The following is a 56,072-nucleotide window of genomic DNA, read 5'->3' on the forward strand; positions in this document are numbered from 1 at the left end:
GACCACGGCATTGAAGGCACTGCTCGGCCTGACCTCGGTGGAAGGTGAGCTGAGCGTGCTTGGCCGCGATCCACGCCTGCACCGCGACGAGCTGATGAACGACATCTGCTTCATCGCCGATGTCGCCGTGCTGCCGCGCTGGCTGAAGGTGCGCGAGGCGATCGACTTCGTCGCCGGCGTGCATCCGCGCTTCGACCGCGCCCGCTGCGAACGCTTCCTCGCCAATACCAAGCTGCAGCCGAAGCAGCGCGTGCGCGAACTGTCCAAGGGCATGATCGTGCAGCTGCACCTGGCGCTGGTGATGGCCATCGATGCCCGTGTCCTGGTACTGGACGAGCCCACCCTGGGCCTGGACATCCTGTACCGCAAGGAGTTCTACCAGCGCCTGCTGGAGGACTACTTCGACGAGCAGAAGACCATCATCGTCACCACCCACCAGGTGGAAGAGATCGAGCACATCCTCAGCGACGTCATGTTCATCCGCGACGGCCGCATCGTGCTCGATGCGGAAATGGACGAGGTCGGCCAGCGCTACACCGAACTGCTGGTCAACGCCGACCAGCTGGAAACCGCACGCGCCCTGAAGCCTATCGACGAGCGCAGCCTGGCGTTCGGCAAGACCGTGATGCTGTTCGACGGCGTACCGCGCGCCCAGCTTTCCACCCTTGGCGAGACCCGCAGCCCGGGCCTGGCCGACCTGTTCGTCGCCGTCATGAAGGGGACCTACGCATGAATGCCGTCAACCACCCCGTCAGTCCCCTCGGCACCCTGCGCTGGCTGCTCAAGCGCGAGTACTGGGAAAACCGCGGCGGTTTCCTGTATGCCCCGCTGATCGCCGGCCTGATCTCGCTGGTGATGAGTACCGTCGGCATCGCCTTCGGCCTGTTCGCATTGAACCGCGCGGCGCGCAACGGTGCGCTGCATGTCGATGGCGAAAGCGTGAACGTCAATGGCCTGGACCTGGCCCTGCTCACCCGCAACATCGACAGCAAGGACCTTGCCGACCTCGGCAACGGCCTCGACCTGACCCTGGTGCTCAGTTCGGCCTGGCCGTTCCTGGTGCTGGCCTTCGTGGTGTTCTTCTATTGCCTGGGCGCCCTGTACGACGACCGCCGCGACCGCAGCATCCTGTTCTGGAAGTCGTTGCCGCTGTCGGACACCCAGACCGTGCTGTCCAAGGTGATCAGCGCACTTGTCGTGGCGCCGCTGATCGCGGTGATTGCCGGCATCATCACCATGTTCGGCTTCATGCTGATCATCAGCATCGTCGCGCTGATGCACGGTGGCAGCCCGATGGCCCTGATCTGGGGGCCCGCCAGCCCGTTGACCCTGGCCGCTGGCCACCTGAGCTGGATTCCGGTCTACGCTCTGTGGGCCCTGCCCACTGCAGGCTGGCTGCTGCTGTGCTCTGCCTGGGCCAAGAGCAAGCCGTTCCTGTGGGCGGTGATGCTGCCACTGTTTGCCGGCGTCATCGTCAGCACCACCAAGATCATGCCGCTGTTCGGCCTGACCACCGGCTGGTTCTGGCAGAACATCGTCGGCCGCCTGCTGCTGGGCGGCGTGCCCGGCATGGACCTGCTGTACCGCCTCGGCGCAGGTGAAGGTTCGCGCCGCGACCTGGATTCGGTGGTCAGCCTGATGTCCCCCGCCTCGCAGCTGAAGTCGCTGGCGATGCCGGAACTGTGGATCGGAGCGGCCGTCGGTGCAGTGTTCATCTTCCTCGCCATCCGCCTGCGCAAGCGCGCCGGCGAGATCTGATCCCATCCATCCGGAGGCACCACCCATGCGTTCTTTGCTCGCCTGTTCTGCGTTGTTGCTGTTGCCGTTGTCGGCGCTGGCCGCCGATGCTCCGAACTGCAAGTTCACTGCCGCCCGCGCGTTGAAGCTGGACGTGGCCGGTGCCAAAACGGTGGTGTTCGAAGTCAACCAGCACGACCTGAAGGTGGTCGCCAGCGCCGGCGGCGGCCAGTTGGACGGCCGCGCCTGCGCGTCCAGCCAGGAATGGCTGGACCAGCTGGTACTGGACCAGCGCAAGGTGGGCGACAAGCTGGTCGTCAGCCTGCGCCGCGACGGCCGCCAAAGCGGCATCAGCCTGGGCAACAGCTACGCCTGGCTGGATATCCGCGGCAGCGTGCCGGACAACCTGCCGCTGCAGTTCAAGGTCGGCTCCGGCGATGCCAGCGTAGAGAACGCACAGTCGCTGAGCGTGGACGTCGGCTCCGGTGACGCGGTGGCCCGCGGCACCCGCGGCAGCATCCACGCTGCAGTGGGTTCCGGCGACCTCAACATCGATGGCGGCAGCTCCCTGAATCTGCTGTCGCTGGGTTCGGGCGACGTCAATGCCCGCAACATCGGCGGCGACGCCGTAACCGGCACGGTCGGTTCGGGTGACCTGAAGATCACCGATGTGCGTGGCAACGCGCGTCTGGACACGGTCGGCTCGGGTGATATCGAGTTCAAGCGCGTGCAGGGCAGCGTTGAAGTGGGCGTGGTCGGCTCCGGTGGCGTCGACCTGGCCGATATCGGCGGCAACGTGCATGTGCGCAGCCACGGCTCGGGCGACATCCAGGTGGACGGCGTACGCGGCAGCCTGACCGTCGATCACAGCGGCAGCGGCGATGTCGAACACCGCAACGTCAGCGGCCGGGTCACCCTGCCGCGCGGCAAGTAAACCTCTTCCAGACACGTCCAGGGGAACATCATGAATCTGTTGCGCCTGCTGCCCACCACTCTGCTCTGCCTGCCGCTGATCGCCTGCGGCGGCACGTCCTCCGCCCCCGACAAGACCGTCGGCAAGAGCGTCGCCGAAGCCACCAGCGGCGTCGGCCAGACCGTCAAGGAAGCCATGGACGATGCCCGCAAGGACATCACCCAGGGCAACATCAAGATCTCCGCGGACAAGCAGCCGCGTGCGGAGATCACGCCCGACGGCCGCCTGCTGATCGCTGGCAAGGAGGTCGCGGCCAACGACACCCAGCGCCGCCACCTGCAGGAGTACCGCGGCCACGTGGTCGCCATCGCAATGGACGGCATGGATGTCGGCCTGGCCGGTGCCAAGCTCGGTGCCAATGCGGCCGGCGAAGCGCTGAAGGGGATCTTCAGCGGCGACAGCGAAGGTGTGGAGAAGCGCATCAACGCCGAAGCCGCCAAGATCGAGGTCCAGGCCAAGCGCATCTGTGATCGCCTGCCAGCGATGCTGGCCAGCCAGCAGGCACTGGCGCGCGAGCTGCCGGCGTTCAAGCCCTACGCGACGATGGACCAGAGCGACGTGGACGACTGCGGCAAGAACAACTCGGTCACGTTCTCCAACTGAGACAAATCGACGCACCCGATCGGCAGCGGCCTTCCGTTGCCGGTCCGGCTGCGTCGGCGGGCTTACAATGGGGGCCCCGGATGCCCCCGAACCGAACGCCATGAAGAAGCTGTTCCTGCTGCTGGCCGCCCTGCTCTGCCTGGGCCTGGTCGGCTGCGACAAGGATTACCGCAACCACCGCGCCGAGCGTGGCAAGCCCAAGATTTCCGTCAGCGAAGGCATGGTGACCGTGCGCCGCCCGCCCGCGCCGAACATCATCATCCTCGGCGATGGCACGATGAAGGTGGACGAGATCCAGATTCCGCTGGACGACGGACAGAAGCAGATGCTGCAGACGATGTTCGGCAAGCTGCAGGTGCTGCGCCAGAACACGCTGGTGGCTGCGCCGGCCGACCCGAACATGCAGCCGGTGAAGATCCAGCCACCGGAGGGCATGGAGGTGATCCCGGCCGACCTCATCCAGCGCATCCCCGAGTTCAAGGACTACACCGACACGTTCGGCAACATCGTCGCCGACCGTCGCTGAAGAAAAACGCCGCCCGAGGGCGGCGTTCTTCGTTTCCGTAGAGTCGAGCCGTGCCCGACTCCGGGACAACAATCGAGCGTGGCTCGACTCTACAACCGGCAGATCAACCGCCGGCGCCACCGCCGCCAGCCTGGATGCCACCCGCGGTCAGCGCGGTCGGATCCAGCAGGCGACGCAGCTCGGCCTCGTCAAGCCCGCTGTCTTCCAGCGCCACATCCAGCACCGGGCGCTGTTCCTTGTAGGCACGCTTGGCAATGGCCGCCGCCTTCTCGTAGCCGATGATCGGGTTCAGCGCGGTGACCAGGATCGGGTTGCGCGCCAGCGCTTCGGCCACGCGGTCCTCGCGCACCTTCAGGCCGGCGATGGCGCTGTCGGCCAGCAGGGTGGATACATTGGACAGCAGGCCGATGCCATCGAGCAGGTTCACTGCGATCAGCGGCAGGGTGACGTTGAGCTGGAAGTTGCCGGTCTGCCCGGCCACGGTGATCGCGGTGTGGTGGCCGATCACCTGCGCACAGGCCATCACGGTCGCTTCCGGAATCACCGGATTGACCTTGCCCGGCATGATCGAGCTGCCCGGCTGCAGCGCCGGCAGTTCGATCTCGCCCAGCCCGGCCAGTGGACCGGCATTCATCCAGCGAAGATCATTCGCGATCTTGATCAGCGCCACGGCCAGTGCATTGAGCTGGCCGGACAGTTCCACCGCGTCATCCTGCGCCGCCAGCCCTTCGAACTTGTTCTCGGCGCTGTCGAACTTGATCGAGGTCTGCTGCTTGAGCGCCTTGGCGACCTGCGCGCCGAAACGCGGGTCGGCGTTGATGCCGGTGCCGATGGCGGTGCCACCCAGCGGCAGGCGGCGCACGCGCTTGAGGCTGTCCTCGATGCGTTCCTGCGCCGACGCGAGCTGCGCCGACCACGCGCCGAACTCCTGCTCGAAGGTGAGCGGCATCGCGTCCATCAGGTGGGTGCGGCCGGTCTTGACCACCTTGCGCAGGCTGCGGCCCTTCTTGTCCAGGGTCTTGCGCAGGTGCACCAGCGCCGGCAGCAGCTGTTCATGCGTCGCCAGCACCGCCGACACGCGCAATGCGGTCGGAATCACGTCGTTGGAGCTCTGCCCCTGGTTGACGTGGTCGTTGGGGTGCACCACGGTCTTGCCGGCCTTGCCGGCACGGTTGGCCAGGGTGGCGATGACCTCGTTGGCATTCATGTTCGACGACGTGCCCGAGCCGGTCTGGTAGACGTCGATCGGGAAATGCGCATCCCAGTCACCGGCAGCCACTTCGGCGGCGGCGGTCTGGATGGCCTTGGCCACGGTCTTGGGCAGGTGGCCCAGCTCGGCATTGACGCCGGCAGCGGCGCCCTTGACCAGGCCCAGCGCACGGATGAAACCGCGCGGCATGCGCTGACCCGAGACCGGGAAATTCTGCACGGCACGCTGGGTCTGCGCGCCCCACAGGGCATCGGCAGGCACCTGCAGCTCGCCCATGCTGTCGTGTTCGATCCGGAACCCGGTGGTTCCACCCTTGCTTGCAGCTTTGCTCATTGCATCGACTCCGCACTACTTCAGTTGGGGAAAGGGAAGCGGCGGCTGGCAGGGTGTCGCTTCCCGGGCTGGCGGCTGCGACAACGATACTCCCTTGCCTGCAGGGTGGGATGACGAGGGCGGGCCAGATCGTTCCGCCTGCAGGGCCGTTGTGCGCACACAGGGGTAGTGCCGGCCGCTGGCCGGCAAAGGCGCCACGCCCGCGATTGCAGGGGTTGTCGGCCAGCGGCCGGCACTACCTCACCGGCACGTCGTAGAATATTGGCCCCGCCGCTCGTCCCCGCCCTGCCGACATGTCCGATTCCGCCCTGCTCGCCCTGTCCCCGCTCGATGGCCGCTACGCCGGCAAGGTCGACGCCCTGCGCCCGATCTTCTCCGAATACGGCCTGATCAAGGCCCGCATCGTGGTCGAGGTGGAATGGCTGCTGGCCCTGGCCGCCGAACCGGGCATCGTCGAGCTGGCGCCGTTCTCGGACGCCGCCATCGCCCGCCTGCGCGCCCTGGCCGCCAACTTCAGCCCGGCACAGGCCGCGCGCGTGAAGGAGATCGAGCGCACCACCAACCATGACGTCAAGGCGGTGGAGTACTTCATCAAGGAACAGCTGAAGGACGACGCCGAGCTGGCTCCGGCGCTGGAATTCGTGCATTTCGCCTGCACCAGCGAAGACATCAACAACCTCAGCTACGGCCTGATGCTGGAACAGGCCCGCCGCGAAGTGCTGCTGCCGACCCTGGACGGCATCGCCACCACCCTGCGCACCCTGGCGCACGCCCAGGCCGGCCAGCCGATGCTGTCGCGCACCCACGGCCAGACCGCCTCGCCGACCACCCTGGGCAAGGAACTGGCCAACGTGGTCGCTCGCCTGGAGCGCCAGCGCAAACAGATCGCCGCGGTCGAACTGACCGGCAAGATCAACGGCGCGGTGGGCAACTACAACGCCCACATCGCCAGCTACCCGGACGTGGACTGGCCGGCCTTCGCCGAGCGCTTCGTGACCGGCCTGGGCCTGGTGTTCAACCCGTACACCACGCAGATCGAGCCGCACGACAATGTCGCCGAGATCGGCGATGCCGCGCGCCGCGCCAACATCATCCTGATCGACCTGGCCCGCGACATCTGGGGCTACATCTCGCTGGGATACTTCAAGCAGCGCCTGAAGGAAGGCGAAGTCGGCTCGTCGACGATGCCGCACAAGGTCAATCCGATCGATTTCGAGAATGCGGAAGGCAACTTCGGCATCGCCAACGCGCTGTTCGAGCATTTCAGCGCGAAGCTGCCGATCAGCCGCTGGCAGCGTGACCTGACCGACTCCACCGTGCTGCGTGCGCTGGGCACCGCGTTCGGCCACAGCCAGGTGGCACTGGATTCGCTGGCCAAGGGCCTGGGCAAGCTGGAAGTGAACCCACAGCGCCTGGACGCCGATCTGGACGCGGCCTGGGAAGTGCTGGCCGAGGCCGTACAGACGGTGATGCGCCGCCATGGCCTGCCGAACCCGTACGAGCAGCTGAAGGCGCTGACCCGCGGCCAGGGCATCACCGCTGAGTCGATGCGTGCGTTCGTGCAGGGACTGGAGCTGCCGGCGGATGCGAAGCAGCGTCTGCTGGAGATGACCCCGGGCAGCTACACCGGCCTGGCCGAGTCGCTGGCGAAGAAGATCTGAGGGGTTTCCTTTGCGGCGGCGGCCGCGGGCGCTGCCTGCGGCAGGCAACGGCAGCAGCAACATCAACGTCAAAGGCGGCTCTGGGTTATTGCCTCGCTTGGCGGGGCGGGTTGGGTTCGCGGGGGACACCGTAAACCCGTCCTTGGGGGCTTGTCCGCGGCATCCATGCCGCGGACACCCCCACGAACCCAACCCGCCCCACCTTTGACAGATTCCCGGTGACGGATCGAAGAGCATTGGGTTGTCGGGACGGAATTTGAAAGAGGGACGCGGCTTCGCCGCGTCCCTCTTTTGTTTTGGCATCAGCAAGCGCAGCGCGCGACCCGCTGTTGCCTTTGATCTTCTTCTTCCATTCCGTGGCGGGCCGCGCAGGAACCTGTCAGGGGCCGGGCGGGTGGGCCATGCAGGGGCGTTGGCGCCATGGATGGCGCCATCGAGCTTACAAGGACGTACTTGCAGCGTCCCCTGCATGGCCCACCCGCCCGGCCAAGCCCATGAAGCCGGTCGACTAACAGTCGACCCCACCAAAGCACCGCCACGAGGGGCTGCGCCGTTGGCCGGAACCCCCGCGACAATCCCGCGCACGTGCGCAATGCCCGCGAACGGCGGACAATGGAGATCTCAGGCGGCCCGCCGCGCCGCCCCTCCCGCTTTCCGCTGCAAGGATTCCCCCATGGCCGCCCGCAAGTCCTCCGCTCCGCTCATTGAAGTCACCGCCCGCCCCGGCCAGCCGCTGGGCATGGCGCCGGCCACCTTCCTGCGCGACTTCTGGCAGAAACGCCCGCTGCTGATCCGCAACGCCTTCCCCGATTTCCAGACGCCGGTTCAGCCGGAAGACCTCGCCGGCCTGGCCTGCGAGGAAGGCGTGCTGGCGCGCCTGATCGAGCACGACAAGGCCCAGGACGGCTGGCGCGTGCGTAGCGGCCCGTTCCAGGAAGACATCTTCCCCGCCCTGCCCGACCACGACTGGACCCTGCTGGTGCAGGACGTCGACAAGTGGGACAAGGACGTGCGCGCCCTGATCGAGCATTTCCGCTTCCTGCCGCGCTGGCGCATGGATGACGTGATGATCAGCTTCGCCGCCACCGGTGGCTCGGTTGGCGCCCATGTCGACCAGTACGACGTGTTCCTGCTGCAGGCCCACGGCCATCGCCGCTGGCAGATCGACGCCAGCGAATCGATCAAGGGCAAGCAGCCGCCGCTGGGCTTCCGCCCGGACGTGGAACTGAAGCTGCTGAAAGTGTTCAAGCCCACCCATGACTGGGTGCTGGCGCCGGGCGACATGCTGTACCTGCCGCCGAACGTGCCGCACCACGGGGTGGCCGAAGATCCCTGCCTGACCTTCTCGTTCGGCATGCGTGCGCCGGCCTCGGCCGAGCTGATCAGCGATTACCTGGACACCCTGATCGCCGATGCCGACGAGAACATCCGCTACCAGGATGCCGACCTGAAGGTGCCGGCCGACCCGAACGAAATCGACACGGTGGCGATGGCGCGGGTGATCACCGCGCTCAATGCCATCCGCATGAACGACCCGGACAAGCTGGGCGACTGGTTCGGCCGCTTCATCACCACCTACCGCGCCGCGGGCGAAGTGATGGCGCACCAGGCCGCGCCGGCGCCGGAGGAAGTGGTCCAGGCGCTGGCCTCGGGCCTGCTGCTGCAGCGCCACCCGTGGGCGCGCCTGGCCTGGCGCCGGGCCAAGCGCGGCGCCAGCCTTTATGTCAGCGGCCAGGACTTCGCGTTGCCGGTGAAGGACGCCCAGCGCCTGGCCGGTGCCGAGCAGCTCGACGCCGCCGCCTATCGCGGCCTGTCCGACAAGGGCCGCGCCGTGGTCCAGCAGCTGCTGGTCGGTGGCGTGTTCCAGCTGATCGATCCGAACGAGATGTACGAGGCCGAAGACGAGGAGGACGGCGAGGACGCCATGGTGCTCGGCGAGGTCGTCGAAGGCCGTGACCGGGTGGATGCGATCGACGCCGACGCGGTGTCCGACGATGTCCACACCGTGACCGTGCACGACGACGGTATCGAGGTCATCGTCAACTTCGAGGATCACGACGAAGACGACAGCAACGACGGTCGCGCCTGAGACCTGCCATGGTCCGGGTCCAGCAGGTCAGCCACGCCGACGCTCACGTCGCCATCCACGACGTGCGGCAGCGGGTGTTCGTGCAGGAACAGGGCATCGCCGCCGAACTGGAGCGCGATGCGCTGGACCCGGCCAGTGCCCACGTGCTGGCGCTGGACAGTGACGGCCAGCCGGTCGGCACCGGCCGGCTGGCACCGGATGGCCGCATCGGCCGCATGGCGGTGCTGGCCAGCCATCGCAGCCACGGGGTCGGCGAGGCCCTGCTGGAGGCACTGGTCGAGGCCGGGCGCAGGCTCGGACTGGCCGAACTGCACCTGCACGCCCAGCTGCCGGCCCGCGATTTCTATGCCCGCCAGGGCTTCCTGCCCGAGGGCGAGGTGTTCGAGGAGGCCGGCATCGGCCACCAGCAGATGCGCCGCCGGCTGGGCGCGGCCAGCGCGATCGACAGCCGCGCCGAAGCGGTGGCCATCACCACCGCCATCATCCACCGCGCCCGTCGCCAGCTGTGGCTGCACAGCCGTCAGCTGGACCCCGGGCTGCTTGACGCACCGCCGGTGCAGGCCGCCCTGCGCCGCTTCGTCACCGCCCGTCACGACAAGCAGCTGCGGGTGATCGTGCACGACGCCACCGCGATCGCCGCTGCCGGTGCGCCGCTGCTGGCGCTCGCCCAGCGCCTGCCCAGCGTGATCCAGTTCCGCGAGGTCAGCGATCCGGTCGACCGCGCGCTGGCCTCGGCCTGCCTGCTCAACGATGCGGGCGACTTCTACTTTCGTCTGATCGGCCATCGCCTCGACGGCGAGGCCGGCATCGCGCTGCCGGCACGTTCGCAGCCGTTCGAGCAGCAATTGCAGCGCGTCTGGGACCGTTCGCGCGATTGCAGCGAACTGCGCGCGCTCGGCATCTGAGCGCGCGCGACCGCGCCAACCTGTCTGGGAGCGGCACCGGGGGACGCACGATGCCTCGGGTGGTGCCCCTTCGTGTCCGGTTGGGGGTACAATTTGGCTGTTTGAACGCGCCCGTGCATGGCTATTCATCTTCGTGCCGGGTCCTTCTGAAGCCATACCCCACAAAGCGAATCAGCACCCTCCATCGTGGACAATCAACTGAAGCAGTTTGCGCAATCTTCGCAACTCGCCGGCGGCAACGCCTCCTATGTCGAGGACCTGTACGAGCAGTACCTGGTCTCCCCGGATAGTGTCGATCCCAAATGGAAAACCTACTTCGACGGCTTCAAGGGCCGCGAAGCAGGTGACATCCCGCACTCGGCTGTCATCTCCCACATCGCGGACGCGGCCAAGGATGCGCTGAAAGCCGGCACCGGCAGCGGTGCGGGCGACGAGCGTGAGCGCAATGTCGGTCGCCTGATCACCGCCTACCGCTCGCGTGGACACCTGGACGCCCGCTTGGACCCGCTGGGCCTGGCCGCACCGGTCAACACCCCGGACCTGGGCCTGCCGTTCCACAGCCTGTCCGATGGCGACCTCAACAGCGAATTCAGCACCGGCGGCGTCGGTGGCCAGCCGCGCATGAAGCTGCGCGACCTGCTGGCACGCCTGAAGGCGACCTACACCGGCTCGATCGGTGCGGAGTTCATGCACATCTCCGAGGTCGAGCAGCGCCAGTGGATCTACAAGAAGCTGGAACTGGCCGGTGGCAACTACCAGCTGGACGCTGACACCCAGCGCCGCACCCTGGAGCGCCTGACCGCGGCCGAAGGCCTGGAGCGCTACCTGCACACCAAGTACGTCGGCCAGAAGCGCTTCTCGCTGGAAGGCGGCGACTCGCTGATCCCGATGATGGACACCATCATCCGCAGCGCCGGCAAGGATGGCGTCAAGGACGTGGTGATCGGCATGGCCCATCGCGGCCGCCTGAACGTGCTGGTCAACACCCTGGGCAAGAACCCGCGCAAGCTGTTCGACGAATTCGAAGGCAAGTTCGAGCACGACGAGCACGCCTCGGCCGGTGACGTGAAGTACCACATGGGCTTCTCCGCCGACGTGGCTACCGACGGCGGCCCGGTGCACCTGGCGCTGGCGTTCAACCCGTCGCACCTGGAAATCGCCGACCCGGTCGTGGCCGGTTCCGTGCGTTCGCGCCAGGAGCGCCGCAAGGACACCGCCCGCAAGCAGGTCATGCCCATCCTGATCCACGGCGACGCGGCCTTCTCCGGCCAGGGCGTGGTCATGGAACTGTTCCAGATGTCGCAGGCCCGCGGCTTCGCCGTCGGTGGCACCGTGCACATCGTGGTCAACAACCAGGTCGGCTTCACCACCTCCAACCCGCTGGATACGCGCTCCACGCGCTATGCCACCGACGTGGCGAAGATGATCGCCGCTCCGGTGCTGCACGTGAACGGTGATGATCCGGAAGCGGTGGTGTTCGCCGCGCAGCTGGCCTTCGAGTTCCGCCAGAAGTTCGCCAAGGACGTGGTCATCGACCTGATGTGCTACCGCCGCTGGGGCCACAACGAGGCCGACGAGCCGGCGATCACCCAGCCGCTGATGTACCAGGTGATCCGCAAGCACGCCACCACCCGCGAGATGTACGCCGAGCAGCTGGAAAAGGCAGGCGTGATCGCCGCCGGCGCCGGCAAGGCGATGGTCGATGCGTACCGCGAGAAGCTCGATGCCGGTGAAGTGACCACCGAGCTGGCCAAGGTCGAGAAGACCCCGCCGACCAGCCCGCTGTTCGTCGATTGGCCGAAGCTGCTGGAAGGCAAGCTGTCCGATCCGATCTCGACCAAGGTCGAGAAGAACAAGCTGGTCGAGCTGGCCAAGCTGATCAACACCATTCCCGAAGACGTGCAGCTGCACTCGCGCGTGGCCAAGGTCTACGACGACCGCCGCAAGATGGCCGCCGGCGAGATCCCGGGCGACTGGGGCTTTGCCGAGAACCTGGCCTACGCCACCCTGCTCGACGAAGGCAATGCACTGCGCCTGGTCGGCCAGGACGTGGGCCGCGGTACGTTCACGCACCGCCACGCGATCCTGCACGACCAGAAGACCGACAACTACTACATGCCGCTGCGGCAGCTGGTGGATTCGCCGGAGAAGGCCACCGTCATCGATTCGCTGCTGAGCGAAGAAGCGGTGATGGCCTACGAGTACGGCTTCTCCACCACCGATCCGAACACGCTGTGCATCTGGGAAGGCCAGTTCGGCGACTTCGCCAACGGTGCCCAGGTCGTCATCGACCAGTTCATCGCCGCCGGTGAAGCCAAGTGGGGCCGCATTTCCGGCCTGACCCTGCTGCTGCCGCATGGCTATGAAGGGCAAGGCCCGGAACACAGCTCGGCGCGCCTGGAGCGCTTCCTGCAGCTGTGCGCGCTGGAGAACATGCTGGTGGTGGTGCCGTCGACCCCGGCGCAGGCCTTCCACATGCTGCGTCGCCAGCAGCACCTGACCACCCGCAAGCCGCTGGTGGTGATGTCGCCCAAGTCGCTGCTGCGCCACAAGCTGGCCGTGTCGACCCTGGACGAGCTGGCCAACGGCGAGTTCCAGCACCTGATCGGCGACGCCAACGCGGACGCCAAGAAGGTCAAGCGCGTGGTGCTGTGCTCGGGCAAGGTCTACTACGATCTGCTGGAAGACCAGACCAAGCGTGGCCAGGACGACGTGGCGATCATCCGCGTGGAGCAGCTGTACCCGTTCCCGCGTGCGCTGCTGGCTGCCGAACTGAAGAAGTACGGCAAGGCCACCGACGTGGTGTGGACGCAGGAAGAACCGCAGAACCAGGGTGCGTGGTACCAGATCCGCCACCACCTGCAGTTCTGCCTGGCCGATGGCCAGAACCTGCACTACGCCGGTCGCGCACGTTCGGCTTCGCCGGCTGCCGGTCACATGGCTGACCACGTCCGCGAACAGCAGCAGCTGGTCGCCGACGCACTGGTCAACCCGTTCAACGACACGTTCGCTGAATAATCCTCCCCCTATTTAGAAGACAAACCAGGAAGCTCCCGCAATGGCCACCGAAGTCAAAGCCCCGGTACTGCCCGAATCCGTCGCCGACGGCACCATCGCCACCTGGCACAAGAAGGTGGGCGACGCCGTCAAGCGCGACGAAAACCTGCTTGACCTGGAAACCGACAAGGTCGTCCTGGAAGTGCCGTCGCCGGTCGACGGCGTGCTGAAGGAGATCAAGTTCGCCGAAGGCTCGACCGTGACCTCCAGCCAGGTCGTGGCGATCATCGAAGAAGGCGCCGTCGCTGCTGCCCCAGCTCCGGCCGCTGAAGCCGCTCCGGCTGCAGCCGCTGCCCCGGCCGCTGCTGCGCCGGCCGCTGCCGCCGCTCCGGCCCCGGCTGCCAAGTCGGCCGCCGACACCCTGCCGCCGGGCGCCCGCTTCACTGCCATCACTGAAGGCGTGAACCCGGCCGACGTCGACGGCACCGGCCGTCGCGGCGCGGTGACCAAGGAAGACATCGTCAACTTCGCCCGCAACGGCGGCGCCGGCAAGGCCGGTGGCGCACGTCCGGAAGAACGCGTGCCGATGACCCGCATCCGCAAGCGCATCGCCGAGCGCCTGATGGAGTCGAAGAACTCCACCGCCATGCTGACCACCTTCAACGAAGTCGACCTGTCCAAGGTCTCGGCTGCGCGCAAGGAACTGCAGGACGAGTTCGTCAAGGCCCACGGCATCAAGCTGGGCTTCATGAGCTTCTTCGTGAAGGCCGCTGCCAATGCCCTGCAGCGCTTCCCGCTGGTCAACGCCTCGATCGACGGCGACGACATCATCTACCACGGCTACTCGGACATCTCGATCGCCGTCTCGACCGAGAAGGGCCTGGTCACGCCGGTCCTGCGCAACGTCGAGCGCATGTCGTTCGCCGACATCGAGAAGACCATCGCCGACTACGCCAAGAAGGCCCGTGACGGCAAGCTGAGCCTGGAAGAACTGCAGGGCGGCACCTTCACCGTGACCAACGGCGGCACCTTCGGTTCGCTGCTGTCGACCCCGATCATCAACCCGCCGCAGAGCGCCATCCTGGGCATGCACGCCATCAAGGAGCGTCCGATCGCCCAGAACGGCCAGGTCGTGATCGCGCCGATGATGTACCTGGCGCTGTCGTACGACCACCGCATCATCGACGGCAAGGATTCGGTGCAGTTCCTGGTGGACATCAAGAACCAGCTGGAAAACCCGGGCCGCATGCTGTTCGGCCTGTAAGACACCTCCCGCCCCTCCGCGCCTGCGCGGAGGGGTTCTGGTAATGCATCAAGGAATAATTCAATGGCTGAACAATTCGACGTCGTCGTCATCGGTGCCGGCCCGGCCGGTTACCACGCTGCCATCCGCGCGGCCCAGCTGGGCCTGAAGACCGCCTGCATCGACGCAGCGCTGGGCAAGGACGGCAAGCCGGCCCTCGGCGGCACCTGCCTGCGCGTGGGCTGCATCCCGTCCAAGGCGCTGCTGGATTCCTCGCGCCAGTTCTGGAACATGGGCCACATCTTTGGCGACCACGGCATCAGCTTCAAGGATGCCAAGATCGACGTCGAGGCGATGGTTGGCCGCAAGGACAAGATCGTCAAGCAGTTCACCGGCGGCATCGGCATGCTGTTCAAGGCCAACAAGGTCGCCGCTTACTACGGTTTCGGCGAACTGCAGCCGGGCAACGTGGTCAAGGTCACCCAGCATGACGGTTCCATCGTCGAGCTGAAGGGCACCAACGTCATCATCGCGGCCGGTTCGGATTCGATCGAACTGCCGTTCGCCAAGTTCGACGGCGAGACCATCGTCGACAACGTCGGCGGCCTGGACTTCACCGAAGTGCCGAACCGCCTGGCCGTGATCGGCGCCGGCGTCATCGGCCTGGAACTGGGCAGCGTGTGGAAGCGCCTGGGCGCTGAAGTCACCATCCTGGAAGCACTGCCGGAATTCCTGGCCGTGGCCGACGCCGAAGTGGCCAAGACCGCTGCCAAGGAATTCAAGAAGCAGGGCCTGGACATCCGCCTCGGTGCCAAGGTCTCCAAGACCGAGATCACCGGCAAGGGCAAGAAGAAGGAAGTCGTTGTCACCTACACCGACAGCGAAGGCGAAAAGACCCTGACCGTGGACAAGCTGCTGGTGGCCGTCGGCCGTCGCGCCGCCACCAAGGGCCTGCTGGCCGAAGGCACCGGCGTCAAGATCAACGAGCGCGGCCAGATCGAAGTCGACGCGCACTGCCACACCGGCGTCAACGGCGTGTGGGCGGTCGGCGACTGCGTGCGCGGCCCGATGCTGGCGCACAAGGGCTTCGAGGAAGGCATCGCGGTGGCTGAGCTGATCGCCGGCCTGCCGGGCCACGTCAACTTCGACACCATCCCGTGGGTCATCTACACCGAGCCGGAACTGGCCTGGGTCGGCAAGACCGAAGCCCAGCTGAAGGCCGAGGGCATTCCGTACAAGGCCGGCAGCTTCCCGTTCGCCGCCAACGGCCGTGCCGTGGCGATGATCGAGCCGGCAGGCTTCGTGAAGATCCTGGCCCATGCCGAAACCGATCGCATCCTCGGCATGCACCTGGTCGGCGCCAACGTCTCCGAACTGGTGCACGAAGGCGTGCTGACCATGGAGTTCAGCGGCTCGGCCGATGACCTGGCCCGCATCTGCCACGCCCACCCGTCGCTGTCGGAAGTGATCCACGACGCGGCGATGGCAGTCAGCAAGCGCGCCATCCACAAGGCGAACTGATCGTTCGCTGGTAGTGCCGGCCGCTGGCCGGCATGACCGGATACGAAAAACCTCGCCTCGGCGGGGTTTTTTTGTTGCCCGCAACCCTGTCGGGCAGCCGACGCCCCCACGCTCCGGCTCCTCGCCGGCAGCGGGTTCACGCTGATCCGGACGCCCGGCCTGCAGCAGCCGGGCCCAGCTCCTGCATCAACACCTGCGTTGCCCGCGATGCGCGGCCCGCCTGCGAACAGACCAGGCCGAACACGCGCCGGATGCCCGGCTGCACCGGCAGCACGCGCAGGCCGTGCAGATCGTCCGGCAAGGTCGATTCCGGCACCAGCGAGACTCCCAGGCCCTCGCGGGCCAGCACGCACGCGCTGGCCCAGTCGCGCACGGTCACCCGTGCGTCGCTCAGCTGTAGACCGGCGTCCGCCATCAGGCGCTGACCGTTCACCGCACAGCCCCCTGTTGCGAGGATGAAGGGCTCGGCCGCCAGCTCGCTCAAGGCCACCCCGCTTTCCGTGGCGCGCCGCGCCAGCGGATGCGTCTGCGCAAGCACTGCCATCCACCCATCGCTGCCCAGCATCAACGGGGCGCGACCGGCAGCGGGGTTCATCACCACGCCGGCGTCGACCGTGCCTGATTCGAGCCAGCACTCCACCTCCTCGTCGGTACCTTCCACCACCACCACCTCGATGCCCGGGTGACGGCGCTGGAAGTCACGCAGCAGCGCAGGCAGCACGCTGGAGACGAGCGACGGGAAGGTCGCCAGGCGGATGCGTGCGCCATTGAGCCCCCGGCTGTCATCGGCCAGCGCGCGGATCGCCTGCAGGCCACCCAGCATGATGCGCGCGTGTTCGATCACCCGCCGCCCGAGCGCGGTGATCTCCACCTGCCGCCGCTCGCGCACGAACACCGCAAAGCCCAGGGAGGACTCCAGCTGGGCAAGCGCCTGGCTGGCACCGGACTGGCTCATGCCGACGCGATCAGCGCCGCGCGAGATGGTTCCCTCGTCGGCCACAGCAACCAACAGGCGCCAATGGGCAAGATTCATCATGGCAGGCAGTAGCTCGGCTTATGGCAGGAAAATCGAAGATTTATTTTACCGGATGCCGCTCACCCAGCAGACTCCTTCGCATCGGCTGGCCAAGCCGTCCTTTCCCCATCGAGACTGCCCATGAAGCTGTACTGCGCGCCCTACACCTGCTCGCTTTCGCCGCATATCGTGCTGCGCGAGCTTGGCCTGCCCTTCGAGCTGGTCAAGGTCGACAACACCACCAAACAGACCGCCGATGGCCGCGATTTCCGCAGCATCAACCGCAAAGGTTATGTGGCAGCGCTGGAACTGGATGACGGTCAGGTGCTGACCGAAGGCCCAGCCATCGTCCAGTACCTGGCCGACCTGAAACCCGAATGCGCGCTGGCCCCGCCCGTCGGCAGCTGGGAGCGGGTACGACTGCAGGAATGGCTGAACTTCGTCACCAGCGAAATCCACGCTGGCTCGGCACCGCTGTTCAATGCGGCACTCCCGGAAGACGCGAAGGCATTCTTCCACGAGAAGCTGTTCAAGCGTTTCGACATGCTGCAGGAGACACTGGCGCAACAGGACTTCCTGATGGGACCGTCCTTCAGTGTGGCCGACGCCTATCTGTTCACCGTGCTGGGCTGGTGCCGGTTCTTCGCCATCGACCTTGCGGCGTGGCCGGCCTTGCCTGCGTACATCCGCAGGGTCAATGCGCGACCGGCCGTGCAGGCGGCGCTGCGCGCAGAGGCAGCATGATGTGCAGCCGAGCGTAGGCTCGGCTCTACACCTTTCCAGCCGGCTTCCTGGGTGGATCGTCGCAGACCTTGTGCTGCACCACCGTCTCGCCGACCTTCCATTCCTTCGTGACCCGGCAGCGCTCCTTGGCTTTCGGCACAGAGACCGCTGCAGCATTCGCCTCGTCAGCCGCAGCAGTCTGCTGGCGCTCCAGCCACACCGATGGCGGGGCTGGAGGTGTGGCCAGTCCCGGCCCCGCAAGCAGAACCAGACCCACCAGCAGCACGGCCCTCATGCCGCCACCGCCCGGCCACCCAGCAGGCGCGCCGGCAGCATGAACAGCGCGCGCAGGAAGGCGAACAGGGCCGAGAAGGTGATGCCGACCAGGCGGAACGGCAGGCTCAGCAGCCACACGAACGGCCAGGCGATCAGAGCGAGGATCGCCAGCGGCCAGCACAGCACGAACAGCAGGCACCACACACCGAGCGCGAACAGGGTCTTCATCACGGTCTCCTTGTGGCGGCACCCTGCCGCCTGCGGACACCTTGGCGCCCTGCCCTTGCCGCGCGCAAACGGTTTGCGACGAAACCGGGCTGGGGGCGATGAAAACGATCCAGCGCTGTTGTAGAGCCGAGCCCACGCTCGGCTGCTCATGGGAATGTGCGGACCAACGGTCCGCACCCACCGGAGGCAGAGAGCAGCCGAGCGTGGGCTCGGCTCTACAGGAGCTGCACTGCGCCCGGGCGGCCGTGGGTGACCTGGAAGCGGGCCGCGGTTCGCGCCGGCGCATCGGCGCGCAGGACGCTGTCGGCGAAGCGAAGCTCGGCATCCACGGTCTGCCGGTTCAGCTGCAGCTTCCACCAGCCGCGGCGGTCTCCGTCGAAATAGCGGATATGCGGGTTCTGCGGTATCGACGGTCCGTAGTACGGACCGTACGGCGTGTCGTCGCCGCCGCTGCTGATCGCCGGGGCGATGAATTCGGTGGCCACGACTGGCGCACTGGCGGCATCGAAGTCCAGCTTCAGGTCGTTGACGAAGGTGGAATGCCAGTCCCCGCCCAGCACGATGGCATTACCCTGCCCACCCGCCTGCATCGCCTGCAGCAGGCGGTTGCGAGCCGCCGGATAACCATCCCAGGCATCGTTCCAGAAGCGTTCGCGTGGCGTGCCACCGTCCAGCCGCAGCTGTGCCATCAACAGTTGCTGCACCACCACGTTCCAGCGCGTGCCGCGTGCGGCCGCCATCGACTGCGCGAACCAGGCTTCCTGGCCCACGCCCAGCATGCTCATGCGTGGGTCCAAGGCGGCCTCGCAGCGCGGCGACTCGCCCACCCCGCAGGGGTTGGCCGGACGGAACTGGCGGCAGTCGAGCAGCGTCAGCTGTGCAAGATCGCCGTAACGCAGGCGCCGATGCACGCGCAGGCCGCCGTTGCCCGCAGGCGTGCTGCGCATCGGCAGGTGTTCGTAGAACGCGCGGTAGGCCGCCGCGCGGCGAACGATGAAGTCCTCCGTCGAGACGCCGGGCTTCTCCGGATGGATGCCCGAGTAATCGTTCTGCACCTCGTGGTCGTCCCAGATCACCGCGAACGCGTGTGCGGCGTGCGCGGCCTGCAGATCGGGATCGAGCTTGTACAGCGCGTACTGGTCGCGGTAGCGCTCCAGGCTGACGGTCTCGCCGCTGAAGCGCCCGGCATCCAGCGTGCGCCCGCGTGCGTTCTGCAGCGGGCTGTATTCGTACAGGTAGTCGCCGGCATGCAGCACCAGGTCGACATCGCTCTGCGCGATATCGCGCAACACCGGGTAGTAGCCGCTGTTCCAGGCCTGGCAGGTGCACAACGCCAGCCGCAGCTGCTGCAGCTGCGTGTCCAGCAGCGGCGCGGTGCGGAAGTGACCGACCGCACTTTCCTCATTGCCATCGCAGGCGAAACGATAGTAGTAGTCACGGCCCGGGCGAAGGCCGCTGACTTCCACATGTACCGAATGCGCCAGCTCCGGCACCGCCGCGGCGACGCCACGCTGCACCAGCCGGCGCATGCCGGGGTCTTCGGCCACGAACCAGCGCACCGGCACCGCCCGCGACGGCATGCCACCGCCGTTGAGCGGGTCCGGCGCCAGACGCGTCCACAGTACTGCCCCCTGCGGATCCGGATCGCCGGCAGCGACGCCCAGGGTGAACGGATCACGTCCCAACCGCGGGCGTGGGCCGGCCGTAGCCAGCCCCGGCATCGCCGCCAGTGCGATCGCTGCCCCCGTGCCCTGCCATGCCATGCGCAACAGGCGACGACGGCTTTCCGGATCGACAGGCCCGCGCATCAGAAGTGCACGGTGGCGGTGGCCATCACCTGCCGCGGCGCACCGACCTGCATGGTCGCCAGGCTGCGGGTCGGGTCGGCGGCGTAGGTGCCGTTGGTGTTGATCGAGGACAGGTAGCGCTTGTCGGTCAGGTTGGTCAGGTTCAGCGCCACGGTCAGGTTCTGTGCCGGGCCGAGCTTGCCGAAGTCATAGGCCACCGAAGCATTGACCAGCCAGTAGCTCGGCACCGACACGTCGTTGGTATAGGTCACGAAACGCTTGCCGACGTGGTTGGCCGACAGGCGCATGTCCCACGGGCCCGGCGTCCAGGCCAGGGTGCTGGCGAACATCCATTCCGGGGTATCGACGGTCTTCTTGCCGCGGGTCGGCACCACGCCGTTGTTCACGTAGTCGTTGTCGTAGGTGCTGTCATTCCACGACAGCGCGTTGGACCACGCCAGGTCCTGCATGGGCTTCAGCTGCAGGGTCGCCTCGGCGCCGCGGCTGGTCACCGAACCGACGTTGGAGAACAGCGCCGGGCAACCGAGGATGCCCACGCACTGGGCAATGGCCAGCAGGCGGTTGTCGAACTTCACGTCATACACCGCCACCGAGGCTTCATAGCCCTGGCCATAGCCGCGCCAGCCCAGCTCGATGGTGCGCGACTGTTCCGGCTTCAGGTTCTTCGCGCTGGCATCGAATGCGGCCTGCGGTACGTTGAACGGGCTGCCCACGCCCAGCGCATAGGCCGCGATGTTCTTGGCGAACGAACCAAAAATCTCGTTGCCTTCGTTGAGCTTGAAGTTGAAGCCGGCCTGCGGCAGGAAGCCCTTCTTCGAGGTCAGGCTGCTGTTGTTGGCATAGCTGCCCAGCGGCGTGCGCACGCTGGTGCGGGTGTGCGGCGACTTCGCGCCGATGTCGATGGTCAGGCGGTCATCGAACAGGCGGAAGCGGTCCTGCACGTAGAACTGGCGGGTGATGGTGGTGTAGCGCTGGTGCCACACGCGCTGGTCCGGATTGCGCAGGAAGAAATCGTCGGTGATCGGGCCGTCGATGTAGTAGAAGTTGCGCTGCACGCTGTGGCCGTTGTCTTCGTACCACAGGCCCGCTTCCAGTTCGTGGCCCGCCACGTTCCAGGTGAACGCCGAGGTCACGCCCGTGCGGTCGATCGCATACTCGGTGGTGCGGATCGAGATCGGGATCTCGCGGCTGGTGCCCGGGTTGGACGGATTGGACGGGCTGAACCAGTGGCCCTGGCCACGGTTGCTGTGGTTGTAGACATTGACCTTCAGGCGCATCGACTCGTTCAGGCCGAAATCGCTGGCAATGCTGGACAGGTCGTCATTGCGCAGGCCGTGGCCGGAGTAATACGCGTCCCACGGGCTGTTGACGCCACCCGTGTACTTTCCGCGTGCCGCGGCAACGGCGCGATCCCAGTCCGGCGCGTAGTTGTCCCAGTCCCAGCCGAGGCGATCGATCATCTCCAGCGACAGGTCCTGGTAGTCGGCCTCAACGCGGCGCGAGGCGTTGAACAGCGCGGTGATCCTGCTGTCCGCGCCGAAGTTGTAGGTAGCCTTGCCGTTGAACTGCTTCAGCTCCTGCGAGCCCTTGCCCTTCCATTTGTCGCCTTCCGAGTACGCGCCGGACAGGTAGGCCGCAAAGCCCTGGTGGTCGCCGGTATCGAGGCGCGCATAGCTGCGGCGCGCGTTGTCGCTGCCGAAGCCCTGTGCCAGCACCACGCCATACTCGGTGGACGGATCGATCGAATAGAACTGGAACACACCGCCGAGGTTGCTGGTGGACGGCGTACCCAGCGCGCCAATGCCGGTGGAGACCTCCGCACCGCCCAGGTTCTCGCTGATCACCGCACGGCTGATGTGCAGGCCGTTGCTGTTACCGTAGGCCATGTTGCCCAGCGGAATGCCATCGAGCGTGTAGCCCAGGCGGTTCTGGTTGAAGCCACGCAGGCTGATGGTGGTGGACCACTCGTAGGCACCGGTGGCGTCGGCCGATTCGAAATGCACGCCCGGCTTGGTCGCCAGCAGCTTCAGCGGGTTCGCACCGGGCGGCAGCACTTTCATGTCCTCGGCGGTCACGCGCTGGACCTGGCGCGCTTCACCGCGGCCGATCACCGAGATCGAATCGAGCGTGGTGGCCGACGGTGCGTCGGCGGCGGGGGCGGTTTCAGCGGCGGCAAGCGACGGCAGCGAAGCACAGACCAGCAGGGCCAGCAGATTGCGGCGGAGCGGAGCGTGGGACGGCATGGGGGCGGATTCCTTGGGCACGCTGGACGCCGAAGGGCGGCGTCGAAGGGCAGCAGCGGCGGAATCGTAGAAGCGTCGCGTTACATGTCATTTACACGCCACATACGGAAGATTGGCGTTTCGAATGGTTTGCCGGCCGTGGAGTGGTTGCCGGCCAGCGGCCGGCACTACGGCTATTCGAATGAGCCGACCGAGTCGTGGGCCAGATTGTCGAAGCGGGTGTATTCGCCGAAGAACTTCAGCTTGCACGAACCGGTCGGGCCACCACGGTGCTTGCCGATGATGATCTCGGCCAGGCCCTTGTCCGGCGAATTTTCCTTGTTGTAGTAATCGTCGCGGTAGATGAAGACGATCATGTCCGCATCCTGCTCGATTGCGCCTGATTCGCGAAGGTCAGCCATCACCGGGCGCTTGTCGGTACGTGTTTCCAGCGAGCGGTTGAGCTGCGACAGCGCGATCACCGGCACGTGCAGTTCCTTGGCCAGGCCCTTCAGCGAACGCGAGATTTCCGAAATTTCGGTCGCGCGGTTCTCGCTGTTGCCCGGCACGCTCATCAGCTGCAGGTAGTCGATCACCACCAGGCCCAGGTCGTGCTCGCGCTTGAGCCGGCGGCACTTGGAACGCAGCACTTCCGGCGACACGCCCGGCGTATCGTCGATGAAGATCTTGGTTTCCTTCAGCATCTTGATCGCGCTGGTGACGCGGCTCCAGTCTTCGTCTTCCAGCTGGCCGGTACGCAGGCGCTGTGCGTTGATGCGGCCGTTGGAGGAAATCAGGCGCATCGCCAGCTGCGACGCCGACATTTCCATCGAGAACACCGCCACGCCCTTCTTCGACTTGATCGCTGCGTACTCGGCGATGTTCAGTGCGAACGTGGTCTTGCCCATGGCCGGGCGCGCGGCGAGGATGATCAGGTCGGTCGGCTGCAGGCCGGCGGTCATCGCATCGAAGTCGTTGTAGCCGGTCGGCAGGCCGGTGATGTTGCCGCCGTTCTCGAAGCGGTTGCGCAGCTCCTCGAAGGCATCCTTCAGCGCGCCAGGCATGGCCACGAAGTCGGTACGCCCGCGTGCCCCCTGTTCGGCGATGGCGAACACGCTCTTCTCCGCAGAAGCCAGCAGTTCACTGCTGTCACGGCCCTCCGGCTGGAAGCCATCGTTGACGATGTCGGTGCCGACCTGGATCAGCTGCCGCAGCACCGCCTTGTCACGCACGATCTCGGCATAGGCCACGATGTTGGCCGCCGACGGCGTGGTGCTCGCCAGCTCGATCAGGTAGGCGCCATCGCCCACCAGCTCCAGCTTGCCCTGCGATTCGAACCACTCGCCCAGGGTCACCGCGTCGAACGGCCGCTCACGCTCGGACAGCTCGCGGATCGCGCGGTAGATCATCTGATGATCGCGGCGGTAGAAATCGCCCTCGGTCAGCTGGTCGTTGACCCGGTCATAGGCCTCCGGCGCCAGCATCAGGCCACCCAGCACCGCCTGCTCGGCTTCCACCGAATGCGGCGGCACGCGCAGCTGGTCGATACGCGATTCGTCGCGATCGCGATCGAAGCCATCACCGCGCTCTCTGCGGTTGGAACGGAAGCCGGGACGAGCGGACATGCTGCGGTGTTTCCTGCAAAAGTGGGCCGGACGAGTGTAGGCATGCGCCGACCCCGGCGGCCATGGACAAGCCTGTGGATAAGCCGTGGAGAAACGGGGGATATCCGCCGGTGCCTGGCCAGTCTGGCGCGGGGGCGTCGCAATGCCTGCGACGGGCGCCGTTGCGACGCCCGAGTGGGTCATTATCGCAGATCAGGGGGCCAGGGTCGGATTCCGTGCAGCGCACGGGCTTCCGGCCCGCTCAGCGGACATGGGGTCAGAGCCCGCCGCTGCGCGCCGGGATCCGTCCCCGGGGCGTGGCTGCTCCAACCCCATCGGTCTCAATCGCCCTTCACGTGCACCGCGATCAGTGCCAGGAACCGGTCCACGTAGCCCTGCAGGAATTTCTGCGTGCCCTCGTTGTGGATCATGCCGTCGGCATCGATCAGGCCGTCCTTGAAGTGGATGAACGCTTCGGGCTGGCCGAGCACGTGCATGTCCAGGAAGGCCAGGCTGATACGCAGGTGCTGCTGGGCCACGGCAGTACCGATCTGGCCGATGGAAGCGCCGATCACCGCCGCCGGCTTGCCGGCAAACGCGCTGTCACCGTAGGGGCGCGAGCCGATGTCGATGGCGTTCTTCAGCACGCCCGGCACTGACCGGTTGTATTCGGGGGTCACGAACAGCACCGCGTCGGCGGCACGCACCTGATCCTTCAGCCGGGTGCCCTGCGGCGGGTACTGTCCATCGAAATCCTGGTCGTACAGCGGGAGATCACCGATCTGCACGTACTGGAAGCGCGCGCGGTCGCCGGCGATCTTCTCCAGCGCATGGGCCAGCTTGCGGTTGCAGGAATCCTTGCGCAGGCTGCCAACGAACACGGCGATGGTGGGGACGGACATCGGGACGTACTCCTCACGGTGCGGGAGGCCCAGCCTAGACGCCGGGCCCGTGCCGTCCGGTGAAGATCAGCCGCCGGTCACGCCGGTCCGTACCTGCCGCCAATGCGCCTGCCAGGCCTGGAACATCAGCACGTTCCACAGGTGGGTATGCCACTTGCGCTGGCCGCCCAGGAACTGCTGCCACAGCGGCTGCACCGCCGCCGCCGACAGCACGCCCTCGCGCTCCAGGCGTGCCGGCTGCAGCAGGTCTTCGGCCCATGGCCGCAGGTCGCCCTTCAGCCAATCGCTGACCGGCGCACCGAATCCGCGCTTGGGCCGGTGCACCATCGACTGCGGCACGTAGCGGCCAAGCACGCGCTTCAGCAGCACCTTGCTGGTGGTTTCGCTGCGCTTGAAGCCCAGCGGCAGCGACCAGGCGAACTCGGCCACGCGCCAGTCCAGCAGCGGCGCGCGTGCCTCCAGGCTGACCGCCATCGAGGTGCGGTCGACCTTGCACAGCAGGTCATCCGGCAGGTAGGTCACGTAATCGGCCAGCATCATCGCGTCGGCCGGTGTGCCGGCACCGTGCAACGGATCGGCCAGGTCGTAGAAGCTGCCGGCAGCCTGCGCGCCCGGCACCGCCGTCGCCGGATCGCGCCAGCGCGAGATGCGGTTGCGGTACACGTCGCCGATGCCACGCGCGCCGGACTCGGCCAGCAGCGCGGCCAGGCCGCCGGTCCGCGAGGCCTCGCCCTGCTGCTGCGAGCGCGCGCCCATCCAGCGCCGGAGCGGGCCTGGCACGCGGCCCAGCATCTGCCAGTTGCGCAGCGCGCGCACGTAGCGGGTATAGCCGAAGAACAGCTCATCACCGCCGTCACCAGACAACGCCACAGTCACGCCCTGCCGCGCCAGGCGCGCGACCAGCGCGGTCGGCACCTGCGAAGCGTCGGCGAAAGGCTCGTCGAACATTGCCGGCAGCTGAGGCACGACTGCCAGTGCATCCGCGCCGCTGACATAGAGCTCGGTGTGGTCGCAACCCAGATGCGTGGCCAGTTCCCTTGCCAGCGGTGCCTCGTCGTGGCCCGAACCGGTGAAGCCGATGCTGAAGCTGTGCACCGGCTGCCCGCTCTGCGCCTGCATCAGCGCTGCCACCAGCGACGAATCGGTACCGCCGGACAGGAACACGCCTACCGGCACGTCGGCCACCATGCGCAGCGCGACCGCATCGCGCAGCAGCCCATCCAGCTGCTCCTCGGCTTCCTCGATGCGACCCTGGAACGGGGCCGCCAGCGCGGCCTGCATGCGCGCACGCGCATCCCAGTAGGGGCGCTGTGCCTGCTCCGGGCGGTGCGCGGCCGCACCCGCCGCTACGGCTTCGGCGTCCAGGCGCAGCACGCGCCCGGGCATCAACTTGTAGCAGCGCTGGTGGATGCTGTGCGGTGCAGGAATGTAGTCCAGCCGCAGCAGCAGGGTCAGTGCATCCCGGTCGATGTCGTTGTCGAACGCCGGGTGCTGCCACAGCGCTTTCAGTTCAGAGCCGAACACCAGGGTGTCACCGGCCCAGCCGTAGTACAGCGGCTTCTTGCCGACGCGGTCGCGGGCCAGCCACAGGCACTGCTGCTGGCGGTCCCACAGCGCGATGGCGAACATGCCGTTGGCACGCTGCAGGGTGTCCTCGATACCCCACTGCAGGATCGCTGCCAGCAGCACCTCGGTATCGGAATGGCCGCGGAAGGCGTGCCCCAGCGGCTCCAGTTCGGCACGCAGGGCAGCGAAGTTGTAGACCTCGCCGTTGTAGGCCATCACGTAGCGACCATCGGACGAGGCCATCGGCTGGTGGCCCAGCGGCGACAGGTCGAGAATGCTCAGCCGACGGTGCGCCAGCGCGATGCCTGCCCCGGCATCGACCCAGCTGCCGCCATCATCCGGCCCGCGGTGGTGCAGCGCCTCGCCCATGGCCAGGACCTGCGCCTGCAGCACCTCGGCCGACGCCACAGGCGCCGGCAACAACATTCCCGCCAATCCACACATGCATCAGGGTTCCTGCGCCAGTTCAAGGGCGGCGCCAATCACCGCATTGTCGCTTGGAAGCCCGAACATTGCTGCCCCCGCCAGCGGGGTATAGGTATCGGCACCGCAGACCCGGCGCAACGGCAGGTGGCCGAAACCCGCCTCGACCAGTGCGGTGACCACGCCCTCGCCCACCCCGCCACTGTGGCGGCCCTCGTCCAGCACCAGCACCCGCCGTGCACTGGCGGCCTGGCTGGCAATGAAGCCGGCATCCAGTGGCACCAACCAGCGCAGGTCGACCACCCGCACCTGCCAGCCCAGCTGCTGCTCGATCGCCCGCGCCGCGCGCAGCGCCATCGGCACGCCGTTGCCATAGGTGTAGACCACCAGGTCGCCCGCCTCCGGCACATAGACCCGGCCCTCCCCGGGTACCAGCGCCTGGCCCTGGGCCGGGTAGTCGAACAGCCATTGGCCATCGCCGGGTTCGTGCAGGTCCTTGCTCATGTACAGCGCGATCGGCTCCAGGAACACGGCCACGCGCCCATCCACCCGCGCCAGCGCCGCCAGCGTGCGCAGCATCAACACCGCATCGTCGCCGCGCGATGGGCAGCCGACCACAAGCCCGGGGATGTCACGCAGCGCGGTGATCGAGTTGTCGTTGTGGAAATGGCCACCGAAGCCCTTCTGGTACCCCAGCCCGGCGACCCGCACCAGCATCGGGTTGCGGTACTGGTCGTTGGAAAAGAACTGCAGCGAACAGGCCTCGCCACGCAGCTGGTCGATGGCGTTGTGCAGGTAGGCCAGGTACTGGATTTCCGGAATCGGCAGCATGCCCATGTTGGCCAGGCCCTGTGCCATGCCCAGGATCATGGTCTCGTCCAGCAGGGTGTTGAACACTCGGCGCGGCCCGAAGCGGCGCAGCAGATCCTTGGTGACGGTGTAGACACCGCCCTTCTGCGCCACGTCCTCGCCGAACAACAGGCTCTGCGGATACTTCGCCAGCAGCTCCTGCAGGCCGTGGTTGATCTGGATGGCCAGGTGCCGTGGTGCCTGCCGCTCGGGCAGGGTCTCCGCACCGCCATACAGCGCTTCGCGCGTCTCGGCGGGCACCTCGCGCCGCGCTTCGGCCAGCACCGCCGCTGGCGTGTACGGCGCCAGCGGCGCCATCACTTCCTGCAGCGACTGCAGCGTCGGGCGGCCTTCGGCATCGGCGGCCGCCGCCATGCAGCGCGCGCGCATGCTCTCGTAGGCCACCTCGATGGCGGCCGCATCCATCCAGCCTGATTCCAGCGCGATCTGCGCCGAACGCAGCAGCGGGTCCTGGGCTTCGGCTGCACACAGGTCCGGCAGCGCGCGCCATTCCACTTCAAAGTCGGTGCCGGCATGGCCCATCAGGCGCGTGGTGCGCAGATGCAGGAAGGTCGGCCGCCGCGTGCGCCGGCAGTGCTCCACCGCGGCCTGCACCTGGGCGTGCCCGGTGGCCAGGTCCAGCCCATCGGCGAAGAAATAGTCGAGCCCTGGCTGGCAGCTGAAGCGCTCGGCAATCCAGCCTTCCGGCGTCTTCACCGAAATGCCCAGCCCGTTGTCCTCGCAGACGAACAGGACCGGCGCCGGCAGCTTCTGGTAGGCCGACCACATCGCGGTATTGAACGCGGTCTGCGCGGTGGCATGGTTGGCCGAGGCATCACCGAACGAGCACAGCACGATGCTGTCGGTGGGAATCGGCAACGACTGCCCCAGCCGCTTGCCACTCTCGATGGCCAGCGCGGTGCCCAGCGCCTTCGGCAGGTGCGAAGCAATCGTCGAGGTCTGCGGCAGCACCCACAATGGCTTGCTGCCCCACACTTTGTGGCGGCCACCGCTGGCCGGATCATCCGCGCTGGCGGCAAAGGACAGTGCCGCATCGCGCAGCGGATCGATACCCGGCACCTGGCGCGAACGCTCGGCCATGAAGGCACCGGAGCGATAATGCAGGAAGGCTGGATCGGTATGCCGGCAGGCCCGCGCCAGCAGCGCATTGCCTTCGTGGCCGGAGGAACCGATGGTGTAGAAGACCTTGTTCTGCACGCGCAGCACCCGTGCCATCAGGTCCAGCTGGCGGCTGGCCAGCTGCGAGTCGAACAGTTCGCCAAAGGCAGCCGCGGTGAGCGTGCTGCCCGGCAGGATCGGCGCATCCGGTGCCGGGCGCGGACGCGGGGTGCCGCGCCAGCCACGCACCGCATCGAGGAAGTTGGCGTCGCACACTTCGGCGCGGTTGAGCACGCGCATGCGTGCGGGAATCGGATCTGGAACCACAGCGAACATCGAACACCCTCCGTGTCGTTGTTGCATTCGGCCGGACATGGCCCGGCGCTACCCTGTGGGGGTCACCCTGGTGAGAGTCACACGGCCTCGAATCGCGAGCGCACTTCGGCGGTCACTGCCGGCATCGGCAGGAAGCGCGGCTGCTCACGCACGCGCTGCAGCCAGGCGCGGACTTCCGGGAACGGCTCCAGGCTGATGCCGCCCTCGCCCGCCACATCGGTATAGGCAAACAGGGCGATATCGGCGATGCCGTATCCGCTGCCGGTGAACCATTGCGCCTGGCGCAGGTGCTGCTCCATCACTGCCAGCGCGGTGGCGGCGCGCTCGTGCAGCCGTGGCAGTTCGGCGCGGCGCGGCGAATCGGACGCGGTCCAGCCGCGGATGAAGCGCGCCACTGCCACGCACGGCTCGTGCGTGTACTGCTCGAAGAACATCCAGCTCAACGCCTGCGCGCGCTCCCAGCCATCGGTGGGCAGGTACGGCGTGCCTTCGGCCAGCCAGAACAGGATCGCGTTGGATTCGGTCAGCACGCGGCCATCGTCGCGGACGATCAACGGCACCTTGGCATTCGGGTTGAGCGCCAGGAATTCGGGGCTATGGGTCTGGCCGTGGGCACTGTCCACCTCCACCCAGCGATAACGGCTGCCGAGCTGCTCCAGCAGCAGGCGGACCTTGTGGCAATTGCCCGAGACCGACATGCCATGCACCGTCAGCGGGACGCGCTCTTCCACCATTGCCTGCTCCATCACATCCGGCCGGCGGCCGGCTGCGTGCAGTCTGGCAAGCACGTCTGTGAATGCCAAGCGCGGGTGCAGCATGGCGACCCGGTCGTGCCGGCCGCTGGCCGGCAATCGCATGAATCCTGCTGCAACGAGGTTGCCGGCCAGTGGCCGGCACTACCGGGCAACGCTCAGCGTGTGCGCTGCCGCCACTGCGCGCGCGACTGGCCCCAGATCTGCATCGGCTTGTCGTTGTACGGTGGCGGCAGTTCGCCCATGCGCAGCATCGTGCTGCCGAGCTTGCGCGCGACCGCCCGCGAGTTGTGGTTGTTCTCGGCAATGGTGTGGATCACCTCATCCCACCCGAGCGTGTCGAACGCCCAGTCGATCGCGGCGACCGCGGCTTCCGGCGCATAGCCCCTGCCCCAGCTGGCATGGCGGATGCCCCAGCCGACCTCGGTACCGGGCCAGTCCTGCGGTTGCCAGGGACCCATGCGCCCGATCCAGTCACCGCTGGATTTCTCTATCACGCTGAACATCGAGAAGCCGAACAGCTGCCAGGCGCCAGCCAGGCTGCAGAAGCCACGCCAGGCCACCGAAGGCGGCTGCACGCCACCGAGGGTGCGCATCGTTTCCTCGTCGGCGCAGAACGCCAGATAGGGTTCGTAGTCCTCGCGCAGCAGCGGGCGCAGGATCAGGCGCTCGGTTTCAATGCGCAGGTCGAAGATGCTCATGCCGGCTCCATGTCGAAGGAAGCGTCCATGATGGTGGATTCGCGCCCCGCGCGGATGAATTCCGCCGGTCGCAACGAAACGGGCCGGCATGAGCCGGCCCGTCGAGTACTGCATGCTGCACCTGGATTACTGGCGCGTGGTGGCCGCAGTTGCACCGGCGGCAGCGGTCTGCGTGACCAGCTGGCCATCGACCACCGGCAGGCGATCGCTGGCCGGCTTGTTGTCCATGCGCACGGTCTTCTCGGCGCCATCGTAGCGGTAGGTCACGTTGTAGCCCTTCACCACGTCGTTGGTACCCATGGCAATGCGGTTGCCCGGCTTGCTGGCCATGCGCATGGTACCGGTGGTGCCGTCTTCGTTCCGATAGGTCACGTTGTAGCCGGTGACGCGGCTCGACTCGGAGGTCGCGGTCTCGGTGTGGCACTGGCGCTCGGTGCGGTTGACCACGCGGCCCCCCACATGGCGCTTGTCGATCTGGTTGCCGATGAAGCCACCGGCCACCGCGCCAGCCGCAGTAGCTGCCTTCTTGCCATTGCCGCCGCCGACCTGGTTGCCCAGCAGGCCACCCACCACAGCACCGACCACGGTGCCGCCCACGTTGCCGTCACGTTCCGGCAGGCGCTCCTGCACCGTCACGTCCTGGCAGACTTCATGCGGGGTCTGGGTGGTGGAGGTCTCGCGCACCGCATCGGTGCCGATCACGGTGGCGTAGGCCTTCTGCTTCTCGGTGATCGGGTCGACCTTCAGCACATCGGCATATTCCAGCCCACGCGGTGCCGACGGGTCGAGCGTGTCACCACGCGCGCCATCGTCAGTGGCGTTGCCATCGACCAGGCGCGATTCACCGTTGGGGGTTCCGGCGCTGATGGAATCGGGCGATGTGCCGCCACTCTTCATGAAGGCGGCGGTGGCGATACCACCGACCAGCAGCGCGCCCGCTGCGACCAGGACAGTTGTAGTTGTGCTTTTCATGACCTGCTCCTTGCGGACCATCCGCAACGTTCTCGGACCAGATTGCAGCATGCGCTGCCTGAACGGAATCTCCACATTTCCTGCTCATTCCCGTAACCCATTCAGCATCGGGAAATGCTGGGCCCGTGGTAGCGTTTGCATATTCCCCAGGAGGACCCCCGCCATGGCAAACCCGATGCTGCTGCCGGTACTGCAATGGGCGCGCCGGCTGCGCTACCCCACCCTGTTCAAGCTCACCGCAGGCCTGTTCGTGCTGACCCTGTTCATTCCCGACCCGATCCCGTTCGTCGATGAACTGGTGCTCGGCTTCGGCACCCTGCTGCTGGCCAACTGGAAAAGCCGCAATACGGTCCCGGCCCCGCCGCCGCTGGAACAGCGTTGAGCGCGCTGGTCGACAGCCACTGCCATCTGGATGCCAGTGAATTCGATGCTGATCGCACGGCGGTGATCGAGCGCGCAGGCGCCGCGGGCGTGCACGCGCAGGTGGTACCGGCCGTCACCGCCGCCAGCTGGCCGAAGCTGCGCGAGGTCTGCCGGCTGGCACCGGGGCTGTACCCGGCGTACGGCCTGCATCCGATGTTCCTGGCCGAGCACCGGCCCGGCCATCTGCCGCTGCTGCGCGAGTGGATCGAGCGCGAACGACCGTGTGCGATCGGCGAATGCGGGCTGGATTTTTTCGTCGAGGGATTGGATGCAGAGGCACAACAGGCGTACTTCATCGGCCAGCTGGAACTGGCGCGCGAGTTCGAGCTGCCGGTGATCGTGCATGCGCGGCGCGCGGTGGATGCGGTCATTGCCGCGATCCGTCGCATCGGCGGCCTGCGCGGCGTGGTGCACAGCTTTTCCGGCAGCCCGGAACAGGCCGCGCAACTGCATCGGCAAGGCTTCCTGCTCGGTCTCGGTGGCCCGCTGACCTACGAACGCGCGCAACGGCTGCAGCGCCTGGTACGCGGGATGCCGCTGGAACAACTGCTGCTGGAAACCGATGCACCGGATCAGCCTGATGCCGGCATCCGCGGCCAGCGCAACGAACCGGCGCGGCTGGCGACCATTGCCCGCCACGTGGCCGCACTGCGCGGAATGGACGTTGAAGCCGTGGCATATGCCACGACGCAGAACGCGCGACGGCTGTTCGCTTTGCCGGCGAACTGAGGGTAGTGCCGGCCGCTGGCCGGCAACTCCGGAATGATTCGATCAGCGCAGATGCCGGCCAGCGGCCGGCACTACCGTCACGCGTCGGCGTGATCCTCAACCACTTCGGCCTTCACCTTCTTCGGCTCCAGCAGCATTTCCAACGCCTTGCCCACCGCCGCGAAAGCGAAGGCGCCGGTGATATGGGTCGCCGCACCCAGGCCGGCGCCGCAGTCCAGCTTCAACGCTGCATCGGCACCGAGGTTCGGGCGGATGCCGCATACGCTGCCATCGGCCTGCGGATACTTCACGTTTTCCAGCGAGTACACCGCCGGCACGCCGAAGTAGCGCTTGGCGTTCTTCGGGAAATTGAACTCGCTGCGCAGCTTCTTGCGGATCAGCGCCAGCATGGCATCGTGCTCGGTGCGCGAGACGTCGCGGATGCGCACCAGGGTCGGATCAGTACGGCCACCGGCGGCACCGACGGTCAGCAGCGGCAGCTTGCGGCGACGGCACCAGGCAATCGTCTCGACCTTGACCCGGAAGCTGTCGCAGGCATCAATCACCAGATCGAACCCACGGTCCAGCAGTTCGGCCATGTTCGACACCGTCAGGAACGCCTGCACGGCATCGACCTCGATGTCCGGGTTGATCGCGCGGCAGCGCTCGGCCATCGCCTCGGCCTTGTTGCGGCCGTAGTTGCCTTCCATCGCCGGCAGCTGCCGGTTTGTGTTGGACACGCAGATGTCATCGGCATCGATCAGGGTCAGGTGGCCGACCGCCGAGCGGGCCAGCGCCTCCACCACCCACGAGCCGACGCCCCCCATGCCCACCACCGCCACGCGGCTGCCCTGCAGGCGCTCGAGCGCACCCACGCCATACAGCCGTTCGACGCCGGCGAAGCGTTGTTTGACCTGTTCGTTCATCCGGCTATTTTAACGTGCAGGCGCCAGCGCCTGCAGCGCGCCGGCATCGAACCCACCGTTGCACGCCCGGAGAGCCCGCCATGAACGCCAGCCCGCCCCGCCGCCCGTCCACCGCCTACCGCTATCTGTTCGTGCTCGGCCTGGGCCTGTTGATCGGCCTGATCGCCACGGTGATGGTGGGCCGTGCCCTGCAGGCGCGCCGCGACCCGTTCCCGGACAGCCTGATGCAGGTGATGCAACGGCAATCGCAGCTGCTGCAGCAGGCCCAGCAGCAGAACCGCTGCAGCCTGGCCGACAGCGTGCCGCGGTTGCAGGCGATGCGCCTGCTGTCCAACGACCTGGACCTGGCTTTCCCCGGGCTGAAGGACAGCGCGCAGTTCCAGCAGCATGCCAGCCAGCTGCGCGGCAACCTCAACGCCGCTCTGGCCGCACCGCCCAGCGACTGCACGGCCCTGGCCCAGGTGGTGGAAACGGTGCAGGCCGACTGCCGCGCCTGCCACCAGGACTTCCGCTGAGCCGCATTCATCCTGCAGCCGGACAAGGGTTGCGTGGTTGGCACCTTGTTCACGTTCAAAAGAGGACGATTCGTCCACCCTGCTGCATGACGCAGTACCACCCCAGACACCCGCCTTCACGGCCAGGAGACGCCCCATGAAGATCCAGCTCATTGCCGCCAGCGCCATCGCTACCCTCGCCCTGGCTGGCTGTGCCACCTCGCCCGGCTACGGTGGCGGTGGTTACAACAACGGCTACAACAATGGCGGCTACGGCAACAACGGCGGTTACAACCAGGGCCGTTGCGCCGACTGTGGCATCGTCACCCGCATCAACACCGTGCCGTCGGGCCGCACTGCGCCGAGCGCAACCGGCGCCATCCTCGGCGGCATCGTCGGTGCCGTGGCCGGCCATGAGATCTCCGATCACACCGGCGGCAGCCGTGGCAACAAGAACATCGCTGCGGCCGCAGGCGCGGTCGGTGGTGCGCTGGCGGGCAACCAGATCCAGAAGAACGTCACCAGTGATACCTACGACATCAGCGTGCGCATGGATGATGGCCGCACCATCGTGGTCAACCAGCGCGACCTCGGCGGCATCCGCGAAAACACCTATGTGCGCGTGGTCAACGGCAAGGTCATCCTGCGCTGACCTGCACCGGGCCGACGGCAAAGAAAAAGGCCCGCTTGCGCGGGCCTTTTTCATGTGACGGCTTGCAGCGCGATCAGGTCGGCTGCACAGCGTCGGCCTGCAGGCCCTTCTGGCCCTGCACGACGGTGAAGGTGACCTTCTGGCCTTCCTTCAGGCTCTTGAAGCCCTGGGTCTGGATGGCACGGAAGTGCACGAACACGTCTTCGCCGTTTTCACGGCTGATGAAGCCGAAGCCCTTTGCATCGTTGAACCACTTGACGGTACCGGTCTCGCGATCAGACATCTCACTAACTCCCTGGTGACTCTCTCTTGTTGTAGGAAACGCCTGGTGGGCGGCTGACAAGCAAGGGGGAAGCGAGGTGCATCGATGCAGCGGATCGGGAAGATCTTGCTTCATCAGGCCACGATCCACGGTGACCTTGCCAAGCTCAGCGACTGCAACTTAACCCGCCCAAAACGAAAAAGCAACTGGCAAAATCTTTCACTGTCAACCCCAAAACGACCACCATACGGGACAGCATGGGACTCTCATTCATCTTATATCTGCTAGCGGTCATTTTTGTCCTTGTCGGCATCGCCGGAATCATCCTCCCGGCCCTGCCCGGCATCCCGCTGGTGTTCATCGGGCTGCTGCTGGCGGCCTGGGCTGACGGCTTCGCCCACGTCGGCTGGCCGACCCTGGTTGCGCTGGGGGTACTGACCCTGCTCTCGTTGCTGGTGGACGTGCTGGCCACCGTCGTGGGGGCGCAACGGGTCGGTGCCAGCCGAAAGGCGCTGTGGGGAACCTTCGTCGGCAGCATCGTCGGCCTGTTCTTCATGCCGATCGGCCTGTTCGCCGGCCCGTTGATCGGCGCTCTGCTGGGCGAGTACTGGCACACCCGCGAACTGGGGCGCTCGACCAAGGTTGGGCTGGCCACGTGGCTTGGCATCCTGCTTGGCCTGGCGCTGAAGCTGGCGGTGGTGATCGCGATGCTGGGGCTGTTCGCCTTCGCCTGGTTCCTGTGACCTGCCTCTCCTTCACGCCACGCGCACGCGGTGGCCGTGCATAAACCGTGGGGGCTGGCCGTGATCCGGTGCAGCCGCCACACTGTGCGATTCCCGTATTCACCGAAGGGCCTGCTGCAATGACCCTGCCTCCGCTGCTTCCCCGCCTCGCGCCGCTGGCGCTGGCATTGGCCAGTGCGCCACTGGCCGCGCAGGAGTTCGCGCCCAGTGCCGAAGCCTCGCCGGCCGCGTGCGCGGCGATTACCACCGATGCTGCCCGCCTGGCCTGTTATGACCGCCAGTTCGGGCGTACCCCACAAGCCACCGCCGAGGCCGACGCTGCGGCCGAGGCGGCCGCGCAGGCCCGTCGCGAAGAACGCCAGACCGCACGCGTAAGCCAGGGCGAAGAGAAACTGCGCGAGCGGGTCAGTGATCTGTTCCGTCCAGCAGCCCCTGACAGCGCACTGGCCAATGCCGGCCGTGGCTCGCTGCTGGACAGCCGCTGGGAGCTGGCCGAGGACTCCAAGCTCGGCCCGTTCCAGCTGCGCGCCTACAAGCCGGTGTACCTGTTGCCGGCGTTCTGGACCAGCGACCGCAACACCACGCCGCACTCGCCGAACCCGGCCAACACGGTCACCACGCCGCAGGTGCTGGACAGCGCCGAACTGAAGTTCCAGATCAGCTTCAAGACCAAGATCGCCGAGAACCTGTTCGGCGACAACGGCGACATCTGGGCCGGCTATACCCAGAGCTCGCGCTGGCAGGCCTACAACGGCGAGGATTCGCGCCCGTTCCGCGAAACCAACTACGAGCCGGAAGTGATGATGGTGTTCCGCAACGGCTACTCGATCGGTGGCTGGCGCGGGCGCATGACCGGCATTGCGCTGAACCACCAGTCCAATGGCCGCGCCGACCCGCTGTCGCGCAGCTGGAACCGGGTGATGCTCAACATCGGCCTGGACCGCGAGAACTGGGCACTGGTGCTGCGCCCCTGGTACCGCATTCCCGAGACCCGAAGCGACGACAACAACCCGGACATCGAGGATTACATGGGCCGCGGTGATGCGACCCTGATCTGGAACCGCAACGGCCACGAAGTCTCGCTGATGGCGCGCCATTCGCTGCGCACCGGCAGCCGCTCGCACGGTGCCCTGCAGCTGGATTACGGCTTCCCGATCAGCAATCTGCTGCGCGGCCATGTACAGGTGTTCGACGGCTACGGCGAAAGCCTGATCGACTACAACCACAAGGCCACCTACGTGGGCGTGGGCGTGTCCCTGCTGGAGTGGTTCTGATGCACGTGACGATCTGGCACAACCCGGCCTGCAGCAACTCGCGCGGCGCATTGAAGCTGATACGTGATGCAGGCTTCGATCCACTGGTGATCGAGTACCTGGGCACTCCACCGGACGTGGTCACGCTGCGCCAGGTGCTGGCCGAATCCGGATTGAGCGCACGTGATCTGGTGCGCAGCAAGGAAGCGCAGTTCGCCGAACTGGAACTGGAAGAGGCCGACGATGCCACCTTGCTGGCCGCGATGGCCGCACACCCGCGGCTGATCAACCGCCCCGTGGTGCGCACGCTCAAGGGCACCCGGCTGTGCCGTCCACCGGAAACGGTGCTGGAGATCCTGTAACCCGCACTGCTTTGGTAGAGCCGAGCCATGCTCGGCTGCATTCATGGACTGCACGCGAACAGCAGCCGAGCGTGGCTCGGCTACAGAACAGATTACAGCCAGTCGGTGATGCCTTCGCGGCGGTACACCTCGGCGAACGCCGGGCGCGCCTTCATCGACGTGGCATGCGCCTTCAGTACCGGCCAGGTGTCGCTGGGCCTGGGCATGTTGCGCGACCAGCGCATCAGCATCACCAGCATGTAATCGACCACGCGGGGCGTGGCACCCAGCAGGTACGGACCATGTGACTGCAGGTGCGTGGCGACATGCTGCCAGGCCGCTTCAAGGCGCTGGCGTGCCATCTCGCGGCTGGCCTCGACGTTCGCCTCGCCTGCCACCTCGTTCGGATAGAACCAGGCACGGTAGGCCGGCTGCAGCGTACTGGCGCACCAGAACATCCAGCGGTAGGCATCGGCGCGCTGCGGCGTGCCCAGTGCTGGCAGCAGGTTGGATTCCGGATGGCGATCGGCCAGGTACAAGGCGATCGCCGCCGCTTCGGTCAGTACCAGGCCATCGATCATCAACGTCGGCACCACACCGGCCGGATTCAGTGCCAGGTACTCCGCCGACTTGTGCTCGCGCGCGTCGAAATCCAGCAGCACCAGTTCGTGTTCGATGCCCAGCTCGATCAGCAGCCAGTGCACGACCAGGGCGGCGGTACTGGTCGAACCATACAGCGTGGTGCCCATGCGGAAGATCCTGTGCAGGTGGATCAGCCGATTATGCGCTTACGCGCGCGATCGTTGCTCAGCCGCAGCTGCTCATGCAGGAATCCCGGCGTTCGCCACAGGACATCATCGGCGCGCGCATCGTGCAGTCATGCGTCTTCAGTTCGCAGGCACGGCGCAGGTCCGGGTTGTCCACGTCCTTGCAGCGCTTGTCCGGCGCCGGCACCACCTGCTGCTCGCAATTGCTCTGGCGGCTGCCGAGGGAATCATTCTGCGCCATGCAGCTGCGATAGCCGGCCTGGCACTGCACGCGGCATTGCGCCGATGCGGGGAAGTCCGCGCCTTCGTACGACGCTGGGGTGCTGCAGCCGGCCAGGGCCAGCAGCACGCCTACCACGATGAATCGATGCAGGGCCATGGACACGTCCTGTGCGGAAGTGCGCCGACCGTAGCAGAGCAACAGCTACAGGAGCGTTAATCCTTCTGCCCACACAACAACGGCGCCACACGGCGCCGTTGCCTGGTCCGGGGTGGAAGGCTTACTCCACCACCACCGGAATCTTGCCGATGCGGGCCTGCCATTCACGCGGGCCGGTCTTGTGCACCGATTCGCCGGCGGAATCCACCGCCACCGTCACCGGCATGTCCTGCACGGTGAACTCGTAGATCGCTTCCATGCCCAGGTCGGCGAAGCCGACGACCTTGGCCGCCTTGATCGCCTTGGACACCAGGTAGGCCGAACCGCCCACGGCCATCAGGTAGGCCGACTTGTGCTTCTTGATCGCCTCGATGGCGGCCGGGCCGCGCTCGGCCTTGCCGACCATGCCCAGCAGGCCGGTCTGTGCCAGCACCTGTTCGGTGAACTTGTCCATGCGGGTGGCGGTGGTCGGGCCGGCCGGGCCCACCACTTCGTCGCGCACCGGATCGACCGGGCCCACGTAGTAGATGAAACGACCCTTGAGGTCGACCGGCAGTTCCTCGCCCTTGTTGAGCATGTCGACCATGCGCTTGTGCGCAGCGTCGCGGCCGGTCAGCAGCTTGCCGTTGAGCAGCAGGGTCTGGCCCGGCTTCCAGTTGGCTACGTCTTCGGGGGTGATCGTGTCCAGGTCCACGCGGGTGCCCTTGGACGCGTCATAGGTCAGCTTCGGCCAGTCTTCCAGCGACGGCGGGTCCAGCATCACCGGGCCGCTGCCATCCAGGGTGAAGTGCGCATGGCGGGTGGCCGCGCAGTTCGGGATCATCGCCACCGGCAGGTTCGCCGCGTGGGTCGGATAATCGTTGATCTTGATGTCGAGCACGGTGGTCAGGCCGCCCAGGCCCTGCGCACCGATGCCCAGCGCGTTGACCTTCTCGTACAGCTCCAGGCGCAGCTCTTCGATGCGGTTGGACGCACCGCGGGCCTGCAGCTCGGTGATGTCGATCGGCTCCATCAGCGCTTCCTTGGCCAGCAGCATCGCCTTCTCGGCGGTGCCACCGATGCCGATGCCAAGCATGCCCGGCGGGCACCAGCCGGCGCCCATGGTCGGCACGGTCTTCAGCACCCAGTCGACGATGGAGTCGGACGGGTTGAGCATGGCGAACTTGGTCTTGGCTTCGGAACCACCGCCCTTGGCAGCGACGATGACGTCGACGGTGTTGCCCGGCACCACCTTCACGTTGACCACGCCCGGGGTGTTGTCCTTGGTGTTGATGCGCTTGCCGGCCGGATCGGCCAGCACCGAGGCGCGCAGCTTGTTGTCCGGGTGCATGTAGGCGCGGCGCACGCCTTCATTGGCCATGTCTTCCACGCCCATGGTGGCGTCGTCCCAACGCACGTCCATGCCGATTTCCAGGAACACGGTGACGATGCCGGTGTCCTGGCAGATCGGACGGTGGCCTTCGGCGCACATCCGCGAATTGATCAGGATCTGGGCCATCGCTTCCTTCGCGGCCGGCGACTCCTCGCGCTCGTAGGCGGCGGCGAGGTTCTTGATGTAGTCGACCGGGTGGTAGTACGAGATGTACTGCAGCGCGTCGGCGATGGACTGGATGAGGTCTTCCTGCTTGATCGATGTCACGGCTTGCTCGCTTGCTCGAGGCTGGCGGGGGTAATCCGCCCATTTTACCCCCTCCCCCGGCCGCAGGATCACAATCATGGGGTCGGATCCCCTGCACGGGGCTCTGCCCCCATCCTCCCTGTCACGCTTGCCCCCTCTTCGGCGTCCTGGTCGACATGAACTCAGAAACCGCCTTCCAGATCCACCGCCCGCGCCTGATGGCGCTGGCCTACCGCCTGCTCGGCAGCCGCGCCGACGCCGAAGACGTGGTCCAGGACGCCTGGCTGCGCTGGTCCGGCGCCGATCCGGCCAGCGTGCGCGATCCGGAGGCCTGGCTGGTCACCACCACCACCCGGCTCGGCCTGGACCGGCTGCGCGCGGCCAAGCGCGAGCGCCTGGACTACGTAGGGCCCTGGCTGGCTGAACCGCTGGCCATCAGCCTGGAGGCAGAGCCGCTCAGCGACCCCGCGCTGGCCCACGCCCGCGCCGATGAGGTGTCCGTGGCCTTCCTCACCCTGCTTGAGCAGCTGGGCCCCGAAGAGCGCGCCGCCTTCCTGCTGAAGGAGGCCTTTGACCACGACTACCGCGAAATCGCCGCCCTGATCGGCCACAGCGAAGCCAACTGCCGGCAGCTGGTGCACCGCGCGAAGCAGCGCCTGCAGGCCGGGCGGCCGCGCTTCAACGCCGATGCCGGCCAGCACCGGCAACTGCTGGCGCGCTTCATGGACGCCACCCAGCGGGGCGACAGCGTGGCCATCCAGGCCCTGCTGCACACCAATGCGCGGCTGGTATCCGACGGCGGCGGCGTGGTCACCGCGGCGGTACGCCCGCTGCTGGGCGCCGTGCGCATCGGCCGCCTGTTCTGGGCGATTGCCCGCCGCGGCGCGGCACATCCGGCGCAGTTGGGCTACGTCAACGGCGAGCCGGCGATTCTGCGTTTCATCGGCGACCGCCTGCACTCGGTCACCACCATCGAGGTGGTCGACGGCCGAATTGCCAATGTGTACAGCGTGCTGAATCCGGAAAAGCTCCGGAGTGCTAACGGCACATTCTCGGATTAGACATACCTTTCTGGACTTGGGCAAGCTGTCAGCACAACGGAGAAGATGCTGATGGCAATGAACCCCAGAAATTCAAGAAAGAGGATCAAGGTAAATGTCGGCGATGTATTTGCCGTACCCATCGATCAGGACGAGCTTGTTTTTGGCTACGTGCGCACTTACAGGGATCCGGACGTGGCCATCCTTCCATTTATTTCAAAGGGAAGAATGCTTCATGCGTCCGAACTACCTACGCTGGAGAGCTTCCTGGATGTACTCACCTTGCGCACCGCCATTGAAAGAGGCGAGTGGCCGAGAATCGCCTCTTTTCCCTTTGAGGATGAAGAATCAACCTGGGCACCGCCAAGAAGGCAGCTATCAGCCATCCGCCCGGATGTCAGGCTCGTTATAGTCAAGGGCAATCTTGTCCCTGCTGAAAAATATGGTGAATGGGACACGCTGCCCGTACACATCAAAGCTGATACTGGCCAGTTGAAAGCGTTGATTCTGATGTCATCAGCCGAGTTCCCGGTTATCAGCTGAGCGCGAAACATCGCGGCTCGACACCCATGCAGGAATGCTTGATTTTGGAGCGCACTTGTGGAGTCGCATTTGGCTCTTCAGTGTGTCGCTTTTGACCTTCAGGTGTCACGAACGGGAACGGCGCGGCGTCCTTGTAGTGAAAGGCGGCCACCGTGGCCGCCGTGGAGCTGAAGATGTCCGACCATGCCTCTCCCCGCGTTCCCTACACCCGCCTGGCCGCCGATGCGTTCAAGGGCCTGCTGGCCACCAGCAAGGCGGTGCATGACAGCTCGATCGATCCGACCCTGATGGAACTGCTGTTCCTGCGTGTGTCACAGCTCAATGGCTGCGGCTACTGCATGGACATGCACGGCACCGCGCTGCGCAAGGGCGGGATCGAGCCGCGCAAGCTGGACACCCTGCCCGCGTGGCACGAAAGCCGCTTCTTCGATGCACGCGAACGTGCTGCACTGGGCTGGGCCGAGGCGCTGACCCGCTTGACCGACGGTGCGCCGTCGCAGGCGGCGTTCGACGCACTGGCACCGCATTTCGATGAAAAGGGCATCAGTGACCTGAGCATGGGCATTGCGGTGATCAATGCCTGGAACCGGCTGGGCGCGGGCCTGCTGCCGCCGCTGCCGTAAAAGGAGGGTCCGGCCGGGCTGCCGCCCGGCACCCGCAGAGGCAACAGCCGAAACAACAGCAACGTCAGAAGCTGGTTTCCTGAGGGATGACGAGGTGGATCCGGTTACGGGAGACGCCGTAAACCCGTCCTTGGGGGCTTGGCAGCCGCATCCATGCGGCTGACACTCCCGCAACCGGACCCACCCCGCCCTCGACAGACTTCTACTGCTGTTGGTAGGTGTCGACCTTGGTCGACACGGTAGATCCACGCCATGCGTGGATGCAGGAGGGCCGGATCCCTTCGCTTTGCAAAGGGATCTGACCCCGATGTCGGCCACACGGCTGCACTGACCCCATCTGCACGTATCAGGCGCGCACAATACGCGCATGCCTGCTCCCCCCACCGCTGGCGCTGCCGCCGCGAAGAAACCCAGCCTGCGCCAGCGCTTCAGGGCGATGCGTAACCTGCCACCGTTCCTGCGCATGGTCTGGCAGACCAGCCCCGCGCTTACCCTGGCCAGCCTGGGGCTGCGCCTGATCCGTGCGCTGCTGCCGGTGGCGATGCTCTACGTCGGCAAGCTGATCATCGACAGCGCGCTGCACCTGAGCCAGCACGATGCGGGCTTCCCGCCGCTGGGCGAGGCACTGTCCAGCGGCGTGCTCAATCCGCTGCTGGGCCTGCTGGCGCTGGAGTTCGGCCTGGCCATCGCCTCGGACCTGCTGGGCCGCCTGGTCAGCTACGCCGATGCCCTGCTCTCGGAGCTGTTCGCCAACGTCACCAGCATCCGGCTGATGGAGCACGCGGCGACGCTGGATCTGGAGGACTTCGAAGACCCGGACCTGCAGGACAAGCTGGACCGTGCGCGGCGCCAGACCATGGGCCGGATGAACCTGATGAGCCAGCTGTTCGGCCAGGTGCAGGACGCGATCACCGTGGCCAGCCTTGCCGTCGGCCTGCTGGTCTACGCGCCGTGGCTGATCCTGCTGCTGGCGCTGGCACTGGTGCCGGCCTTCATCGGCGAATCGCACTTCAACGCGGCCGGCTACAGCCTCAACTTCCAGTGGACGCCCGAGCGCCGCCAGCTCGACTACCTGCGCCAGCTCGGCGCCAGCGTGGAAACAGCCAAGGAAGTGAAGATCTACAACCTGCACCGTTTCCTGGTGGAGCGTTACCGGCGGCTGTCGGTGGCGCTGTTCCAGGCCAACCGTGCACTGGCCCGGCGCCGCGCGTTCTGGGGCACGCTGCTGGCCGCGCTGGGCACGCTGGGCTACTACACCGCCTACGCCTACATCGCCTGGCGCACGGTGCGCGGCGATTTCTCGATCGGCGACCTGACCTTCCTTGCTGGCAGCTTCCTGCGCCTGCGCCAGCTGCTGGAAGGCCTGCTGATCGGCTTTTCGCAGGTGGCCAGCCAGGCGCTGTACCTGGATGACCTGTTCTCGTTCTTCCAGATCGAGCCGGAAATCCACTCGCGCGAAGGGGCCGTTCGCGTGCCGCAGCCGATCCAGCAGGGCTTCGTGTTCGAGAATGTCGGTTTCCGTTACCCGGATGCCGAGCAATGGGCGGTGCGCCACCTCGATTTCCAGCTGCAGGCCGGCGAAGTGCTGGCCCTGGTCGGCGAGAACGGAGCGGGCAAGACCACCCTGGTGAAACTGCTGGCGCGGCTGTACGAACCGGACGAGGGCCGCATCCTGCTCGATGGCCGCGACCTGCGCGACTACGACCTGGACGACCTGCGCGCCAACCTCGGGGTGATCTTCCAGGACTTCGTGCGCTACAACCTCAGCGCCGGCGAGAACATCGGCGTCGGCCAGGTCGAGGCGATGGACGACCAGGCACGCATCACCGACGCCGCGCGGCGTGGCATGGCCGAGGAAGTGATCGATGCCCTGCCCGGCGGCTACGACCAGCTGATCGGCCGCCGCTTCAAGCAGGGCGTGGACCTGTCCGGCGGCCAATGGCAGAAGATCGCCATCGCCCGCGCATGGATGCGCAATGCGCAGGTAATGATCCTGGATGAGCCAACAGCAGCGCTGGATGCGCGCAGTGAGTTCGAGGTGTTCCAGCGGTTCAGGGAGCTGGCGGATAATCGTACGGCAGTGTTGATTTCCCACCGTTTCTCTTCGGTACGCATGGCCGATCGCATCCTGGTGCTGGCCGATGGCCGGATCGAGGCCAGCGGCACCCACGAACAGCTGATGGCCCAGGGAGGGCGGTACGCCGAGCTGTTCGAGCTGCAGGCAGCGGGTTACCGCTGAGAACGCCTCTCGTTCCGCCTAATGAGAACCTGTCTCATTTGAGATAGAATCACCCCCGACGACTTTCGATAGATACGCCCATGTCCTCCGCTTTCGGCGCCGAAACGGTGCTTGAGGTCCGCCACTGGACCGATGCCTACTTCAGCTTCACCCTCACCCGCGACAGCGGCTTCCGCTTCGAGAACGGCCAGTTCGTGATGATTGGCCTGGAAACCGAGGCGCGGCCGCTGCTGCGCGCCTATTCCATTGCCAGCGCCAACTGGGAAGAGCACCTGGAGTTCTTCAGCATCAAGGTGCAGGACGGCCCGCTGACCTCGCGCCTGCAGCACATCAAGCCGGGCGACAAGGTGCTGGTCGGCAAGAAGCCCACCGGCACCCTGCTGATCAGCGACCTGCACCCGGGCAAGAACCTGTACCTGCTGGGCACCGGCACCGGCATGGCACCGTGGCTGTCGGTGATCAAGGACCCGGAAACCTACGAGCGCTTCGAGAAGGTGATCCTGTGCCACGGCGTGCGCTACGAAAAGGACCTGGCCTACCGCGATTACTTCGAGAAGGAACTGCGCGAGCATGAGTTCCTGGGCGAGATGATCGGCGACAAGCTGCTGTACTACCCGGCGGTCACCCGTGAGCCGTTCGCCAACCAGGGCCGCCTGACCCAGCTGATGGAGAGCGGCGAGATGCAGCGCACCCTCGGCCTGCCGGAGCTGAGCCCGGAAAACGACCGCGCGATGATCTGCGGCAGCCCGCAGATGCTGGCCGACCTGCGCAGCGTGCTTGATGCGCGCGGCTTCCAGGTCTCACCGCGCATCGGCCAGCCGGGCCACTACGTGTTCGAGCGCGCGTTCGTCGAGAAATGATCCAAAAAGGGGACGGAGGGGATTAAGTCGTTTGTGGCACAAACGACTTAATCCCCTCCGTCCCCTTTTTGGCACGACCTCACAGCAGCGCTTCGATCTCGTCGCGCAGCTGCTCTGGCTTGGTGGTGGGCGCATGCCGCGACACCACCCGCCCCTGGCGATCGACCAGGAACTTGCTGAAATTCCACTTGATGCGGGCGCTTCCAAGCAGGCCGCGCTTCTCGCGTGACAGCCAGGCCCACAACGGATCAGCCCCCTCGCCGTTGACCTCGATCTTCTCCGACAGCGGGAAGCTGACCGGATAATCCAGCGAACAGAACTGGCGGATCTGCGTGGCGTCACCGGGCTCCTGCGCACCGAACTGGTTGCACGGGAAGCCGATCACCACCAGGCCACGCTCGCGATACTCCTGCCACAGCTGCTCCAGCCCGGTGTACTGCGGGGTGAAGCCGCACTTGCTGGCCACGTTGACCAGCACCAGCGCCTTGCCGCGGTACTGCTCCAAGGCCTGCGGCTGGCCGTCCAGGTCGTTGAAGCTGAAATCGTAGGCGGTGGTCATGGAGGTGGCCCGGGGAGATGACACCGGCATGGTACCGGGGTAGCCACGTACCCGGCAGCCACCCATGGGGTGGCTCTACCGCCGTCGGCATTGCCAGCATGCCTTTTGACACAAGTGCGGGCGCGGCCAGCCGGGTTACCCTCGGGCCCTTGTTTGCCTTACCGGAGTTCCTACCTTGACCACTCGCCTTGCCCTTGCCGTGGCCATGTCCCTCGGCCTTGCCCTGCCCGCCTTCTCGGCCGGCGCCGCCACCCCGGCTGCCAGCACCAATGCCCAGCAGGCCAATCCGTTCTTCGCCGAAAGCCCGCTGCCGCTGCACTTCCCGCAGTTCGACAAGATCAAGGACAGCGACTTCGCCCCGGCCTTCGACGCCGGCATGGCGCAGCAGCTGAAGGAAGTGGAAGCGATCGCCAACAACAAGGCCAAGCCGACCTTCGACAACACCATCATCGCCCTCGAAAAGAGCGGTGACATCCTCGACCGCGCAACCACCGTGTTCTTCAGCCTGGTCGGTGCCGACACCAACGACACCCGCAAGAAGCTGCAGGCCGACTACTCGGCGAAGTTCGCCGCGCACAGCGATGCGATCGCGCTGAACGGCAAGCTGTTCGCGCGCATCCAGGCACTGTATGACACCCGCAGCCAGCTGGGCCTGGACGCGGAAGGCGTGCGCCTGGTCGAGAAGTACTACGACAACTACGTGCGCGCAGGCGCCAAGCTGTCCGAGGCCGACAAGGCCAAGCTGAAGGAGATGAACGCCGAGCTGGCCAACCTGGGTACCAGGTTCAGCCAGAACGTGCAGTCGGAAGTGAACGCTTCGGCGATCACCGTCGACGACGTCAAGGAACTGGACGGCCTGTCCAAGGAGCAGATCGCCGCCGCCGCCGAAGCCGCCAAGGCCCGCGGCCAGGACGGCAAGTATGTGATTACCCTGCTCAACACCACCGGCCAGCCGCCGCTGACCAACCTGGCCAACCGCGCCCTGCGCCAGAAGATCTACGAAGCGTCGGTCAGCCGTGGCAGCCGCGGCGGTGAGTTCGACAACACCGCGCTGGTCTCGCGCATCATGCAGCTGCGTGCCGACAAGGCCAAGCTGATGGGCTTCCCGAACTTTGCCGCCTACAATCTGACCAACCAGACCGCCAAGACCCCGGAAGCGGTCAACGCGATGCTGGGCAAGCTGGCCCCGGCCGCCGTGGCCAACGCCAAGCGCGAAGCCGCCGACCTGCAGGCAATGATCGACAAGGAACAGAAGGCCGCGCGCAAGCCGACCTTCCAGCTGGAACCGTGGGACTGGGCCTTCTACAGCGAGAAGGTGCGCCAGGCCAAGTACAACTTCGACGAGTCGCAGCTGAAGCCGTACTTCGAGATGAAGAACGTGCTGGAAAACGGCGTGTTCTACGCCGCGGGCCAGGAATTCGGCCTGACCTTCAAGCAGCGCACCGACCTGCCGGTCTACCACGATGACGTCACCGTCTACGACGTGTTCGACGCCGACGGCAGCCAGCTGGCGATCTTCATCTTCGACCCGTATGCACGCGCCTCCAAGCGCGGTGGTGCGTGGATGAACTCCTACGTCTCGCAGTCCAAGCTGACCGGCTTCAAGCCGGTGGTCGCCAACCACCTGAACATCCCGAAGCCGCCGGCCGGCCAGCCGACCCTGCTGACCTGGGATGAGGTGAACACCACCTTCCACGAGTTCGGTCACGCCCTGCACGGCATGTTCTCCAACGTGAAGTACCCGTACTTCTCGGGCACCTCGGTGCCGCGTGACTTCGTCGAATTCCCCTCGCAGGTCAACGAGATGTGGTCGGACAATCCGGTCATCCTGAAGAACTACGCCAAGCACTACCAGAACGGCTCGGCGATGCCGCAGGCGCTGCTGGACAAGGTGCTGGCGGCGGCCAAGTTCAACCAGGGCTTCGCTACGACCGAGTACCTGGGTGCGGCCATGCTTGATCAGCGCTGGCACCAGATCGGCGCCGACCAGGTGCCGGCTGCCAAGGACGTGATGGCCTTCGAGCGCGCTGCGCTGGAGAAGGACGGCATCTACTACGCGCCGGTTCCGCCGCGCTACAAGACCCCGTACTTCAGCCACATCATGGGTGGCTACTCGGCCGGCTACTACGCCTACATCTGGTCGGAAGTGCTCGACGCCAACACCCAGAAGTGGTTCAAGGACAACGGTGGCCTGAGCCGCAAGAACGGCGACCACTTCCGTGCCACCCTGCTGTCCAAGGGCGGCAGCGTGGATGCCATGCAGCTGTTCCGCGATTTCGCCGGCCATGAGCCGCAGATCGAACCGCTGCTGGAAAAGCGTGGCCTGACCGGCGCCGGCAACTGATCGCCCGCGCGATAGCCTGAAACGAAAACCGCCCGGGAGACCGGGCGGTTTTTTTTCGTTGGGCCATCCACGCATGGCGTGGATCTACTGGTGGGTGCCGACCGTTGGTCGGCACGATCCATTCGCGCCACGAACCCCGGCATCATCGATCCACACATGACGCACTCCAGTAGATCCACGCCATGCGTGGATGATCCTCCAGATCAACGCGGCGCCACATACCCACCCGACACGCCTTCCGGCGACAGCACCAGCTGCCACAACTGCGCATGCCGGGTGCGGAAGGTCGCCATCGACCCGGCCAGGTAGAAACGCCACATGCGGCGGAAATGCTCGTCGTAACCCGCGTCCAGCCGTGGCCACGCCGCTTCCACGTTGCGCCGCCAGGCTTGCAGGGTCAGGTCGTAGTCGGTGCCGAAGTTGTGCCAATCCTCCAGCACGAAACGTCCTTCGAATGCCTTGCTGATCTGCACCGCCGACGGCAGCATCGAATTGGGGAAGATGTAGCGCGCGATCCAGGGATCGGTGCGATGCCGCGAGATGTTGGTGCCGATGGTGTGCAGCAGCAGCAACCCGCGCGGCGACAGGCAGCGCCGGGCCACCTCGAAGAAACTCGCGTAGTTCTTGTCGCCGACATGCTCGAACATGCCGATCGAGAAGATCGCATCGAACGGCTCATCCAGTTCGCGATAGTCCTGCAGGCGGATCTCGATCGGCAGGCCCGCGCACAGTTCACGCGCGAACCCGGCCTGCTCCTGCGAAATCGTCACGCCGACACCGCTGACACCGTAGCGTTCGGCGGCAAACTTCAGTGCTTCGCCCCAACCACAACCGATGTCCAGCACGCGCTGGCCCGGGCGCAGGCCCAGCTTGCGGCAGACCAGGTCCAGTTTGGCTTCCTGCGCTGCATCCAGATCACCGGCATTGCGCCAGTAGCCGCAGCTGTACACCAGCCGCTGGCCGAGCATTGCTTGGTAGAGATCATTGCCGAGGTCATAGTGGCGGCGACCGACTTCGTAGCTGCCCTGCCCCACCTGCAGGTTGAACAGGCGCGCCTTCAGCGCATCGGCCACTTCGCGCCAGCCGTGCACCCGTTCGTCCAGGTGCGCCTGCATCAGGTGGACAAGGAATTCATCGAGGACGTTGGCATCCCACCAACCCTCCATGTAGCTCTCGCCGAGACCCAGCGAACCGTGGCCCATGACCCGCGCGAAGAAGCGCGGGTCATGCACCTGGATGTCCTGTGGCTGGGTACCGCCGAGGCGGACCCCGGCTTCCTGCAGCAGGCCGGCGACCCGCTCCTGCAACCCTGTATCCACGCCACCTCCTCGACTGCGGTCAACCGCGTGCGAACAGCTCCACGTAGTCCTTGGCCACGTGCGGCAACAACACCGCCGCCGGAACATCGGCGGTCTGGGTGCCGTCCGAGTATGGACCCACCTGGTACGGCGGGAAAACAAAGCGCAGCGCGGTGATCTGCCCCTTGTCGTCGGTCAGCGGCTGGAACTGGCTGAAATTGTCGGCCTGCGGGCCGGTACCGTCGGCGATCATGCGCGATGCGTTGCGCAGCGATTCCTGCAGCTGGGCCGGGTCCATGTCCTCGCCACTGAGGCGGGTGGCCACGCGTTCGCGCAGCTGGTCGGCGACGAAATCACTGATCGCCTTCCAGCCCTTCGCATCGGCCACCAGCTTGTCGGCACTGAGCATCTGCTGCTGCACCGGCAGCCATACGAAGCGCGCGACCAGCGGTTCACCGTGGGCGCCACCGGTGTAACGGCTGCCATCGGCACTGACTACCACCAGCTGCGGTGTTTCCAGCAGTTTCTCGAAACTCAGCGACAGCTCGTAAGGCATGGTCGGCTTGTCGTTGCCAAGCCCGTCCAGCGCCTGCTGCAGGTCGCTGCGCGCGCTGGTGGCATAGTCCTGCAGCGCGCGCGCCAGGCCCGGGTAACGGTCGATGCCGGCCGGGTAGCTGATGCCCACCACTTCGCGCTCGTTGTTCTCGATCACATCGCGCAGGTCCAGCGGCGCTTCCGTGGCCGGCGTTTCGCCTGCGGCGGTGGCCTCGGCGGCGGGGGCCGCGTCGGTCGCCGGTGCCGGCTCGCTTTCACGCTGGCAACCGGCCAGCAACAGCACGCCCACCACGCCGGCCAGCACGCTGCCGTGCAATGGCCGGTTGTTTCCAATCTTCATCGGGATCCCCTGTTCATGTTTGTACATCATCGCCTGCCATGGCTGAAGCGTGGCCCGCTGGCATTCAGCCAACGAGCAGGTCGTGGTACTCCTCATGCCGCTGCAGGAAGGCCTCTGCGTAGGAACACGCCGGCACCACCTTGTACTTCTGCTCACGGGCAAAACGCAGCGCCACACGGGTCAGCTCACCGGCGATGCCACGGCCGGCGATCGGCTCGGGGACCTCGGTATGCGTGATGACCATGCGCCTGCGCTTGATCTGGTAATCCAGCACCGCCAGCTGTCCGCGCACACGGGCGGTGAAGCGATGGTTGGCCAGGTCGTGTTCGACCTCGTAGGCCAGACCGGGGGGCGTGACCGAAGCCATGGAACTGTCTCCTGCGGCGACTGCGTGGATGGTGCGCAGCCGGGCGACATGATCGCGTGAAGCCTGAACAGGGGCAAGTCCGATCCATTCACGTCAGATTGCGACCCTCAAGCTGGAGCGCTGGCGGCCGCTATCGCCTGTGGAGGGGTACAGCCAGGCTGGCACGACCCTTGCAACCGTTGATCATGCGCACCACCGCGGAGGCTCCGATGCACCCCAGCGATTCCCATTCAGATACCGACCGCGCCCTGCTGGAGGGCCTGCTGCAACTGGCGGTGGAAGGGCAGACCCAGGACCAGGATTTCCAGCGCATCGGCGAAGAAGTGTTCGCCCGCCTGCTGGATACCTACGGCCAGCAGCCCACGCTCTGAAACAGCCGGGGCGGATCGGTACCGATCCGCCCCGTCGCATGCTTCAACCGCCGCCGAGGCGGAAGGTCGGGTTGGAAAGCTCGCGCAGGAAGTGGTTGAAGATGCTCGGCTGCATGGCCAGCATGAAGATCACGCCGAACGCTGCACCGGCCAGGTGCGCGCTGTGGTTGATGCGATCACCACCGCGCTTGTCCATCCAGATGCTGTAGCCCACGTAGAACGCGGCATAGACAATCGCAGGCGCCGGGATGAAGAACACCAGGATGATCGACCACGGCTTGATCAGGATGAAGGCGAACAGCACCGCCGACACCGCCCCGGACGCACCCAGGCTGAGGTAGTTCGGGTTCTTCTGGTTCTTCAGGTAGCTGGGCAGGATCGAGACCAGCAGCGCACCGATGTAGAACGCCGGGTAGGTCAGGTAGCTGCCGGTCAGCTGCACCATAACGCTCTCGATGAATCCCCCGAAGAAGAACAGGGTGATCATGTTGAAGATCAGGTGCGACCAGTCGGCGTGGATGAAGCCATAGGTCACCAGCCGGTCGTACTGGCGGTGACGGTCGATGGCCGGCGGCCACAGGATCAGGCGATCGGCCAGCTTGCGGTTGTTGAACGCCATCCACGACAGGATGGCGGTGATGGCGATCAACAGCAGATTGACGGGGGTCATGTCAGGCTCAGGCGCTACGGTAGTTGTCGACCATACGATAGCGTTTCGCATACCAACCGAAGGCCAACGCCGCGACGAAGGCGAAACCGGCGAAGAAGAACATCAGGAATGCCGCCTCGCTCAGGCCCGTACTGGCGATCTTGTGGGTCACGGCATCGTTGCGCACGGCGGCGTTGGACAGCAGCACCCACAGGTTGCCGATGGTGGTGGTCAGGTTCCAGAAACTCATCACCACGCCCTTCATCGCCTGCGGCGCCTGGCTGTAGGCGAACTCCAGGCCGGTGGCCGAGACCAGTACCTCACCGAAGGTCAGCAGTGCGTACGGCAGCATCTGCCAGAAGATCGACATGGCGTTGCCACCGTCCATCACCACCTGGATGCCGCCGACCACGATCCAGGCCAGGCCGCTGAACGCGATGCCGGCGGTCATGCGGCGCAGCGCGGTCGGCTCGAAGCCGAAGCGGCGCAGGGCCGGGTACAGCACCAGGTTGTTGAACGGAATCAGGATCATCACCAGCAGCGGGTTCAATGCCTGCATCTGCGAGGCGGTGAACCAGCTCGGCATCTGCATCTGCTGGCCCTGCAGGACCCAGGTCGAGGCCTTCTGGTCGAACAGCGAGAAGAACGGCGTGGTCAACGCGAAGATCACCAGCACGCGCAGCACCGAACGCACCCCCTCAACGGCTTCGGCCGGATGCTGGCCACGCGCGCGATCGAGCTGCAGCCAGGTGCCACCGCCGATGCCCGCCAGGATCGACACCAGCGCCAGGCACAGACAGATGACGATGCCCAGCGAGCCGACCAGGCCGAACGAGGCCACTGCCAGCACCAGGCCGAGCGCGGCGATCACCAGGCCCGGACGGCCCTGGCCAGCCACGCGCGCGGTCAGCGCGGTACGCACCACGTTGGCGAACGAATGCGGATCCTTCGGCGGCAGCGGCACCAGCACGTAGCGCTTGCGGCCCAGCCAGAACACGAAGGTGGCCACGAACATCAGGATGCCCGGAATACCGAACGCCCACTGGGGCCCCCAGTTCTTCAGCGCCAGCGGGATCAGCAGCGAGGCGAACAGCGAGCCGAAGTTGATGATCCAGTAAAAGGCGTCGAAAACGATCTTGGCCAGGTGCTTGTTGCTCTGGTCGAACTGGTCGCCCATGAACGAGGCCACCAGCGGCTTGATGCCACCGGCACCGAGCGCGATCAGGCCCAGGCCGAGGAAGAAGCCCTCGCGGCTGTTCTCGAACAACGCCAGGCACAGGTGGCCGGCGCAGTAGACCAGGCTGAACCAGAGGATGGTGTGGTACTTGCCAAAGAACCTGTCGGCCAGCCAGCCACCGAGCAGCGGGAAGAAGTACACGCCGATCATGAAGCTGTGCATGATGTCCTTGGCTTCACCGGCACGGCCCTCTGCAGTGATTTCCTGCAGCAGCAGCGAGGTGATCAGGAACTGCACCAGGATGTTGCGCATCCCGTAGAAACTGAACCGCTCGCAGGCCTCATTGCCGATGATGTACGGGATCTGGCGCGGCATCTTTCCCTGGCCGGCGATGGGGGCAACTGCGTCGTGGCTCATCCTGTAAGGCAATCCTGCAAAGCGAAAGGCGCAAGGTTACCGGAAGCAGGGCTTGCGAAGCACGCTGCAGGGCTGCATGACAACGGTGCCAATCCATGGCAGGCAGTGTTGGCCGTGCCGGAAGTCACGGCACCTGCACGACAAAAGCGTAAACTTATCGTTATGCGCCCCCTCGCCTACGCCCGTCTCCTGCTCGGAAGCCTCGTGCTGGTGCTGGCGTCGCATGCGCAGGCCCGGCCGCAGGCACCCGCCAGTGCGACCGGTGACACCGAACCTCGCCTGCTGACCGTGGCCTCCCTGGAACTGCCCAGTCGCGATGAGGGGCAGTGGAAGCAGCGCCGCGAACAGGTGGCGCAGCTGCTCACCGAGCTGCAGCCGGACGTGATCTCAGTGCAGCAGGTGCTGCAGCAGCAGGGCCGCAATCCGGCCTGCTGGTTGGCCAGCCGGCTGCGCTACAGCTGCGACTTCGTTACCGCCGACCCGCCCAGCCAGCCGTTGCGGCATGGCAACGCGATGCTGACCCGGCTGCCGGTCAGCGAGGACGGCGTGACCCTGCTGCACCCACCCGGCACCTTCAGCGCCGCCGGCATGATGCGGCTGAAGCTGGGCGAGGCACTGGTCAACATCTATGTGGCACGGCTGCGCCCGGACCCGGACGAGGCCACCGCCCGCCAGCATCAGACCAGCGACCTGATGACCTGGATCGGCGCCACCGCCGAGGGCATGCCCAGCCTGATCGCCGGCGATTTCTCCGCCAACACCGTGGAACTGGTACGCAGCACCCCTGGCTTCCAGCCGGCCCGGCGCAATCCTGGCGGTCGCCCGGAGCCGCCTGCGGCCAGCGGCGGTGGCGCCAGTGGTCACGGCCTGGACGTGCTGTTCCAGGTCAAGCACTTCGGCGGTATCCGCCAGCAGCCGATCCTGCTGCCGGCCGACGGCGACCTGCCCGGCCTGCGCCTGGGCGTGATGGCCACCCTGCGCCTGCAGGGCGATACGGCCACCGCCGAATAGCCCCTCCTTCGGCCCCGGTGGGTGCCGACCTTGGTCGGCACATTCCCACCGCGCTCGCACCATCTCCCGTGCCGACCAAGGTCGGCACCCACCAGGTCCTGCCCCACGTCCAGAAGCTGGCAAACAAAAAGGCCGGGGTCTCCCCCGGCCTTTTCTGTTCATTCCGTTACCGCGATCAGGCGATCGCTTCCTGGTAACGGCGCTCGACTTCGTTCCAGTCGATGACGTTGAAGAACGCGCCGATGTATTCCGGACGACGGTTCTGGTACTTCAGGTAGTACGCGTGTTCCCACACGTCCAGGCCGAGGATGGGGGTGTTGCCTTCCATCAGCGGGCTGTCCTGGTTGCCGGTGCTCTCGACCACGACCTTCTTGTCCGGGGTCACGCTCAGCCACGCCCAGCCGCTGCCGAAACGGGTCAGCGCAGCCTTGGTGAAGGCATCCTTGAACTTGTCGAAGCCGCCCAGGTCCTTGTCGATGGCCTTGGCCACGTCGCCCACCGGGTTGCCGCCCGCATTCGGAGCCATCACGGTCCAGAACAGCGAGTGGTTGGCATGGCCGCCACCGTTGTTGCGCACCGGGCCCTGCAGGTTCTCCGGCAGCGACTTGAGCTTCTTCACCAGTTCTTCGACCGGCAGGTCAGCGTACTCGGTGCCTTCCAGCGCCGCGTTGACGTTGTTGATGTAGGTCTGGTGATGCTTGGTGTGATGGATTTCCATCGTCGCCGCATCGATATGCGGTTCCAGCGCGTCGTAGGCGTAGGACAGCTTGGGCAGGGTATAGGCCATGATGCATCTCCTGATTGCGAGGGCACCCGACGGTGTCGGGCGTTGCGCGGTGAATGATGGGGACAGACCACTAGATTACCAAGGGGGATGTAAAGGAAATTGCGTCCTGCCAGTGAGCACGACAGCAATTGTTACGCACCGGTGACGCACCACGCTCCTCATGCACCGTGCAGCGCAGGAGCGCTACAGTGCCTGCCACCACCTCTGCCCGCCCCCTGCCCATGCGCAACCCCCGGCTGCTGCTCACCGCCATCGCCCTGCTGCTGCTCGGCCTGGTCGTCAACCATTTCATGCAGCGTCCACCGGCGCCGCAGTTCGCACCGGACCTGCAGGGCACACCCGCCGCGCGTGCGTCGGCCGCACCCGGTGCAGGCAATGACCACGGCCTGCCCGCCTTCCTGCCCGCCGAAGCCCGGCAGACGATCGCCCTGATCCAGCGCGGCGGGCCGTTCCCGCACCGCCAGGACGGCAGCACCTTCGGCAACCGCGAACAGCAGCTGCCGCAGCGCCCGCGTGGCTACTACCGCGAATACACCGTGGACACCCCCGGCGCACGCACCCGTGGCGCGCGCCGCATCGTCACCGGCGGTGATCCGGCCGAGGCGTGGTACTACACCGACGACCACTACGAATCATTCCGCAGCTTCACCGTACCGGCCCAGGGAGCGCAGTGATGAGCCATGACGATTTCGGCCTCGGCCTGCATGACATCAACAACGCTGGCGTCTACGCCATCGACAGCGACGACATCAGCGCATTGGCCGCCGCGATGCGCGATGCTGGGCTGAAGGTGATCCGCATCGATCTGGAAAGCGTGGCCGACAAGCGCACCCTGCTGGCGCGGCTGGCGGCGCAGCTGGATTTTCCGGCGGGCTTCGGCGGCAACTGGGATGCGCTGTCGGACAACCTGCGAGACCTGCAATGGCTGCCGGCCAACGGCTACGCGCTGTTCCTGGCCGACGTGGATGCACTGCGTGCCGCCACCCAGAAGGACTTCGACACCCTGCTGGATGTGATGGATGAAGCCAGCCG

54 protein-coding genes (2 of these 54 cut by a window edge) are annotated in these 56,072 nt (G+C 66.2%); 29 read left to right on the forward strand and 25 right to left on the reverse strand.

What is annotated here, in order from left to right; genetic code table 11:
* The 5 genes from EZ304_RS03955 to EZ304_RS03975 all read left to right on the forward strand — a co-directional run.
* Positions 1–733 carry the 3' portion of an ABC transporter ATP-binding protein gene (locus EZ304_RS03955; protein WP_099552635.1) on the forward strand. Its footprint begins 143 nt before the window's first position, so 733 of the gene's 876 nt are visible here — the last part of the coding sequence; the start codon falls outside the window, past its left edge; the stop codon is at positions 731–733.
* Positions 730–1,758, forward strand: coding sequence for an ABC-2 transporter permease (locus EZ304_RS03960; RefSeq protein WP_099552634.1), 1,029 nt, complete (start codon positions 730–732; stop codon positions 1,756–1,758). Before EZ304_RS03955 ends, EZ304_RS03960 begins: the two co-directional genes overlap by 4 nt.
* A 25-nt stretch (positions 1,759–1,783) precedes the next feature.
* A complete protein-coding gene (locus tag EZ304_RS03965; RefSeq protein ID WP_142806341.1) occupies positions 1,784–2,671 on the forward strand; it encodes a DUF4097 family beta strand repeat-containing protein in 888 nt (295 codons plus the stop codon).
* Positions 2,672–2,701: 30 nt separating this feature from the next.
* Positions 2,702–3,313 carry a hypothetical protein gene (locus tag EZ304_RS03970; protein WP_099552632.1) on the forward strand — a complete coding sequence of 204 codons (612 nt, stop codon included), beginning with the start codon at positions 2,702–2,704 and terminating at the stop codon, positions 3,311–3,313.
* Positions 3,314–3,413: 100 nt separating this feature from the next.
* A complete protein-coding gene (locus EZ304_RS03975) occupies positions 3,414–3,839 on the forward strand; it encodes a hypothetical protein (RefSeq protein WP_033833950.1) in 426 nt (141 codons plus the stop codon).
* A gap of 103 nt (positions 3,840–3,942) precedes the next feature.
* Here the strand turns inward: EZ304_RS03975 and EZ304_RS03980 are convergent, their stop codons facing one another.
* Positions 3,943–5,382 (reverse strand): class II fumarate hydratase, encoded by a 1,440-nt coding sequence (locus EZ304_RS03980; protein WP_142806342.1) that lies wholly within the window; start codon positions 5,380–5,382, stop codon positions 3,943–3,945.
* Positions 5,383–5,675: 293 nt separating this feature from the next.
* Between EZ304_RS03980 and purB the strand changes: the two genes are divergently transcribed.
* The 6 genes from purB to lpdA all read left to right on the forward strand — a co-directional run bounded on the left by purB (position 5,676) and on the right by lpdA (position 15,798).
* Positions 5,676–7,043: an adenylosuccinate lyase gene (gene purB, locus EZ304_RS03985; protein WP_142806343.1), complete on the forward strand. Its 1,368-nt coding sequence runs from the start codon at positions 5,676–5,678 to the stop codon at positions 7,041–7,043.
* Between the two features lie 673 nt (positions 7,044–7,716).
* Positions 7,717–9,132 (forward strand): cupin domain-containing protein, encoded by a 1,416-nt coding sequence (locus EZ304_RS03990; protein WP_142806344.1) that lies wholly within the window; start codon positions 7,717–7,719, stop codon positions 9,130–9,132.
* A gap of 8 nt (positions 9,133–9,140) precedes the next feature.
* On the forward strand, positions 9,141–10,037 hold the full coding sequence (locus EZ304_RS03995; RefSeq protein ID WP_142806345.1) for a GNAT family N-acetyltransferase: 897 nt from the start codon (positions 9,141–9,143) through the stop codon (positions 10,035–10,037).
* 186 nt (positions 10,038–10,223) lie between these two features.
* Positions 10,224–13,055 (forward strand): 2-oxoglutarate dehydrogenase E1 component, encoded by a 2,832-nt coding sequence (locus tag EZ304_RS04000; protein ID WP_099552500.1) that lies wholly within the window; start codon positions 10,224–10,226, stop codon positions 13,053–13,055.
* 40 nt (positions 13,056–13,095) lie between these two features.
* On the forward strand, positions 13,096–14,298 hold the full coding sequence (gene sucB, locus EZ304_RS04005) for a dihydrolipoyllysine-residue succinyltransferase (RefSeq protein ID WP_099552501.1): 1,203 nt from the start codon (positions 13,096–13,098) through the stop codon (positions 14,296–14,298).
* Positions 14,299–14,361: 63 nt separating this feature from the next.
* On the forward strand, positions 14,362–15,798 hold the full coding sequence (gene lpdA / locus EZ304_RS04010) for a dihydrolipoyl dehydrogenase (protein ID WP_008264626.1): 1,437 nt from the start codon (positions 14,362–14,364) through the stop codon (positions 15,796–15,798).
* 136 nt (positions 15,799–15,934) lie between these two features.
* On the opposite strand, the gene EZ304_RS04015 is transcribed toward lpdA, so the two are convergent.
* Positions 15,935–16,831, reverse strand: a complete 897-nt coding sequence (locus EZ304_RS04015) for a LysR family transcriptional regulator (RefSeq protein WP_260678240.1) — start codon at positions 16,829–16,831, stop codon at positions 15,935–15,937.
* Between the two features lie 123 nt (positions 16,832–16,954).
* On the opposite strand from EZ304_RS04015, the gene gstA reads away from it, so the two are divergent.
* On the forward strand, positions 16,955–17,557 hold the full coding sequence (gene gstA, locus EZ304_RS04020; RefSeq protein ID WP_142806347.1) for a glutathione transferase GstA: 603 nt from the start codon (positions 16,955–16,957) through the stop codon (positions 17,555–17,557).
* A gap of 25 nt (positions 17,558–17,582) precedes the next feature.
* Here the strand turns inward: gstA and EZ304_RS04025 are convergent, their stop codons facing one another.
* From EZ304_RS04025 to EZ304_RS04075, 11 genes are all read right to left on the reverse strand, one after another.
* A complete protein-coding gene (locus tag EZ304_RS04025; RefSeq protein ID WP_099552504.1) occupies positions 17,583–17,831 on the reverse strand; it encodes a hypothetical protein in 249 nt (82 codons plus the stop codon).
* Complete coding sequence (locus tag EZ304_RS04030) at positions 17,828–18,040, reverse strand: hypothetical protein (RefSeq protein WP_010486834.1); 213 nt, start codon at positions 18,038–18,040, stop codon at positions 17,828–17,830. Before EZ304_RS04030 ends, EZ304_RS04025 begins: the two co-directional genes overlap by 4 nt.
* A 215-nt stretch (positions 18,041–18,255) precedes the next feature.
* On the reverse strand, positions 18,256–19,848 hold the full coding sequence (locus EZ304_RS04035) for an alkaline phosphatase D family protein (protein ID WP_142806348.1): 1,593 nt from the start codon (positions 19,846–19,848) through the stop codon (positions 18,256–18,258).
* Positions 19,848–22,091 carry a TonB-dependent receptor family protein gene (locus EZ304_RS04040; protein WP_142806349.1) on the reverse strand — a complete coding sequence of 748 codons (2,244 nt, stop codon included), beginning with the start codon at positions 22,089–22,091 and terminating at the stop codon, positions 19,848–19,850. The genes EZ304_RS04035 and EZ304_RS04040 overlap by 1 nt, the downstream gene beginning before the upstream one ends.
* Before the next feature lie 173 nt (positions 22,092–22,264).
* Entirely contained in the window at positions 22,265–23,695 is a 1,431-nt protein-coding gene (locus tag EZ304_RS04045; RefSeq protein ID WP_099552507.1) for a replicative DNA helicase, read from the reverse strand.
* A gap of 320 nt (positions 23,696–24,015) precedes the next feature.
* On the reverse strand, positions 24,016–24,576 hold the full coding sequence (locus EZ304_RS04050) for an NADPH-dependent FMN reductase (RefSeq protein WP_142806350.1): 561 nt from the start codon (positions 24,574–24,576) through the stop codon (positions 24,016–24,018).
* Between the two features lie 66 nt (positions 24,577–24,642).
* Positions 24,643–26,586, reverse strand: coding sequence for an asparagine synthase (glutamine-hydrolyzing) (gene asnB, locus EZ304_RS04055; RefSeq protein ID WP_099552509.1), 1,944 nt, complete (start codon positions 26,584–26,586; stop codon positions 24,643–24,645).
* 3 nt (positions 26,587–26,589) lie between these two features.
* Positions 26,590–28,869 (reverse strand): transketolase C-terminal domain-containing protein, encoded by a 2,280-nt coding sequence (locus tag EZ304_RS04060; protein ID WP_142806351.1) that lies wholly within the window; start codon positions 28,867–28,869, stop codon positions 26,590–26,592.
* Positions 28,870–28,946: 77 nt separating this feature from the next.
* On the reverse strand, positions 28,947–29,603 hold the full coding sequence (locus tag EZ304_RS04065) for a glutathione S-transferase family protein (protein ID WP_142806352.1): 657 nt from the start codon (positions 29,601–29,603) through the stop codon (positions 28,947–28,949).
* Between the two features lie 176 nt (positions 29,604–29,779).
* Positions 29,780–30,322 (reverse strand): GNAT family N-acetyltransferase, encoded by a 543-nt coding sequence (locus EZ304_RS04070; protein WP_142806353.1) that lies wholly within the window; start codon positions 30,320–30,322, stop codon positions 29,780–29,782.
* 126 nt (positions 30,323–30,448) lie between these two features.
* Entirely contained in the window at positions 30,449–31,294 is an 846-nt protein-coding gene (locus tag EZ304_RS04075; protein ID WP_142806354.1) for a glycine zipper 2TM domain-containing protein, read from the reverse strand.
* A 163-nt stretch (positions 31,295–31,457) separates the two neighbouring features.
* Between EZ304_RS04075 and EZ304_RS04080 the strand changes: the two genes are divergently transcribed.
* Both EZ304_RS04080 and EZ304_RS04085 read left to right on the forward strand, forming a co-directional pair.
* Positions 31,458–31,676 carry a DUF6116 family protein gene (locus EZ304_RS04080; RefSeq protein WP_005410285.1) on the forward strand — a complete coding sequence of 73 codons (219 nt, stop codon included), beginning with the start codon at positions 31,458–31,460 and terminating at the stop codon, positions 31,674–31,676.
* Complete coding sequence (locus tag EZ304_RS04085; protein WP_142806355.1) at positions 31,673–32,446, forward strand: TatD family hydrolase; 774 nt, start codon at positions 31,673–31,675, stop codon at positions 32,444–32,446. The genes EZ304_RS04080 and EZ304_RS04085 overlap by 4 nt, the downstream gene beginning before the upstream one ends.
* A gap of 77 nt (positions 32,447–32,523) precedes the next feature.
* Here EZ304_RS04085 and EZ304_RS04090 read toward each other — a convergent pair whose 3' ends face one another.
* Positions 32,524–33,351: a tRNA threonylcarbamoyladenosine dehydratase gene (locus EZ304_RS04090; protein WP_142806356.1), complete on the reverse strand. Its 828-nt coding sequence runs from the start codon at positions 33,349–33,351 to the stop codon at positions 32,524–32,526.
* Between the two features lie 80 nt (positions 33,352–33,431).
* On the opposite strand from EZ304_RS04090, the gene EZ304_RS04095 reads away from it, so the two are divergent.
* A complete protein-coding gene (locus EZ304_RS04095) occupies positions 33,432–33,866 on the forward strand; it encodes a cytochrome c (protein WP_049420899.1) in 435 nt (144 codons plus the stop codon).
* A gap of 136 nt (positions 33,867–34,002) precedes the next feature.
* Positions 34,003–34,497: a glycine zipper 2TM domain-containing protein gene (locus EZ304_RS04100; protein WP_005410289.1), complete on the forward strand. Its 495-nt coding sequence runs from the start codon at positions 34,003–34,005 to the stop codon at positions 34,495–34,497.
* Between the two features lie 73 nt (positions 34,498–34,570).
* Here EZ304_RS04100 and EZ304_RS04105 read toward each other — a convergent pair whose 3' ends face one another.
* Positions 34,571–34,780, reverse strand: coding sequence for a cold-shock protein (locus tag EZ304_RS04105; RefSeq protein WP_005410290.1), 210 nt, complete (start codon positions 34,778–34,780; stop codon positions 34,571–34,573).
* A gap of 236 nt (positions 34,781–35,016) precedes the next feature.
* Between EZ304_RS04105 and EZ304_RS04110 the strand changes: the two genes are divergently transcribed.
* From EZ304_RS04110 to arsC, 3 genes are all read left to right on the forward strand, one after another.
* Complete coding sequence (locus EZ304_RS04110; protein ID WP_049429424.1) at positions 35,017–35,502, forward strand: DUF456 domain-containing protein; 486 nt, start codon at positions 35,017–35,019, stop codon at positions 35,500–35,502.
* A gap of 119 nt (positions 35,503–35,621) precedes the next feature.
* Entirely contained in the window at positions 35,622–36,776 is a 1,155-nt protein-coding gene (locus tag EZ304_RS04115) for a phospholipase A (RefSeq protein ID WP_142806357.1), read from the forward strand.
* On the forward strand, positions 36,776–37,117 hold the full coding sequence (arsC, locus tag EZ304_RS04120; RefSeq protein ID WP_142806358.1) for an arsenate reductase (glutaredoxin): 342 nt from the start codon (positions 36,776–36,778) through the stop codon (positions 37,115–37,117). Before EZ304_RS04115 ends, arsC begins: the two co-directional genes overlap by 1 nt.
* Before the next feature lie 92 nt (positions 37,118–37,209).
* On the opposite strand, the gene EZ304_RS04125 is transcribed toward arsC, so the two are convergent.
* The 3 genes from EZ304_RS04125 to EZ304_RS04135 all read right to left on the reverse strand — a co-directional run bounded on the left by EZ304_RS04125 (position 37,210) and on the right by EZ304_RS04135 (position 39,881).
* Positions 37,210–37,845, reverse strand: a complete 636-nt coding sequence (locus EZ304_RS04125; RefSeq protein ID WP_142806359.1) for a glutathione S-transferase family protein — start codon at positions 37,843–37,845, stop codon at positions 37,210–37,212.
* A gap of 58 nt (positions 37,846–37,903) precedes the next feature.
* Entirely contained in the window at positions 37,904–38,242 is a 339-nt protein-coding gene (locus tag EZ304_RS04130) for a hypothetical protein (RefSeq protein WP_099551812.1), read from the reverse strand.
* Positions 38,243–38,363: 121 nt separating this feature from the next.
* Complete coding sequence (locus tag EZ304_RS04135) at positions 38,364–39,881, reverse strand: fumarate hydratase (RefSeq protein WP_142806360.1); 1,518 nt, start codon at positions 39,879–39,881, stop codon at positions 38,364–38,366.
* 155 nt (positions 39,882–40,036) lie between these two features.
* On the opposite strand from EZ304_RS04135, the gene EZ304_RS04140 reads away from it, so the two are divergent.
* The 5 genes from EZ304_RS04140 to EZ304_RS04160 all read left to right on the forward strand — a co-directional run bounded on the left by EZ304_RS04140 (position 40,037) and on the right by EZ304_RS04160 (position 45,165).
* Positions 40,037–40,921 (forward strand): RNA polymerase sigma-70 factor, encoded by an 885-nt coding sequence (locus EZ304_RS04140; protein WP_142806361.1) that lies wholly within the window; start codon positions 40,037–40,039, stop codon positions 40,919–40,921.
* 51 nt (positions 40,922–40,972) lie between these two features.
* Entirely contained in the window at positions 40,973–41,443 is a 471-nt protein-coding gene (locus EZ304_RS04145; protein ID WP_185959214.1) for an Imm26 family immunity protein, read from the forward strand.
* A 173-nt stretch (positions 41,444–41,616) separates the two neighbouring features.
* Complete coding sequence (locus EZ304_RS04150; protein WP_108765615.1) at positions 41,617–42,066, forward strand: carboxymuconolactone decarboxylase family protein; 450 nt, start codon at positions 41,617–41,619, stop codon at positions 42,064–42,066.
* A 367-nt stretch (positions 42,067–42,433) separates the two neighbouring features.
* Entirely contained in the window at positions 42,434–44,305 is a 1,872-nt protein-coding gene (locus EZ304_RS04155) for an ABC transporter ATP-binding protein (protein ID WP_142806363.1), read from the forward strand.
* 80 nt (positions 44,306–44,385) lie between these two features.
* Positions 44,386–45,165: a ferredoxin--NADP reductase gene (locus EZ304_RS04160; RefSeq protein WP_046984352.1), complete on the forward strand. Its 780-nt coding sequence runs from the start codon at positions 44,386–44,388 to the stop codon at positions 45,163–45,165.
* Positions 45,166–45,244: 79 nt separating this feature from the next.
* Here EZ304_RS04160 and EZ304_RS04165 read toward each other — a convergent pair whose 3' ends face one another.
* The gene (locus tag EZ304_RS04165; protein ID WP_142806364.1) at positions 45,245–45,724 is read right to left on the reverse strand and encodes a glutathione peroxidase; all 480 of its coding nucleotides are present in this window, start codon (positions 45,722–45,724) and stop codon (positions 45,245–45,247) included.
* A gap of 175 nt (positions 45,725–45,899) precedes the next feature.
* On the opposite strand from EZ304_RS04165, the gene EZ304_RS04170 reads away from it, so the two are divergent.
* Positions 45,900–48,068, forward strand: coding sequence for a M3 family metallopeptidase (locus EZ304_RS04170; protein WP_099551816.1), 2,169 nt, complete (start codon positions 45,900–45,902; stop codon positions 48,066–48,068).
* A 203-nt stretch (positions 48,069–48,271) separates the two neighbouring features.
* Here EZ304_RS04170 and cfa read toward each other — a convergent pair whose 3' ends face one another.
* From cfa to EZ304_RS04185, 3 genes are read right to left on the reverse strand one after another with little or no spacing between them, the layout of a single operon-like run.
* Positions 48,272–49,387, reverse strand: coding sequence for a cyclopropane fatty acyl phospholipid synthase (gene cfa, locus EZ304_RS04175; protein ID WP_142806365.1), 1,116 nt, complete (start codon positions 49,385–49,387; stop codon positions 48,272–48,274).
* Between the two features lie 19 nt (positions 49,388–49,406).
* Positions 49,407–50,288 (reverse strand): DUF3298 and DUF4163 domain-containing protein, encoded by an 882-nt coding sequence (locus tag EZ304_RS04180; protein ID WP_142806366.1) that lies wholly within the window; start codon positions 50,286–50,288, stop codon positions 49,407–49,409.
* A 37-nt stretch (positions 50,289–50,325) separates the two neighbouring features.
* Positions 50,326–50,628, reverse strand: a complete 303-nt coding sequence (locus EZ304_RS04185) for a GNAT family N-acetyltransferase (protein ID WP_006455911.1) — start codon at positions 50,626–50,628, stop codon at positions 50,326–50,328.
* 185 nt (positions 50,629–50,813) lie between these two features.
* On the opposite strand from EZ304_RS04185, the gene EZ304_RS04190 reads away from it, so the two are divergent.
* Positions 50,814–50,999 (forward strand): hypothetical protein, encoded by a 186-nt coding sequence (locus EZ304_RS04190; protein WP_049421514.1) that lies wholly within the window; start codon positions 50,814–50,816, stop codon positions 50,997–50,999.
* Positions 51,000–51,042: 43 nt separating this feature from the next.
* Here the strand turns inward: EZ304_RS04190 and EZ304_RS04195 are convergent, their stop codons facing one another.
* Together EZ304_RS04195 and EZ304_RS04200 are read right to left on the reverse strand one after the other, a co-directional pair.
* Positions 51,043–51,669, reverse strand: a complete 627-nt coding sequence (locus EZ304_RS04195) for a rhomboid family intramembrane serine protease (protein ID WP_057500143.1) — start codon at positions 51,667–51,669, stop codon at positions 51,043–51,045.
* Positions 51,670–51,676: 7 nt separating this feature from the next.
* Complete coding sequence (locus tag EZ304_RS04200) at positions 51,677–53,242, reverse strand: oligopeptide:H+ symporter (RefSeq protein WP_142806367.1); 1,566 nt, start codon at positions 53,240–53,242, stop codon at positions 51,677–51,679.
* Positions 53,243–53,404: 162 nt separating this feature from the next.
* On the opposite strand from EZ304_RS04200, the gene EZ304_RS04205 reads away from it, so the two are divergent.
* Complete coding sequence (locus EZ304_RS04205; RefSeq protein WP_142806368.1) at positions 53,405–54,253, forward strand: endonuclease/exonuclease/phosphatase family protein; 849 nt, start codon at positions 53,405–53,407, stop codon at positions 54,251–54,253.
* A gap of 175 nt (positions 54,254–54,428) precedes the next feature.
* On the opposite strand, the gene EZ304_RS04210 is transcribed toward EZ304_RS04205, so the two are convergent.
* Positions 54,429–55,040: a superoxide dismutase gene (locus EZ304_RS04210; RefSeq protein ID WP_005410310.1), complete on the reverse strand. Its 612-nt coding sequence runs from the start codon at positions 55,038–55,040 to the stop codon at positions 54,429–54,431.
* A gap of 221 nt (positions 55,041–55,261) precedes the next feature.
* On the opposite strand from EZ304_RS04210, the gene EZ304_RS04215 reads away from it, so the two are divergent.
* On the forward strand, positions 55,262–55,714 hold the full coding sequence (locus EZ304_RS04215) for a ribonuclease domain-containing protein (RefSeq protein ID WP_142808067.1): 453 nt from the start codon (positions 55,262–55,264) through the stop codon (positions 55,712–55,714).
* On the forward strand, positions 55,714–56,072 hold the 5' portion of the coding sequence (locus tag EZ304_RS04220) for a barstar family protein (protein WP_142806369.1). Its footprint extends 55 nt past the window's final position; 359 of the gene's 414 nt are visible here — the first part of the coding sequence; the start codon lies at positions 55,714–55,716; its stop codon lies beyond the right edge, outside the window. Before EZ304_RS04215 ends, EZ304_RS04220 begins: the two co-directional genes overlap by 1 nt.

The sequence above is a fragment of the Stenotrophomonas maltophilia genome, from assembly GCF_006974125.1.
Classification (GTDB): Bacteria; Pseudomonadota; Gammaproteobacteria; order Xanthomonadales; family Xanthomonadaceae; genus Stenotrophomonas; species Stenotrophomonas maltophilia_O.

Excerpts from the sequence above, each read along its gene's own strand:
- EZ304_RS04070 (WP_142806353.1), bottom strand. The coding sequence starts at position 30,322 with ATGAGCATCTTCGACCTGCGCATTGAAACCGAGCGCCTGATCCTGCGC.
- EZ304_RS04195 (WP_057500143.1), bottom strand. The coding sequence starts at position 51,669 with ATGACCCCCGTCAATCTGCTGTTGATCGCCATCACCGCCATCCTGTCG.
- EZ304_RS04190 (WP_049421514.1), top strand. The coding sequence starts at position 50,814 with ATGCGCACCACCGCGGAGGCTCCGATGCACCCCAGCGATTCCCATTCA.
- EZ304_RS04125 (WP_142806359.1), bottom strand. The coding sequence starts at position 37,845 with ATGGGCACCACGCTGTATGGTTCGACCAGTACCGCCGCCCTGGTCGTG.
- EZ304_RS04160 (WP_046984352.1), top strand. The coding sequence starts at position 44,386 with ATGTCCTCCGCTTTCGGCGCCGAAACGGTGCTTGAGGTCCGCCACTGG.
- arsC (WP_142806358.1), top strand. The coding sequence starts at position 36,776 with ATGCACGTGACGATCTGGCACAACCCGGCCTGCAGCAACTCGCGCGGC.
- asnB (WP_099552509.1), bottom strand. The coding sequence starts at position 26,586 with ATGTGTGGATTGGCGGGAATGTTGTTGCCGGCGCCTGTGGCGTCGGCC.
- EZ304_RS04040 (WP_142806349.1), bottom strand. The coding sequence starts at position 22,091 with ATGCCGTCCCACGCTCCGCTCCGCCGCAATCTGCTGGCCCTGCTGGTC.
- EZ304_RS04105 (WP_005410290.1), bottom strand. The coding sequence starts at position 34,780 with ATGTCTGATCGCGAGACCGGTACCGTCAAGTGGTTCAACGATGCAAAG.
- EZ304_RS04115 (WP_142806357.1), top strand. The coding sequence starts at position 35,622 with ATGACCCTGCCTCCGCTGCTTCCCCGCCTCGCGCCGCTGGCGCTGGCA.
- sucB (WP_099552501.1), top strand. The coding sequence starts at position 13,096 with ATGGCCACCGAAGTCAAAGCCCCGGTACTGCCCGAATCCGTCGCCGAC.
- EZ304_RS04015 (WP_260678240.1), bottom strand. The coding sequence starts at position 16,831 with ATGAATCTTGCCCATTGGCGCCTGTTGGTTGCTGTGGCCGACGAGGGA.
- EZ304_RS03970 (WP_099552632.1), top strand. The coding sequence starts at position 2,702 with ATGAATCTGTTGCGCCTGCTGCCCACCACTCTGCTCTGCCTGCCGCTG.
- EZ304_RS04180 (WP_142806366.1), bottom strand. The coding sequence starts at position 50,288 with ATGTACAAACATGAACAGGGGATCCCGATGAAGATTGGAAACAACCGG.
- EZ304_RS04060 (WP_142806351.1), bottom strand. The coding sequence starts at position 28,869 with ATGTTCGCTGTGGTTCCAGATCCGATTCCCGCACGCATGCGCGTGCTC.
- EZ304_RS04080 (WP_005410285.1), top strand. The coding sequence starts at position 31,458 with ATGGCAAACCCGATGCTGCTGCCGGTACTGCAATGGGCGCGCCGGCTG.
- EZ304_RS03965 (WP_142806341.1), top strand. The coding sequence starts at position 1,784 with ATGCGTTCTTTGCTCGCCTGTTCTGCGTTGTTGCTGTTGCCGTTGTCG.
- purB (WP_142806343.1), top strand. The coding sequence starts at position 5,676 with ATGTCCGATTCCGCCCTGCTCGCCCTGTCCCCGCTCGATGGCCGCTAC.
- EZ304_RS04150 (WP_108765615.1), top strand. The coding sequence starts at position 41,617 with ATGTCCGACCATGCCTCTCCCCGCGTTCCCTACACCCGCCTGGCCGCC.
- EZ304_RS03990 (WP_142806344.1), top strand. The coding sequence starts at position 7,717 with ATGGCCGCCCGCAAGTCCTCCGCTCCGCTCATTGAAGTCACCGCCCGC.
- EZ304_RS03995 (WP_142806345.1), top strand. The coding sequence starts at position 9,141 with ATGGTCCGGGTCCAGCAGGTCAGCCACGCCGACGCTCACGTCGCCATC.
- EZ304_RS04130 (WP_099551812.1), bottom strand. The coding sequence starts at position 38,242 with ATGGCCCTGCATCGATTCATCGTGGTAGGCGTGCTGCTGGCCCTGGCC.
- EZ304_RS04045 (WP_099552507.1), bottom strand. The coding sequence starts at position 23,695 with ATGTCCGCTCGTCCCGGCTTCCGTTCCAACCGCAGAGAGCGCGGTGAT.
- EZ304_RS04065 (WP_142806352.1), bottom strand. The coding sequence starts at position 29,603 with ATGGTGGAAGAGCGCGTCCCGCTGACGGTGCATGGCATGTCGGTCTCG.
- lpdA (WP_008264626.1), top strand. The coding sequence starts at position 14,362 with ATGGCTGAACAATTCGACGTCGTCGTCATCGGTGCCGGCCCGGCCGGT.
- EZ304_RS04145 (WP_185959214.1), top strand. The coding sequence starts at position 40,973 with ATGGCAATGAACCCCAGAAATTCAAGAAAGAGGATCAAGGTAAATGTC.
- EZ304_RS04075 (WP_142806354.1), bottom strand. The coding sequence starts at position 31,294 with ATGAAAAGCACAACTACAACTGTCCTGGTCGCAGCGGGCGCGCTGCTG.
- EZ304_RS04030 (WP_010486834.1), bottom strand. The coding sequence starts at position 18,040 with ATGAAGACCCTGTTCGCGCTCGGTGTGTGGTGCCTGCTGTTCGTGCTG.
- EZ304_RS04035 (WP_142806348.1), bottom strand. The coding sequence starts at position 19,848 with ATGCGCGGGCCTGTCGATCCGGAAAGCCGTCGTCGCCTGTTGCGCATG.
- EZ304_RS04050 (WP_142806350.1), bottom strand. The coding sequence starts at position 24,576 with ATGTCCGTCCCCACCATCGCCGTGTTCGTTGGCAGCCTGCGCAAGGAT.
- EZ304_RS03975 (WP_033833950.1), top strand. The coding sequence starts at position 3,414 with ATGAAGAAGCTGTTCCTGCTGCTGGCCGCCCTGCTCTGCCTGGGCCTG.
- EZ304_RS03980 (WP_142806342.1), bottom strand. The coding sequence starts at position 5,382 with ATGAGCAAAGCTGCAAGCAAGGGTGGAACCACCGGGTTCCGGATCGAA.
- EZ304_RS04205 (WP_142806368.1), top strand. The coding sequence starts at position 53,405 with ATGCGCCCCCTCGCCTACGCCCGTCTCCTGCTCGGAAGCCTCGTGCTG.
- EZ304_RS04140 (WP_142806361.1), top strand. The coding sequence starts at position 40,037 with ATGAACTCAGAAACCGCCTTCCAGATCCACCGCCCGCGCCTGATGGCG.
- EZ304_RS04090 (WP_142806356.1), bottom strand. The coding sequence starts at position 33,351 with ATGAACGAACAGGTCAAACAACGCTTCGCCGGCGTCGAACGGCTGTAT.
- EZ304_RS04165 (WP_142806364.1), bottom strand. The coding sequence starts at position 45,724 with ATGACCACCGCCTACGATTTCAGCTTCAACGACCTGGACGGCCAGCCG.
- EZ304_RS04110 (WP_049429424.1), top strand. The coding sequence starts at position 35,017 with ATGGGACTCTCATTCATCTTATATCTGCTAGCGGTCATTTTTGTCCTT.
- EZ304_RS04095 (WP_049420899.1), top strand. The coding sequence starts at position 33,432 with ATGAACGCCAGCCCGCCCCGCCGCCCGTCCACCGCCTACCGCTATCTG.
- EZ304_RS04155 (WP_142806363.1), top strand. The coding sequence starts at position 42,434 with ATGCCTGCTCCCCCCACCGCTGGCGCTGCCGCCGCGAAGAAACCCAGC.
- EZ304_RS04210 (WP_005410310.1), bottom strand. The coding sequence starts at position 55,040 with ATGGCCTATACCCTGCCCAAGCTGTCCTACGCCTACGACGCGCTGGAA.
- EZ304_RS04025 (WP_099552504.1), bottom strand. The coding sequence starts at position 17,831 with ATGAGGGCCGTGCTGCTGGTGGGTCTGGTTCTGCTTGCGGGGCCGGGA.
- EZ304_RS03960 (WP_099552634.1), top strand. The coding sequence starts at position 730 with ATGAATGCCGTCAACCACCCCGTCAGTCCCCTCGGCACCCTGCGCTGG.
- EZ304_RS04185 (WP_006455911.1), bottom strand. The coding sequence starts at position 50,628 with ATGGCTTCGGTCACGCCCCCCGGTCTGGCCTACGAGGTCGAACACGAC.
- EZ304_RS04215 (WP_142808067.1), top strand. The coding sequence starts at position 55,262 with ATGCGCAACCCCCGGCTGCTGCTCACCGCCATCGCCCTGCTGCTGCTC.
- EZ304_RS04200 (WP_142806367.1), bottom strand. The coding sequence starts at position 53,242 with ATGAGCCACGACGCAGTTGCCCCCATCGCCGGCCAGGGAAAGATGCCG.
- EZ304_RS04100 (WP_005410289.1), top strand. The coding sequence starts at position 34,003 with ATGAAGATCCAGCTCATTGCCGCCAGCGCCATCGCTACCCTCGCCCTG.
- gstA (WP_142806347.1), top strand. The coding sequence starts at position 16,955 with ATGAAGCTGTACTGCGCGCCCTACACCTGCTCGCTTTCGCCGCATATC.